General features: G+C 70.3%; 51 protein-coding genes and 1 tRNA gene (2 of these 52 cut by a window edge). 25 read left to right on the forward strand and 27 right to left on the reverse strand.

Features of this window, described 5'->3' with window-relative positions:
* Nucleotides 1-334, reverse strand: partial view of a YdeI family protein gene (locus QE410_RS00460; protein WP_307326625.1) — the 5' portion only. 251 nt of this gene lie to the left of the window's left edge; the window shows 334 of its 585 coding nt (coding positions 1-334); the start codon lies at nt 332-334; its stop codon lies off the left edge, out of view.
* A gap of 155 nt (nt 335-489) precedes the next feature.
* Here QE410_RS00460 and QE410_RS00465 point away from each other — a divergent pair, with 155 nt between their 5' ends.
* Both QE410_RS00465 and QE410_RS00470 read left to right on the forward strand, forming a co-directional pair.
* Complete coding sequence (locus QE410_RS00465; protein ID WP_307326628.1) at nt 490-822, forward strand: hypothetical protein; 333 nt, start codon at nt 490-492, stop codon at nt 820-822.
* Between the two features lie 342 nt (nt 823-1,164).
* Nucleotides 1,165-1,926 carry an SDR family NAD(P)-dependent oxidoreductase gene (locus tag QE410_RS00470; RefSeq protein WP_307326630.1) on the forward strand — a complete coding sequence of 254 codons (762 nt, stop codon included), beginning with the start codon at nt 1,165-1,167 and terminating at the stop codon, nt 1,924-1,926.
* A 50-nt stretch (nt 1,927-1,976) separates the two neighbouring features.
* Here QE410_RS00470 and QE410_RS00475 read toward each other — a convergent pair whose 3' ends face one another.
* Nucleotides 1,977-2,195 carry a hypothetical protein gene (locus QE410_RS00475; protein ID WP_307326633.1) on the reverse strand — a complete coding sequence of 73 codons (219 nt, stop codon included), beginning with the start codon at nt 2,193-2,195 and terminating at the stop codon, nt 1,977-1,979.
* Nucleotides 2,196-2,763: 568 nt separating this feature from the next.
* A tRNA-Gly gene (locus tag QE410_RS00480) sits at nt 2,764-2,834 on the reverse strand.
* A 460-nt stretch (nt 2,835-3,294) separates the two neighbouring features.
* Between QE410_RS00480 and dcd the strand changes: the two genes are divergently transcribed.
* Entirely contained in the window at nt 3,295-3,900 is a 606-nt protein-coding gene (gene dcd, locus QE410_RS00485; protein WP_307326635.1) for a dCTP deaminase, read from the forward strand.
* 264 nt (nt 3,901-4,164) lie between these two features.
* On the opposite strand, the gene fdxA is transcribed toward dcd, so the two are convergent.
* From fdxA to QE410_RS00540, 11 genes are all read right to left on the reverse strand, one after another.
* Nucleotides 4,165-4,488: a ferredoxin gene (gene fdxA, locus QE410_RS00490; protein WP_307326637.1), complete on the reverse strand. Its 324-nt coding sequence runs from the start codon at nt 4,486-4,488 to the stop codon at nt 4,165-4,167.
* Nucleotides 4,485-5,861 (reverse strand): FAD-dependent oxidoreductase, encoded by a 1,377-nt coding sequence (locus QE410_RS00495; protein ID WP_307326639.1) that lies wholly within the window; start codon nt 5,859-5,861, stop codon nt 4,485-4,487. Before QE410_RS00495 ends, fdxA begins: the two co-directional genes overlap by 4 nt.
* Entirely contained in the window at nt 5,858-6,775 is a 918-nt protein-coding gene (gene cobA / locus QE410_RS00500; protein WP_307326641.1) for a uroporphyrinogen-III C-methyltransferase, read from the reverse strand. The genes QE410_RS00495 and cobA overlap by 4 nt, the downstream gene beginning before the upstream one ends.
* Nucleotides 6,772-7,662 carry an ABC transporter permease gene (locus QE410_RS00505; protein ID WP_307326643.1) on the reverse strand — a complete coding sequence of 297 codons (891 nt, stop codon included), beginning with the start codon at nt 7,660-7,662 and terminating at the stop codon, nt 6,772-6,774. Before QE410_RS00505 ends, cobA begins: the two co-directional genes overlap by 4 nt.
* Nucleotides 7,652-8,431: an ABC transporter ATP-binding protein gene (locus QE410_RS00510; protein WP_307326645.1), complete on the reverse strand. Its 780-nt coding sequence runs from the start codon at nt 8,429-8,431 to the stop codon at nt 7,652-7,654. The genes QE410_RS00505 and QE410_RS00510 overlap by 11 nt, the downstream gene beginning before the upstream one ends.
* Nucleotide 8,432: 1 nt before the next feature.
* On the reverse strand, nt 8,433-9,494 hold the full coding sequence (locus tag QE410_RS00515; protein WP_373459310.1) for an ABC transporter substrate-binding protein: 1,062 nt from the start codon (nt 9,492-9,494) through the stop codon (nt 8,433-8,435).
* A gap of 58 nt (nt 9,495-9,552) precedes the next feature.
* Complete coding sequence (locus QE410_RS00520; RefSeq protein ID WP_307326647.1) at nt 9,553-10,884, reverse strand: sulfate adenylyltransferase subunit 1; 1,332 nt, start codon at nt 10,882-10,884, stop codon at nt 9,553-9,555.
* The gene (gene cysD, locus QE410_RS00525) at nt 10,884-11,801 is read right to left on the reverse strand and encodes a sulfate adenylyltransferase subunit CysD (RefSeq protein WP_307326649.1); all 918 of its coding nucleotides are present in this window, start codon (nt 11,799-11,801) and stop codon (nt 10,884-10,886) included. The genes QE410_RS00520 and cysD overlap by 1 nt, the downstream gene beginning before the upstream one ends.
* Nucleotides 11,798-12,541 carry a phosphoadenylyl-sulfate reductase gene (locus QE410_RS00530; RefSeq protein ID WP_307326651.1) on the reverse strand — a complete coding sequence of 248 codons (744 nt, stop codon included), beginning with the start codon at nt 12,539-12,541 and terminating at the stop codon, nt 11,798-11,800. Before QE410_RS00530 ends, cysD begins: the two co-directional genes overlap by 4 nt.
* On the reverse strand, nt 12,538-14,250 hold the full coding sequence (locus QE410_RS00535) for a nitrite/sulfite reductase (protein WP_307326653.1): 1,713 nt from the start codon (nt 14,248-14,250) through the stop codon (nt 12,538-12,540). Before QE410_RS00535 ends, QE410_RS00530 begins: the two co-directional genes overlap by 4 nt.
* Nucleotides 14,251-14,484: 234 nt before the next feature.
* Entirely contained in the window at nt 14,485-15,261 is a 777-nt protein-coding gene (locus QE410_RS00540; RefSeq protein ID WP_307326656.1) for a hypothetical protein, read from the reverse strand.
* A gap of 107 nt (nt 15,262-15,368) precedes the next feature.
* On the opposite strand from QE410_RS00540, the gene QE410_RS00545 reads away from it, so the two are divergent.
* Nucleotides 15,369-15,875, forward strand: coding sequence for a MarR family winged helix-turn-helix transcriptional regulator (locus QE410_RS00545; RefSeq protein WP_307326657.1), 507 nt, complete (start codon nt 15,369-15,371; stop codon nt 15,873-15,875).
* A gap of 159 nt (nt 15,876-16,034) precedes the next feature.
* Here the strand turns inward: QE410_RS00545 and QE410_RS00550 are convergent, their stop codons facing one another.
* The gene (locus QE410_RS00550; RefSeq protein ID WP_307326658.1) at nt 16,035-17,414 is read right to left on the reverse strand and encodes an MFS transporter; all 1,380 of its coding nucleotides are present in this window, start codon (nt 17,412-17,414) and stop codon (nt 16,035-16,037) included.
* A gap of 118 nt (nt 17,415-17,532) precedes the next feature.
* On the opposite strand from QE410_RS00550, the gene QE410_RS00555 reads away from it, so the two are divergent.
* Nucleotides 17,533-19,281: a DEAD/DEAH box helicase gene (locus tag QE410_RS00555; protein WP_307326659.1), complete on the forward strand. Its 1,749-nt coding sequence runs from the start codon at nt 17,533-17,535 to the stop codon at nt 19,279-19,281.
* Between the two features lie 268 nt (nt 19,282-19,549).
* On the opposite strand, the gene QE410_RS00560 is transcribed toward QE410_RS00555, so the two are convergent.
* The 5 genes from QE410_RS00560 to QE410_RS00580 are packed head-to-tail and all read right to left on the reverse strand — an operon-like array spanning nt 19,550 to nt 24,961.
* Nucleotides 19,550-20,275: an HAD family phosphatase gene (locus QE410_RS00560; protein WP_307326660.1), complete on the reverse strand. Its 726-nt coding sequence runs from the start codon at nt 20,273-20,275 to the stop codon at nt 19,550-19,552.
* Nucleotides 20,272-21,615 (reverse strand): aspartate aminotransferase family protein, encoded by a 1,344-nt coding sequence (locus tag QE410_RS00565; RefSeq protein WP_307326661.1) that lies wholly within the window; start codon nt 21,613-21,615, stop codon nt 20,272-20,274. Before QE410_RS00565 ends, QE410_RS00560 begins: the two co-directional genes overlap by 4 nt.
* Nucleotides 21,616-21,645: 30 nt before the next feature.
* Nucleotides 21,646-22,617 (reverse strand): choline/ethanolamine kinase family protein, encoded by a 972-nt coding sequence (locus QE410_RS00570; protein ID WP_307326662.1) that lies wholly within the window; start codon nt 22,615-22,617, stop codon nt 21,646-21,648.
* A complete protein-coding gene (locus QE410_RS00575) occupies nt 22,614-23,528 on the reverse strand; it encodes a phosphotransferase family protein (RefSeq protein WP_307326663.1) in 915 nt (304 codons plus the stop codon). Before QE410_RS00575 ends, QE410_RS00570 begins: the two co-directional genes overlap by 4 nt.
* Entirely contained in the window at nt 23,525-24,961 is a 1,437-nt protein-coding gene (locus QE410_RS00580; protein ID WP_307326665.1) for an amidase family protein, read from the reverse strand. Before QE410_RS00580 ends, QE410_RS00575 begins: the two co-directional genes overlap by 4 nt.
* 174 nt (nt 24,962-25,135) lie before the next feature.
* Here QE410_RS00580 and QE410_RS00585 point away from each other — a divergent pair, with 174 nt between their 5' ends.
* The 11 genes from QE410_RS00585 to QE410_RS00635 all read left to right on the forward strand — a co-directional run bounded on the left by QE410_RS00585 (nt 25,136) and on the right by QE410_RS00635 (nt 37,025).
* Nucleotides 25,136-25,918 (forward strand): GntR family transcriptional regulator, encoded by a 783-nt coding sequence (locus tag QE410_RS00585; RefSeq protein ID WP_307326666.1) that lies wholly within the window; start codon nt 25,136-25,138, stop codon nt 25,916-25,918.
* A 103-nt stretch (nt 25,919-26,021) separates the two neighbouring features.
* Nucleotides 26,022-26,264 (forward strand): hypothetical protein, encoded by a 243-nt coding sequence (locus QE410_RS00590; RefSeq protein ID WP_307326669.1) that lies wholly within the window; start codon nt 26,022-26,024, stop codon nt 26,262-26,264.
* Nucleotides 26,264-27,838 carry a sodium:solute symporter gene (locus tag QE410_RS00595; protein ID WP_307326671.1) on the forward strand — a complete coding sequence of 525 codons (1,575 nt, stop codon included), beginning with the start codon at nt 26,264-26,266 and terminating at the stop codon, nt 27,836-27,838. The genes QE410_RS00590 and QE410_RS00595 overlap by 1 nt, the downstream gene beginning before the upstream one ends.
* Nucleotides 27,839-27,919: 81 nt before the next feature.
* Nucleotides 27,920-28,708: an SDR family NAD(P)-dependent oxidoreductase gene (locus QE410_RS00600; RefSeq protein ID WP_307326672.1), complete on the forward strand. Its 789-nt coding sequence runs from the start codon at nt 27,920-27,922 to the stop codon at nt 28,706-28,708.
* A 55-nt stretch (nt 28,709-28,763) separates the two neighbouring features.
* Nucleotides 28,764-30,257, forward strand: coding sequence for an amidase (locus QE410_RS00605; RefSeq protein WP_307326674.1), 1,494 nt, complete (start codon nt 28,764-28,766; stop codon nt 30,255-30,257).
* Nucleotides 30,258-30,291: 34 nt separating this feature from the next.
* The gene (locus QE410_RS00610) at nt 30,292-31,458 is read left to right on the forward strand and encodes a tyramine oxidase subunit B (protein ID WP_307326675.1); all 1,167 of its coding nucleotides are present in this window, start codon (nt 30,292-30,294) and stop codon (nt 31,456-31,458) included.
* Entirely contained in the window at nt 31,455-32,615 is a 1,161-nt protein-coding gene (gene solA, locus QE410_RS00615; protein WP_307326676.1) for an N-methyl-L-tryptophan oxidase, read from the forward strand. Before QE410_RS00610 ends, solA begins: the two co-directional genes overlap by 4 nt.
* Nucleotides 32,616-33,017: 402 nt before the next feature.
* Nucleotides 33,018-34,889, forward strand: coding sequence for a molecular chaperone DnaK (dnaK, locus tag QE410_RS00620; protein ID WP_307326677.1), 1,872 nt, complete (start codon nt 33,018-33,020; stop codon nt 34,887-34,889).
* Between the two features lie 9 nt (nt 34,890-34,898).
* Nucleotides 34,899-35,513 (forward strand): nucleotide exchange factor GrpE, encoded by a 615-nt coding sequence (locus QE410_RS00625; protein ID WP_307326678.1) that lies wholly within the window; start codon nt 34,899-34,901, stop codon nt 35,511-35,513.
* A gap of 11 nt (nt 35,514-35,524) precedes the next feature.
* On the forward strand, nt 35,525-36,511 hold the full coding sequence (locus QE410_RS00630) for a DnaJ C-terminal domain-containing protein (RefSeq protein ID WP_307326679.1): 987 nt from the start codon (nt 35,525-35,527) through the stop codon (nt 36,509-36,511).
* Nucleotides 36,512-36,587: 76 nt separating this feature from the next.
* The gene (locus QE410_RS00635; protein ID WP_058231753.1) at nt 36,588-37,025 is read left to right on the forward strand and encodes a heat shock protein transcriptional repressor HspR; all 438 of its coding nucleotides are present in this window, start codon (nt 36,588-36,590) and stop codon (nt 37,023-37,025) included.
* 62 nt (nt 37,026-37,087) lie between these two features.
* Here QE410_RS00635 and QE410_RS00640 read toward each other — a convergent pair whose 3' ends face one another.
* On the reverse strand, nt 37,088-37,681 hold the full coding sequence (locus tag QE410_RS00640; RefSeq protein WP_307326680.1) for a hypothetical protein: 594 nt from the start codon (nt 37,679-37,681) through the stop codon (nt 37,088-37,090).
* 169 nt (nt 37,682-37,850) lie between these two features.
* Between QE410_RS00640 and QE410_RS00645 the strand changes: the two genes are divergently transcribed.
* The 4 genes from QE410_RS00645 (at nt 37,851) to QE410_RS00660 (ending at nt 45,396) form a co-directional block, all read left to right on the forward strand.
* Nucleotides 37,851-39,578, forward strand: a complete 1,728-nt coding sequence (locus QE410_RS00645; RefSeq protein WP_307326681.1) for an ABC transporter ATP-binding protein — start codon at nt 37,851-37,853, stop codon at nt 39,576-39,578.
* Entirely contained in the window at nt 39,575-41,746 is a 2,172-nt protein-coding gene (locus QE410_RS00650) for an ABC transporter ATP-binding protein (RefSeq protein WP_307326683.1), read from the forward strand. The genes QE410_RS00645 and QE410_RS00650 overlap by 4 nt, the downstream gene beginning before the upstream one ends.
* A gap of 1,186 nt (nt 41,747-42,932) precedes the next feature.
* Nucleotides 42,933-44,093, forward strand: coding sequence for a glycosyltransferase (locus QE410_RS00655; protein WP_307334279.1), 1,161 nt, complete (start codon nt 42,933-42,935; stop codon nt 44,091-44,093).
* A 4-nt stretch (nt 44,094-44,097) separates the two neighbouring features.
* Entirely contained in the window at nt 44,098-45,396 is a 1,299-nt protein-coding gene (locus QE410_RS00660) for a glycosyltransferase (protein WP_307326685.1), read from the forward strand.
* Nucleotides 45,397-45,941: 545 nt separating this feature from the next.
* Here QE410_RS00660 and QE410_RS00665 read toward each other — a convergent pair.
* Nucleotides 45,942-46,241: a hypothetical protein gene (locus QE410_RS00665; RefSeq protein ID WP_307326688.1), complete on the reverse strand. Its 300-nt coding sequence runs from the start codon at nt 46,239-46,241 to the stop codon at nt 45,942-45,944.
* Nucleotides 46,242-46,328: 87 nt separating this feature from the next.
* Here QE410_RS00665 and QE410_RS00670 point away from each other — a divergent pair, with 87 nt between their 5' ends.
* Nucleotides 46,329-47,339, forward strand: coding sequence for a GlxA family transcriptional regulator (locus QE410_RS00670; protein ID WP_307326690.1), 1,011 nt, complete (start codon nt 46,329-46,331; stop codon nt 47,337-47,339).
* A gap of 240 nt (nt 47,340-47,579) precedes the next feature.
* Complete coding sequence (locus tag QE410_RS00675) at nt 47,580-49,775, forward strand: ATP-dependent Clp protease ATP-binding subunit (RefSeq protein WP_307326693.1); 2,196 nt, start codon at nt 47,580-47,582, stop codon at nt 49,773-49,775.
* A gap of 182 nt (nt 49,776-49,957) precedes the next feature.
* Here QE410_RS00675 and QE410_RS00680 read toward each other — a convergent pair whose 3' ends face one another.
* On the reverse strand, nt 49,958-50,542 hold the full coding sequence (locus QE410_RS00680) for a nitroreductase family protein (protein WP_307326695.1): 585 nt from the start codon (nt 50,540-50,542) through the stop codon (nt 49,958-49,960).
* Nucleotides 50,543-51,168: 626 nt separating this feature from the next.
* Nucleotides 51,169-52,530 (reverse strand): glucose-6-phosphate dehydrogenase, encoded by a 1,362-nt coding sequence (locus QE410_RS00685; RefSeq protein ID WP_307326697.1) that lies wholly within the window; start codon nt 52,528-52,530, stop codon nt 51,169-51,171.
* 113 nt (nt 52,531-52,643) lie between these two features.
* Between QE410_RS00685 and QE410_RS00690 the strand changes: the two genes are divergently transcribed.
* From QE410_RS00690 to QE410_RS00700, 3 genes are read left to right on the forward strand one after another with little or no spacing between them, the layout of a single operon-like run.
* Entirely contained in the window at nt 52,644-54,425 is a 1,782-nt protein-coding gene (locus QE410_RS00690) for a glycoside hydrolase family 15 protein (RefSeq protein ID WP_307326699.1), read from the forward strand.
* A complete protein-coding gene (locus QE410_RS00695) occupies nt 54,422-54,625 on the forward strand; it encodes a hypothetical protein (protein WP_307326702.1) in 204 nt (67 codons plus the stop codon). Before QE410_RS00690 ends, QE410_RS00695 begins: the two co-directional genes overlap by 4 nt.
* Nucleotides 54,626-54,640: 15 nt before the next feature.
* Complete coding sequence (locus QE410_RS00700) at nt 54,641-55,021, forward strand: VOC family protein (RefSeq protein ID WP_307326704.1); 381 nt, start codon at nt 54,641-54,643, stop codon at nt 55,019-55,021.
* A 59-nt stretch (nt 55,022-55,080) separates the two neighbouring features.
* On the opposite strand, the gene QE410_RS00705 is transcribed toward QE410_RS00700, so the two are convergent.
* The 3 genes from QE410_RS00705 to QE410_RS00715 form a co-directional block, all read right to left on the reverse strand.
* A complete protein-coding gene (locus QE410_RS00705) occupies nt 55,081-56,199 on the reverse strand; it encodes an ABC transporter permease (RefSeq protein WP_307326705.1) in 1,119 nt (372 codons plus the stop codon).
* On the reverse strand, nt 56,196-57,080 hold the full coding sequence (locus QE410_RS00710; protein WP_307326707.1) for an ABC transporter ATP-binding protein: 885 nt from the start codon (nt 57,078-57,080) through the stop codon (nt 56,196-56,198). The genes QE410_RS00705 and QE410_RS00710 overlap by 4 nt, the downstream gene beginning before the upstream one ends.
* 109 nt (nt 57,081-57,189) lie before the next feature.
* Nucleotides 57,190-57,671: the 3' portion of a response regulator transcription factor gene (locus tag QE410_RS00715; RefSeq protein ID WP_307326710.1), read on the reverse strand. The gene runs 184 nt beyond the window's last position; 482 of the gene's 666 nt are visible here — the last part of the coding sequence; its start codon lies off the right edge, out of view — the gene reads right to left on this strand; its stop codon occupies nt 57,190-57,192.

Raw genomic sequence — 57,671 nt, forward strand, 5'->3', positions numbered from 1 at the left:
CCTTCGCGATCTCATCGGCCCCCCGTGCACGCATGCGTCCCTCCTCGCTGAGCCGGGCCACGATGTCGACGTTGCGTGTCGACCACAGCGACCGCGAGCGGCGCGGGGTGAAGTGCTGCCAGAAGGTCGCGGCATCCCGAGACTGTCGGCGGCCGTCGATCCATCCGCTGCACAGCGCCTCGTCGAGCGCCTCGGCGTAGGTGAGGGCCGTGGGAACGGTGGTGCCCTTCTTCGCCAGGACGAGCCGCACGCCGTCGCTGGCGCTCTCGTTCTGATCGAGCCAAGCGCGCCACCGGTGCGCGTCGGCGACGATGAGCTCGGGAATGTCAGCCACTGATTGCGCTCCTCTTCGTCGTGTCTGGCAACCTAGCGCGCACTTCCGACATCGACCCCTAGCCGAGCGGAGGCCTGCGGGGCAAGTGGCCCCCTGGGCGGCGCGCTCACCCCCACCATGAGGGGATGCGATGTGTAACGTACGCCGGTGAGACCGTGACCACGACCGACGACGTCGCCGAGGCGCTCGTGCAGCTGACGGCATCCATCGCCGCCGACGGTCAAGCCGAGGCCGTCAGCATCCCGATCGTCACCGCGAGCGGAGCGACCGAGGAGGCCGAGCTGGTCATCGGCGTCGGCAACGATGTGCTCAGCGCCCCCGCGCACGACTGGTCCGGAGACGAGCCCGACTTCGGATGGGCCGCCGAAGAACTGCGTCAGCACAAGCGCTTCCCGCAGGCGCCGGCCATCGCGCACGAGCAGACGCTCGACATCGACAACCCCGACGCCTTCTGGGACCCCGACCTCGACGGGTTCACCCGCGCCTGACGTCGGTTCTTCAGCTTCGGGGCGGATTTGGCGCTTCGGGGCGGCGAATTCTCGCCCCGAGCGGCCGATCCCGCCCCAATTGGCCGGTTCCGCTTCGAGCGGCCGGTTCCGCCCCGAACGGCAGATGCCGCCCCCAAGGGGCCCGTCTGCTCCGGCGGGACCCCGCATCTGCCGGGGGAGCTCGTCAAGCCGGGTGATGCGCGCCGGCCGCGACGTAACGTGAGTGGTCCACGTCGGACGTGACCGGTTCATCACCCCGGCGTGTGAGCCCCGGACAGTCCGGGCGGAGTCGCCGTTTCGCGTCGCCGCCCGGACGCTCGGCGCATCGACGAGGATGAGGGCATGCTGTTCTCCCTCGTCACCGGCGCCTCTCGCGGGATCGGCCGGGCCATCGCCGTCGCCCTCAGCGAGCGGGGTGATCGCGTCGCCGTCCACTACGGACAGGATCGGGATGCCGCGCTCGAGACGCTCGCATCCCTGCACGGCGAGGGTCACATCGTCGTCGGCGGAGACCTCTCCGACGCCGCTGTCGCGGAGCGCGTCGTGAGCGATGTGCTCGAGGCCTTCGGTCGCATCGACGTGCTCGTCAACAACGCCGCCATCGCGCCGAACGCATCGACCTCGCATCCCATCGCCACCGTCGACTACGCCGCCTGGCACACCATCTGGGAGCAGATGGTCGACATCGACCTCCGCGCCCCGGCGAACATGACCTTCCTCGTGGCGCGGTCGCTCATCAAACGCGGGCTCCCCGGATCGGTCGTGAACGTGGGCTCGCGCGGCGCTTTCCGCGGCGAACCCGAATTCCCCGCCTACGGCGCCGCGAAAGCGGGCCTGCACGCGATGGGCCAGTCCCTCGCGGTCGCCCTCGCCCCGCACGGCATCGCCGTCACGAGCGTCGCGCCCGGCTTCGTGGGCACCGACCGGCAACAGGAGAAGCTTGCCGGCGCGGCGGGCGACGGCATCCGGGATCAGAGTCCCTTCGGCCGCGTCGCGACCCCGGAAGAAGTGGCGGATGCCGTGGTGTACCTCAGTTCGCCTCGCTCGCAGTGGGCGTCGGGCGCCATCCTCGACCTGAACGGGGCGTCGCACCTGCGCAGCTGACGCGCCTGCTTCCCGGCGTTACCGAGACTGCGGACGGGCGGGCGGGAGCGTCAGAGCTGGTCGCGATCATCGGGCGCGGCGGCGCCACCGCGCCCGCGTATCTCCACGGTGAGGCGAACCATTCCCACGACGATGAGCAGGAAGCCCAGCACGGTGAGGTTCCACCTCCATAGCCCGTCGAGGCCGAAGAGCACGGAGGAGGAGAGGGCGAACGTCGCGCCGATGAGCAGCCAGACGGCGATCTGCGGGGGAGCCTCGTGTCTTGCCATGTCTCCCACGGTAGGCGGGTGCCGTCGCCTCGACATCCGTCGAGCGGGGGAGATCCGGATGCCGTCCCCGCGCCTCCCCGAAGGGCTCGAGGCCGCCCGTGAGGGCTTTAGGGGCTGACGGGAATCGTCCCCACCGCCCCTCCACGCGCCGCTTCGCGCCGCGCGGAGCCTCCGGCGGCGTGGGCCCACCCGAGGCTTCGATTCAGGCAACACGAAAGCCCTCCCGAACGGCCTTCGCCCGCCCGTGAGGGCTTTGAGGGGCTGACGGGAATCGTCCCCACCGCCCCTCCACGCGCCGCTTCGCGCCGCGCGGAGCCTCCGGCGGTGTGGGCCCACCCGCTGCGGGATCGGTCCCTACGGCACCCACGCGAAAGGTCCGCCACACCGGCTGCGCCGGCATGTCGGACCTTTGAGGGGCTGACGGGAATCGTCCCCACCGCCCCTCCACGCGCCGCTTCGCGCCGCGCGGAGCCTCCGGCGGTGTGGGCCCACCCGCTGCGGGATCGGTCCCTACGGCACCCACGCGAAAGGTCCGCCACACCGGCTGCGCCGGCATGTCGGACCTTTGAGGGGCTGACGGGAATCGAACCCGCGCTATCTGCTTGGGAAGCAGATGTTCTGCCATTGAACTACAGCCCCGGAGCCTTGCGGCAACCCGGCCAGCATAACAGGGTGCGCCGCAGCATCCTCCGGCTCGCAACGTCACCGCCCCCGGCGTCGGCACCGCACGCATCTTCGAGGCCGCATGCGATTGACGAGACCGCGCACGATTGCGTCGAAAAGCGTGCGGTCTCGACGAAGCGATGCGGCCTCGGCGGGCGGACGCCGCTCGGCGAGGGGAAGCGCCGTCGCGGCACAGAGTCGCAACGGGCGGCGACTCGGCCGGAGCCCGCTGACTCGGGCCTCGGCGTCGGTTCCGGCATCCCACCGGTACCCCCACCCCCACCGGCCCCCACTCGACCAGCACGGGCATCGCATCGATACCGGCACCCGGGCAGCGGCATCCAGCCGAAATTGCGCCGGCGCCGACGCCGGCTGCGCCGGGCCACCCGCCGACACGCGGCAGCGTCATTCCCGACGCCGCCCCTAGGCTGGGGCCGTGCTGCTCTCCGATCGCGACATCCGGGCCGAACTCGATGCGAAGCGCCTCGGCCTCGATCCCTACGACCCGGCCATGGTGCAGCCGTCGAGCGTCGACGTGCGGCTCGACCGGTACTTCCGGCTCTTCGACAACCACAAGTACCCCTTCATCGACCCCGCCGAGGACCAGCCCGAACTCACCCGCCTCATCGAGGTCGAACCCGACGAGCCGTTCATTCTTCACCCGGGCGAGTTCGCGCTCGGATCGACCTTCGAGCGGGTCAGCCTGCCCGACGACGTCGCCGCGCGCCTCGAGGGTAAGTCGTCGCTGGGCCGCCTCGGGCTGCTGACGCACTCCACCGCCGGCTTCATCGACCCGGGCTTCTCGGGCCACGTCACGCTCGAACTCTCGAACGTCGCGACGCTGCCGATCAAGCTCTGGCCCGGCATGAAGATCGGTCAGGTCTGCTACTTCCGCCTCACCTCGCCGGCCGAGAACCCGTACGGCTCCGGCCCCTACGGCAACCGCTACCAGGGCCAGCGCGGGCCGACAGCCTCGCGCTCCGCTCTGAACTTCCACCGCACCGACGTCGGCTCCACCGACGCGGGTTCGCTCGGCGGCTGACCCGCACTCCGCGCTCGGCGTCGCCGCGACGATGACGTCGGCGATCCGCCGGGCACCTGAGGCCACCGACGCGGGTTCGCTCGGCGGCTGACCCGCACCGGCGCTCGGCGTCGCCGCGACGATGACGTCGGCGATCCGCCGGGCACCTGAGGCCACCGACGCGGGTTCGCTCGGCGGCTGACCCGCACCGGCGCTCGGCGTCGCCGCGACGATGATGTCGGCGATCCGCCGGATATCCGAGACCGCCGGCGCGGCCCCGGGCTTTCAGCCGTGCGCCTGCGGCGGCAGCTCGGCGACGAGCGGATGATCCTTCGCGATGACGCCGACCTTCGCGGCGCCACCGGGTGAGCCGATGTCGTCGAAGAACTCCACGTTCGCCTGGTAGTAGTCGGACCACTCCTCGGGCAGGTCGTCCTCGTAGTAGATCGCCTCGACCGGGCAGACCGGTTCGCATGCACCGCAGTCGACGCACTCGTCGGGGTGGATGTAGAGCGAGCGTTCACCCTCGTAGATGCAGTCGACGGGGCACTCGTCGATGCAGGCCCGGTCTTTCACATCGACGCAGGGCAGCGCGATGACGTACGTCACGAGACGAGCGCTCCCGACCGCGACACCGCCACCTGCTCCTCGCGCGGCACGACCTTGACGCGCTCACGCGTGTGCTCGTGCGCGGCGCCGAGGGCGCGCTCGTGCGCGTCGAGCAGACGCCAGCCTTCCCACGTCGTGAACTCCACGCCGCGCTCGGCCAGAGCCTCGAGTACGTCGCCGTCCACCGTGGGGGCCGAAAGGGTACCCGCCTCGATGTCGGACACGAGGTGGGCGATGGTCTCCATGGCATCCGACTTGGTGTGTCCGATGAGGCCGACGGGGCCGCGCTTGATCCAGCCCGTGGCGTAGAGGCCCGGCACGACGGCGTCGGCATCGACGACGCGACCCTCGACGTTCGGCACCACGCCGCGCACGGCGTCGAACGGCGCGCCGAGCACGGGGCTCGAGAAGTACCCCACCGCGCGGTACACCTGCTGCACGGCGATCTCGCGGATCTCTCCCGTGCCGCGCACGGTTCCGTCGCCGACGGGCTCGGTGCGCTCGAAGCGCAGGCCCTCGACCTTGTCCTCGCCGAGCACGGCGAGAGGGGCGTGGTAGAAGTGCAGGTGCAGGCGACGGGTCGCGCCTGTCTGCTCGCGCGTGCGCCAGCTGTTCAGCACCCGCAGCATCACCTTCAGCTGGTTGTTGGATGCCGAGGCGGGGTCGGCATCCGCGAAGTCTTCGTCGTGCACGATGATGTCGACGTTCGGTACCTCGCCGAGCTCGCGCAGCTCGATGGGCGTGAACTTGATGTCGGCGGGGCCGCGACGACCGAACACGTGCACGTCGGTGACGGCCGACGCCTCGAGGCCGTGCAGCACGTTGTCGGCGATCTCGGTCGAACGCAGGTCGACGGCGTGCTTGGCGAGCACGCGGGCGACGTCGAGGGCGACGTTGCCGTTGCCGATGACAGCGACTTCGCGCTCCTCCAGCGGCCACTCGCGCGAGACGTCGGGGTGACCGTCGTACCAGGCGACGAAATCGGCGGCGCCGTACGAGCCGGGCAGATCTATGCCGGGAATGTCGAGCGGCGCATCGCGCAGCGCCCCGGTGGCGAGGATGACGGCGTCGTACCGCGCGTGCAGCTCGTCGACGGAGATGTCGCGGCCCACCTCGACGTTGCCGATGAAGCGGGTGGAGCCCGCGTCGAGCATCTCGTGCAGCGAGTCGACGATGCCCTTGATGCGCGGGTGGTCGGGGGCGACGCCGTAGCGGATGAGTCCGTAGGGCGCGGGCAGCGAATCGAACAGGTCGATGGCGACCGTGCCGCCGGCGTCGGTCACCGCGCGCGTGAGGATGTTGCCGGCGTAGATGCCGGCAGGGCCGGCGCCGACGATCGCGACACGGAGCGAGGTGAGAGAAGACGAGGTCACAGCGAAGGGGCCTTTCGGGGAACGGCGAGGGGGTCGAAGGTGAGATCGAGGGATGCCAGGGCGGCGGGCGCGTGGGGACTCAGGCGCACCACGTCGCCGACGACCACGACGGCGGGGGAGCGCACACCGCGCTCGGCGGCCTGCGCGGCGATGGTGGCGAGGGTGCCGACAGTCACGCGCTGGCGGGGACCGAAGCCGTCTTCCACGATCGCGACGGGGCAATCGGCGCCGCGGTCTCCGCGGGCGAGGGTCACGGCGGAGTGCGCGAGTGTGCCGACGCCCATCAGCAGCACCACCGTGTGGTCGCGCCCGCCGCTGAGCGCCGCGATCTGGTCGTGCGCGGTCGCCACGATGAAGCTCGTCGCGACCCCGCGATGAGTGAGGGGGATGCCGGCGAGTGCGGGCACCGAGACGGCGCTGGTGACGCCGGGGACGACGCGCACGTCGAGACCGGCCTCCTGGCACGCGAACAGTTCCTCGCCGCCGCGGCCGAAGACGTAGGGGTCGCCACCCTTGAGGCGCACCACGGTGCGGCCGGCGAGGGCTTCGCGCACGAGCAGGGCGTTGATGGCGTCCTGCGGCACGGCGTGGTGGCCGGGCAGCTTGCCCACGTCGATCACCTCACCGCGCAGATGCACGCCCTCGGCGGCGAGGCCGTCGAGCACCGACCGGGCGCCGAGACGGTCCGCGACGATGACGTCGGCGGCCTCGAGGGCCCGAAGGCCGCGCAGGGTCAGCAGGCCCGCGTCGCCGGGGCCGGCGCCGACGAGCCAGACGGTTCCGGATGCCGCGACCTCGGCCGTCTTCGGAGCGCCGAGCAGCGTGGCATCCGGGACCGTCGCTTCGAAGGCATCGCCCGCGCGCGCGGCGACGGCGTCGGCCGTGGCATCCGTTCCCTCCGCGAACCCGCTCATCGCGCACCGCCCGACAGCAGCAGACCGCGCCCGCGCAGCATGCGCCGCTCGATGGGTCCGAAGAAGGCGAGCTCGATCAGGATGCCGATGCCCAGGATCACGACGATCGTGGCGAGCACGCCGGCGAGGTCGGCGAGGTCGCGCGTCTGCTGCAGCATCGTGCCGAGGCCGAACCCGATGGTGCCGCCCGACGTGATGATCTCGGCCGCCATGAGCGAGCGCCACGAGAACGCCCAGCCCTGCTTGAGACCCGCGAAGTAGCCCGGGAAGGCGGCGGGGAGGATCACCGAGGTCGCGAGCTGCCACTTCGACGCACCGAGCACCGTGCCCACACGCCGCAGCTGCGGCGGCACCTGGTCGACGCCCGAGATGAGGCCGTTGACGATCGAGGGGATGGCCCCCATCAGGATGACGAAGTAGGCCGTGGCATCCGTGAGCCCGAACCAGATGATCGCGGCGGGCACCCACGCCACCGACGGCAGCACCTGCAGGCCCGAGATGATCGGGCCGACCGCGCGGCGGATCGGACGCACCTCGGCCAGCAGCAGGCCGATCGGGGTGCCGATGATGATGGCGATGACGAAGCCCAGGATGCCGCGCTCCAGGCTCGTCAGCACTGCCTCTTGCAGGCGGCCGGTGTCCCACGCGTAGGTCAGCGCCCCGAGCACGTCGGCGGGGCTCGGGGCCTTGTCGGGACGCGGGTCGGCGATGACGATGTAGAGCTGCCACGCCGCGATCAGCAGCACGACGAAGATGACGGGGGGCAGCACGCTCGACCAGAAGGTGCGAAAGCGGCCGGCGCCGGTATCGGTCGTGGTCTGCAGGTTGTCGAGGCCCGCCTCGAGGCTGCGGAGGTCGTCGGTCGAGGCCGTGGTGTCAGCGCGCATTGCGGCGGATCTCCTTGCGCAGTTCGTCGGTGATCTCCACCGACAGGGCGGCGACCTCGGGCGACTCGATGCGGCGGCCCTCGGTGCGCTCGATGCGCCACTCGTTGACCACGCGACCGGGCCGGCTGCCGAGCAGCACGACGCGCTGGCCGAGGCGGGCGGCCTCGCGCACGTTGTGGGTGACGAACACGATGGTGCGGCCGGTCGCGCGCCACACGCGCTCGAGCTCTTCGTGGAGCAGATCGCGGGTGATGGCATCCAGGGCCGCGAAGGGCTCGTCCATCAGCAGCACGGGCCGGTCCTGCGCGAGAGCGCGGGCCAGTGCCACGCGCTGGCGCATGCCGCCCGAGAGCTCGTGCGGGCGCTTGTCGGCGGCATCCGCGAGATTGACGGTGTCGAGCAGGGCGAGTGCCTCGTCGCGGCGGCGGGTGCGCGGCACGCCGCGCAGGCGCAGGGCCAGTTCGACGTTCTTGCGGGCGCTCAGCCACGGCATGAGCGCCGACTCCTGGAACATCACCGCCGAGCCCTCGGCGGGCGTCTCGATGCGGCCCGCGGTGGGGCGGTCGAGGCCGGCGATGAGGTTCAGCAGCGTCGACTTGCCGCAGCCCGAGGCGCCGAGCAGGCACACGAACTCGCCGGGAGCGAAGTCGAGGGTGATGTCGTCGAGCACGACCGGGCCCGCACCGAAGCGCTTCGAGACGCCGTCGATCCGCACCGCCGGGGCGGTGGCGAGGGCGGGTGCCGGGCTGTCGATGCGGGCCGTGGTCATGTCACTCCTCGCCGAGTCCGGCGGCCGAGATCGCCGTCTCGCCCGCCTCCTTCAGCTGTGCGTTGAGCAGCCGCAGATCGAACAGGCCCTCGATCGAGCCCTCCTTCTGCGTGCCGGCGGTGACGCCGTGGTCGACGAGCGTCTGGAAGGTGTCGGCGTGCGGGTCGACCGAGTACGTCACGTGCTCGAGGGCCCGGGCGATGACGGCGTCGGCGAGCGGCTTGCCGGTGTCGGCGGCGATCTGCGCGTTGATGACGGATGCCGCGGTGCCGGCGTTGTCGGCGATCCACTGCACGGATGCCTCGTGCCCGGCGAGCAGCTTCGACACCGTCTCGGGATGCTGGTCGAGGAACTCCTTGCGCACCAGCAGCACGGTGGTGGGGAACTGTCCGTCGGGCCACTCGTCGGCCTCGTCGACCAGCACCTTCGCGCCGGCGTCGATGACCAGACGCGACACCCACGGCTCGGGCAGCCAGGCGCCGTCGAGCTGGCCGTCCTTGAACAGCTGGAACGTCTGCGCGTTCTCGGTCGGGGTGATCGTGACGTCGCCGCCGCCCGAGGTGTCGGTCTCGAAGCCCTGCTCCTTCAGCCAGCCGCGCAGCGCCACGTCTTGCGTGTTGCCGAGCTGCGGGGTGGCGAGGGTCTTGCCCTTCAGGTCTTGCGCAGATGAGATGCCGTCGCGCACGACCAGAGCCGCACCGCCGGTGGCCGCACCGGCCACGATGCGCGCCGACTCGCCGCGCGACTGGATGAACGTGTTGATCGAGGGGTTCGGGCCGATGTAGGTCGCGTCGATGGCGCCGGCCGACAGGGCCTCGATGGCGGCGGGGCCGGCGTTGAACACCTCGGTCGACAGCTTCGTGTCGCCGAGGGCGTCCTGCAGCAGGCCCTCCTGCAGACCCACGAGGGCGGGGGCGTGGGTGACGTTGGCGAAGTAGCCGAGGCGCAGCTCCTCGGCGGGGCCCTGGTCGGTGGCTTCCGCCGTCGACGAGGCGCAGCCCGCCATCATCGCTGCCACCACTCCCAGGGTCGTGATCGTTGCTGCAATGCGTCGTATGTTCACTGTCGCCTCCTTCACAGGGCTGGGGTGCGCCGATGGGCGCGGGTCTCTCGGGCGCCGGTCAGCGCACGATGCCGGCGGCGAGGGTCGCGCCGTCGGACGGATGGATGACGAGGAACGAACCCTCGTGGCGGCTGTCGCGGTAGGGCTCCAGCGGCAGGTCGGCGGCCAGGCGCAGGCGCGCACGGCCGATGTCGTTGGTTTCGAGCCGGTCGGCGTCGACGTGCGTGAGGGCGTCGAGGTCGTAGCGCGAGTCGATGGATGCCACGATCGCCTGCACCGTGGCCGTTCCGTGCTTCACGAGCACGCGCGCGCCGGGCGTCAGGGGCCGCGCGTCGAGCTGGAAGAGTTCGACATCGGCCTCGCGGCGCGGGGCGGGCAGGGTGCCCGAGGTGGCGATGACGGCGCCGCGGGCGGCATCCACGTCGTCGGCGAGCTCGAGCGAGACCGACTGCGGAGCGACGGCGCTCTCGGCGGGCACGCCCGCGATCCGGATGCCGCGCACCACCGTGCGCACGCCCGAGCCCGACACCTCGACCTCGTCGCCCACCCGCACGGTGCCGGTCGAGATGCGTCCGGCCACGGCGCGGTAGTCGCGCAGGGCCGCGGCGGCCTCGGGGTCGGCGGCGAGTTCGGGCGACAATCCACCCTGCGGGCGGATCACCGACTGCACCGGCAGACGCAGCGGCTCCCCGTCGCGAGCCGACTCGTCGGCCGAGGGCAGCGTCTCGAGCAGCTCGAGCAGCGCGGGGCCGTCGTACCAGGGCGTTCGCGCGGAGCGGTCGACGATGTTGTCGCCCTCGAGGGCCGACACGGGGATGACGTGCAGGTCGTCGATCTCGAGTTCGGTCGCGACGGCGCGGGCCTGGGCGGCGACGCCCCCGAACACGTCGGCCGAGAAGTCGACGAGGTCGATCTTGTTGACCGCGACGATGACGTGCGGCACGCGCAGCAGAGCGACGACGGCCAGGTGCCGGCGCGTCTGCTCGACGACTCCCGCGCGGGCGTCGACGAGCACGACGACGGCATCGGCGGTGGTGGAGCCGGTGACCATGTTGCGCGTGTACTGCACGTGGCCGGGGCAGTCGGCGAGGATGAACGACCGCGTGCCCGTGGCGAAGTAGCGGTAGGCCACGTCGATGGTGATGCCCTGCTCGCGCTCGGCGCGCAGGCCGTCGGTCAGCAGCGCGAAGTCGAACGCGCCGTGCGCGAAGCCGCGGTCGGCCGAGGTGCGGGCGACCTGCTCGAGCTGGTCGGCGAGGATCGCCTTGGCGTCGTGCAGCAGGCGGCCGACGAGCGTGGACTTGCCGTCGTCGACGGAGCCGGCGGTGGCGAAGCGGAAGAGCGTCGGCTCGGTCGTTTCGACCGGTGCCTCGAGGGTGTCGAGCGACATCAGAAGTACCCGTCCTTCTTGCGGTCTTCCATGGCCGCCTCGCTGAGACGGTCGTCGGCGCGGGTCGCCCCGCGCTCGGTGATGGTGGTGCGCGCGACCTCGGCGACGATGGATGCCAGGTCGGCGGCATCCGATTCGACCGCGCCCGTGCAGCTCATGTCGCCGACCGTGCGGTAGCGGACCGTGCGCACCTCGACGGTCTCGCCCTCGCGAGGCGGGGAGAACGGCCCGACGGGGTTCCACATGTCGCCGCGGCGGTACACCTCGCGCTCGTGCGCGAAGTACAGCGGGGGCAGGGCGATGTTCTCGCGCTGGATGTAGCGCCACACGTCGAGCTCGGTCCAGTTCGAGATGGGGAAGGCGCGCACGTGCTGACCGGGGGTGTGGCGGCCGTTGTACAGGCTCCACAGCTCCGGGCGCTGGTTGCGCGGGTCCCACTGGCCGAACTCGTCGCGAAGCGAGATGATGCGCTCCTTGGCGCGGGCCTTGTCTTCGTCGCGGCGCGCTCCGCCGAACACCGCGTCGTGGCGGCCGGCGGCGATGGCATCCAGCAACGGCAGGGTCTGCAGCGGGTTGCGCGTGCCGTCGGCGCGCTCCTGCAGGCGGCCGTCGTCGATGTAGTCCTGCACGCGGGCGACCTCGAGTCGTAGCCCCAGGCGCTCGACGGTCTCGTCGCGGAAGGCGATGACCTCGGGGAAATTGTGCCCGGTGTCCACGTGCAGCACGGGGAAGGGCACGCGGCCCGGCGCGAACGCCTTGGTCGCGAGGTGCAGCACGACGACGGAGTCCTTGCCGCCCGAGAACAGCAGCACGGGCCGCTCGAACTCGGCGACGACCTCGCGGATGACGTGGATCGCCTCGGCCTCGAGCAGATCGAGGGTGGACAGGGCAGTGGATGCCGTGGACACAGCGCTCATGTGTGCAACCCGCATTCCGTCTTCGAGAAGCCGGCCCAGCGGCCGGCTCGGGGGTCTTCGCCGGGGGCGACCGGTCGGGTGCACGGCTCGCATCCGATGGAGGGGTAGCCGTGGCTGAGGAGGAGGTTGACCGGAACGGCGTGAGCGTTGGCGTAGCCGATGAGGTCATCGAAGCTCCACGCCGCGACCGGGTTCACCTTGACGAGGCCGTTGCGCTCGTCCCACGTGACCAGGGGCGTGTGCGTGCGCGTCGGGGCCTCGTCGCGGCGGACGCCGGTGAACCACACCTCGTAGCCGCCGAGCGCACCCTGCAGGGGGTCGACCTTGCGGCGGGCGCAGCACAACGCGGGGTCGCGCTCGTACAGCCGCGCGCCGAACTCGGCATCCTGTTCGGCGACCGTCTGCTCGGGGAGCACGTCGACGACGCGCACGTCGAGGGCGCGGTCGACCTCGTCGCGCGTGAAGTGGGTCTCGCGGAAGTGGTAGCCCGTGTCGAGGAAGAGCACGTCGACGTTCGGCAGCTGCTCGGCCACGAGGTGCGGCAGCGCGGCATCCGCCATCGAGCACGCCACCGCGGCCGACTCGGGGGTGAAGTTGCGGGCGACCCAGGCGACGACCTCGGCGGGCGACGCCTCGTCGTCGGCGAGGCTGCGGAGTTCGACGTTGCCCCGTTCGGCCAGGGCCTTGAGCTCGTCGTGGCTGCGGCGTGCGGTGACGCGCGGGGCGAGGGAGACGCTCACTGCAGGGCCTCCTCGTCGGCGCGGTGCGCCCACTGGGCGAAGGTCTCGTCGGCCGCGGTGTCGCGCTCGTCGAGGAAGCGCCGCACGACCCGGTCGACGTAGTCGGCGATGCCGTCGGCGGCCACCTTGAGGCCGCGGACGGTGCGGCCGAGACCGGCTTCGTCGCGGTCCTGCGAGGCCAGGCCGCCGCCGAGGTGCACCTGGTAGCCGGGCACCTGCTCACCGTCGATCGTGACGAGCTGACCCTTCAGGCCGATGTCGGCGGTCTGGATGCGGGCGCACGAGTTGGGGCAGCCGTTCACGTGCAGCGAGATCGGGTGCGGCAGGTCGAAGCCCGCGAGGCGCTCCTCGAGGTCGTGCACCGCGGCGGTGGCGTTGACCTTGGTCTCGACGATCGCGAGCTTGCAGAACTCGATGCCCGTGCACGCGATGGTGCCGCGGCGGATGAGGCTCGGGCGCGCCTGCAGACCGAGCTCGTCGAGACCGGCGACGAGGGATTCGACCCGGTCTTCGGGGATGTCGAGGATGACGACCTTCTGGTGCGGCGTGGTGCGCAGGCGCGTCGAGCCGTGCTCCTCGATGAGGTCGGCGAGGCGGGCGAGCGTCGTGCCCGAGACGCGGCCGACGATCGGCGTCGCACCGACATAGAACCGGCCGTCCTTCTGACGGTGGATGCCGACGTGGTCGCCGGGGGCGGCCGGCTTGACCGGCGCGGGACCGTCGGGGAGGGCGTAGCCGAGGTATTCGTCCTGCAGCACCTGGCGGAACTTCGCAGGCCCCCACTCGGCGAGCAGGAACTTCAGGCGCGCCTTGTTGCGCAGACGCCGGTAGCCGTAGTCGCGGAAGATCTGCGCCACACCGTGCCAGGCCTCGGCCACCCGCTCGGGGGCGACGAAGACGCCGAGGCGCTCGCCGAGGCGCGGGGTGGTCGACAGGCCGCCGCCGACCCACAGGTCGTAGCCGATACCGAGCTCGGGATGCTCGACGGCCACGAAGGCGACGTCGTTGATCTCGTGCACGACGTCTTGGTTGGGGTGACCGGTGATGGCCGACTTGAACTTGCGCGGCAGGTTCGACAGTGTCGGGTCGCCGATGAAGCGGCTCGTGATCTCGTCGATCTGCGGGGTCGGGTCGATGAGCTCGTCGGCCGAGATACCGGCCACCGGAGAGCCGAGCACCACGCGCGGCACGTCACCGCACGCCTCGGTCGTGCCGAGACCCACGGCCTCGAGCCGGCGCCAGATCTCTGGCATCGACTCGACCTCGACCCAGTGCAACTGCACGTTCTGGCGGTCGGTGAGGTCGGCGGTGTCGCGGCCGAACTCCTGCGAGATGCCCGCGATGACGCGCAGCTGCTCGGTGGTGAGCTGGCCGCCGTCGATGCGGACACGGAGCATGAAGTAGGCGTCTTCGAGCTCTTCGGGGCTCAGCGTGGCGGTGCGACCGCCGTCGATACCGGGCTTGCGCTGGGTGTAGAGGCCCCAGACGCGGAAGCGGCCGTGCAGGTCGGTCGGGTCGATGGACGAGAAGCCGCCCGCGGCGTAGATGTTCTCGATGCGCGCGCGCACGGCGAGACCGTCGTCGACCTGCTTCCACTCCTCGTTGCCGTTCAGCGGGGTGGTGCCGTCGATCTTCCACTGCCCGTTGGGCTTGGTGGACGGCCGCGGAGGCCGGGCGGCGGGGCGCGGTGTGGTCTGACTGGTGGTCACGGTGCGGCTGTTCCTTCACTGCGCCGTTGCGTCGTGCCGGCGGCATTCGAACAGACGCTAGAACGGACCTCCGACACCGGCTAATGGGCCTGTCTCGAAGCGTCGCGGAGTGACACGGAGCGTCATCTTGCGACCGGAATGTTGCGCCGTGTGCCGTGACGCAGTAGTCGGGCGGCGACGGTCGCGGTCTCGCAGGGCCGCGACCGTCCGGCGTCCGGACTCACGCGCGTGTTCTCAGTCGGCCGATGCGGGCGGGGGTCCCGCCTCGCGCCCGCGCTGGAACCCGGCTTCGAAGCCGCGCTCGAAGGCACGTTCTTCGCCGCGACGGCGGTGGTGACGGCTCCCGCCGCACTCGTGCGAGCCGCGGGGGTGCATGCGGTCGGCGTGGCCCTGCCGGACGCCTCGGCTGCCGTGCTCGTCGTGGTCGTGCCCCGCGTCGTCGGGTTCGGAAGCCGAGGCAGGGGGCTCGGCGGGATCGAACGGGGCACGGGGGCCGGGGCGCTCGCCGGTGCGGAACCCGCGGTGCTCGTTCGGTCCGAAGGCCCGGCGCGGGTCGGGCCCGAAGCCGCGCCGCCCCGCGCCGGGCGTGACACGGAAGCCTGCGCCCGGACCGCGATCGATCGTCTCGTCGATGCCGAGTGCAGCCGCGAGGGCGTCGAGTCCGGCGGTCAGGTGGACGAGCTGTTCGGGCGTGATGCCGGCGAGCAGCGCCGAGCGCTCGGCATCCACGCTGTCGAGGAGCGCCCTGCCCTCGTCGGTCAGCGACCAGCCGTCGTCGTCGGAGCGGGTGATCCAGCCGCGGTGTGCGAGCGCGGTGACGCGCTTGCCCCCGCGCGCCAGGCGGGCGGCGACCCAGGGGGCGTCGATGCGACCGTCGACGGCGCTGAGCAGCACGACGGTCTTGGGGTGGATGCCGCTGTCGTGCAGGTGCGCGAAGAGTCGGTGATGCAGCGCGTGGCCGATCGTCGTGAGGCGATGCGCGAGGACGCGCGGATCGGTGGGGGTGTTCATGGAAGGTCCTTTCGTCGGCGGACGCTCCGCCGATGCATGTCATCTGACAACGAATGTACTGTGACATGTATTTCGAATGCTTGTCAAGCGACATGTAAAATCTGGCTGTGTCCACCGACCCCGCCGACGAGATCGCCGCCGCGCTCGCGCGCCTGCGCGGCCGGCGCCCGCGCCCGCCGTTCCCGCCTGAGGCGCACCACCACCCGCACGGCGGGCACGGCGGTCCCTGGGGCCGGGGCGCCCCTCCCTGGGCCGACCCGGCGCACGCGCGCTTCGGGGGGCCGGCGCGCCTGCGCATGCTCGACGCCCTCGTCGCGGCATCCGGATCGCTCTCGGTCGGAGAGATCGCCGAGGCGGTCGGAGTCGACCAACCGCGCGCGTCGCGTCTCGTGCAGCAGTCGGTCGAGCTGGGACTGGTCGCGCGCGAACCCGACCCCGACGACGCGCGCCGCACCCGCGTGCGCCTCACGCCCGAGGGGCAGGGCCTCGTGTCGGGGTTCCGCGGGCGACGCCGGGATGCCGTGCGCTCGGCCCTCGAATCGTTCAGCGACGCCGAGCGGACCGAGTTCGCCCGCCTGCTGGCGAAATTCGCCGACGCCTGGCCGCGCGACTGAGTCCGCGGCATCCATCCCGCCGGTCGGCGCGCCGCGGCGGCCGGCCCGCCCGGGCATATCGCGCCCAGATCACGTGATCTCGTCGAGTCGACGTGGCGGAGCGTGTGGCTTCGTCGAGATCACGTGACGTGGGCGGCGCGCGCAGCTCCGCGGCGACGATCAGCTGATGACGGCACCCTTCGTCTTCACCGGGAGCATCAGCAGCAGGCCCGCGGCGAGGATCAGCACGATGCCCAGGATGCCGAGACGTGTGTCGCCGGTCAGCCCGACGAACAGGGCGAACAGGCCCGGCGCGAGAAACGACACCGCGCGGCCCGTCGTCGCGTACAGGCCGAAGATCTCACCCTCGCGGCCTGCCGGAGCCACCCGCGCGAGGTACGAACGGCTGGCGGACTGCACCGGCCCGACGAAGGCGCCGAGGCCGAGTCCGACGATCCAGAAGCCGACCTGCGAGGTGCCGATGACGAGCATCACGGTACCGAGGACGATGAGACCGGCGAGCGAGACGAGGATCACGTGCTTAGGGCCGAAGCGGTCGTCGAGGCGCCCGGCGAGCATCACGCTGACGCCCGCCACGAGGTTCGCCGCGACCGCGAAATACAGCACCTCGGTCGAGCTGAACCCGAACACCTGCGCCGCGATGATGGCGCCGAAGGTGAAGACGCCCGCGAGCCCGTCGCGGAAGACCGCGCTCGCCACCAGGAACAGCAGCACCTGGCGGCTGTCGCGCCAGAGGGAGCGCAGCGTGCCCCAGAGCACCACGTACGACCGGAAGAAGCCGACGCGCACCTGACGGCGCTGCGCGGGGATCTCCGGCACGCGCAGCAGCACTGGGATGGCGAAGACAGCGAACCAGATGGCGGATGCCAGCACGGCGAGGCGGATGTTCAGACCGCCCTCCTTGCTCACGGCGAGCAGGCCCCCGGCATCCGGATTCCCGAAGCTCTGGATGAACAGCACCAGAAGGAGCAGGAGCAGCACGATGCCGCCGACATAGCCCATGCCCCAGCCGAATCCGGAGACGCGGCCGATGTTCTCGCGCGTGGAGACCTGCGTGAGCATCGCGTAGTAGTTGACGCTGGCGAATTCGAAGAAGACGTTGCCGACGGCGATGAGGGTGGCGCCGAGCACCAGATACTCCGGCGTCCCCTCGACGAACACCATCGCGGCCATCGCCAGCACCACGAGCGCGGTGTTGACGCCCAGCCAGAGCTTGCGGCGTCCCGTGCCGTCGGAGCGCTGCCCGAGCACGGGAGCCACGAGCGCGACCACGATGCCGGCGACCATGAGCGCGACACCGACCACGCTGGCGTTCTCGGCGAGGGCGCGCACGAGCGCGGGGTCGGTGTCATCGCCGTTGGCCGCCGCCACCACCGCGGGGTCGACGAACAGCTCGCTCGCGAGATACGTGCTGAAGACGAAGGTCGTCACCACCGCGTTGAACGCAGCCGAACCCCAGTCCCACAGCGCCCAGGCGAGCACGGGACGGCGGTCGGAGGTGGGGGTGAAGATGGCGCCGGGGGGAGGTGTCACGGTCACGCTGAGGTCCTCTATCGTGCGCCCGGCCGAGCCGGGAGACCACTGCGCCGACAGTGGCGCGCGCGTTCAGGTTATCCCCACGCCCGCACGGCGAGGCCAGGCGGACTACCGTGGAGTCATGGCATCCGAAACCCCCGTCGACTCCGCTGAGGCGGAGACCGCTCCCGCGCAGCTCACCTTCTCCGATCTGGGTCTGGATGCCAACGTGCTCAAGGCCCTCAAAGACGTCGGCTACGAGACCCCCTCCGCCATCCAGGCGGCCACGATCCCGGTGCTGCTGCAGGGCCGCGACGTCGTCGGCCTCGCCCAGACCGGAACCGGCAAGACCGCGGCCTTCGCGCTGCCGGTGCTGTCGCAGATGGAGACCGGCCACAAGAACCCGCAGGCCCTCGTGCTCGCGCCGACCCGCGAGCTCGCGCTGCAGGTGTGCGAGGCGTTCGAGAAGTACGCCGCGCACATCAAGGGCGTCTCGGTGCTGCCCGTCTACGGCGGGCAGGGCTACGGTCAACAGCTGTCGGCGCTCCGCCGCGGCGTCGACGTGATCGTCGGAACCCCCGGTCGCATCATGGACCACCTCGACAAGGGCACGCTCGACCTCAGCGAGCTGAAGTTCCTCGTGCTCGACGAGGCCGACGAGATGCTCAAGATGGGCTTCGCCGAAGACGTCGAGACGATCCTCGCCGACACCCCCTCGACCAAGCAGGTCGCGCTGTTCTCGGCCACCATGCCGGCGCAGATCCGTCGCATCTCGGCGCAGTACCTCAACGACCCCGAAGAGATCACGGTCAAGACCAAGACCACGACCTCGGCGAACATCACGCAGCGCTACCTCGTGGTGTCGTACCAGCAGAAGATCGACGCGCTCACCCGCATCCTCGAGGTCGAGAACTTCGAGGGCATGATCGTGTTCACCCGCACGAAGAACGAGACCGAGACGGTCGCCGAGAAGCTGCGCGCCCGCGGCTACACCGCCGCCGCCATCAACGGCGACATCGCCCAGGTGCAGCGCGAGCGCACCGTCAACCAGCTCAAGAGCGGCAAGCTCGACATCCTCGTCGCCACCGACGTCGCCGCCCGCGGCCTCGACGTCGAGCGCATCAGCCACGTCGTCAACTACGACCTGCCGATCGACACCGAGTCGTACGTGCACCGCATCGGCCGCACCGGCCGTGCCGGCCGCACGGGGGATGCGATCAGCTTCGTCACCCCGCGCGAGCGTCGCATGCTCACCGCGATCGAGAAGGCCACGCGCCAGCCGCTGACCGAGATGTCGCTGCCGAGCGTCGACGACGTCAACGCCACGCGCCTCACCCGTTTCGACGACGCCATCACGGCTGCGCTCGAAGACACCGCCGCGATCGCGACCTTCCGCGACGTCGTCGCCCACTACGTCGCGCACCACGACGTGCCCGAGGCCGACGTGGCCGCAGCCCTCGCCGTCGTGGCGCAGGGCGACACCCCGCTGCTGCTCGAGGAAGAGACGATCCAGCAGCCGCGTTTCGACCGCGACCGCGACCGGTCAGACCGCTCGAGCCGCGAGCCGCGCGAGGGCGGTGACCGGCGTGGCGGTGGCGGACGCTTCGCGACCTACCGCATCGCCGTCGGCCGTCGCCAGCGCGTCGAGCCGCGCCAGATCGTCGGGGCCCTCGCGAACGAGGGCGGCCTGCGCCGCAACGACTTCGGGGCGATCCAGATCCGTCAGGACTTCTCGCTCGTCGAGCTGCCGGCCGACCTCTCGCGCGACACGATCGGCCGCCTCGCCGACACCCGCATCTCGGGCCAGCTCATCGACCTGCGCCTCGACCAGGGCGGGCGCTCCGCCAAGCGCAGCGACCGACCCCAGCGCCGCGACCGCGACCGCGACTGAGCCGCACCGTCGCGCCGCGTCGCGCTCGCCCGCGCGCCGGGTTCGGCATCTCTTCGTCGCCCCGTACCTTGTCGAGGTGCGGGGCGACGCCGTTGCCGGCTGCGGGTGTGCCGTCACCCTCGCTCGCGCGGAGGCTATGGGGTCGGGGCGGGCCGTTCCGTTCGGGACGGCACATCTCGCGCCTCGAACGTCGACTTGCATCCCGAACCAGCAGGTGGAAGTCGAGGTGCGGCCTCGTCATCGGGTCGGTGGTCCTGCGCGGGCGTTGTCACGGCGTCTTGTGAGAAGCGCCGCCTCCTGCGCGGTGGGGGAGGTGCGCGACCGGGGGTGTGCCGCGCCGAGCGCGGGCGTGGACGAGGGCGAGATCCTGCGCGGAGCGCCCGACGAGGGAATCCCAACGCACGTAGCCCGCATCGGGGAGAGGGGTCTCCGGGAGCGGCACCGCGATCACGGCGGCACCGGCGGCCACGGCCGACGCGACTCCCGGACCTGAGTCCTCGATGGCGACGCACTGCTCGATGTCGACCTCGAGAAGGGATGCCGCGAGCAGGTACGCGTCGGGCGCCGGTTTGCCGTTCGACACGTCATCGGTCGTGACGATGACGTCGAAGGCCTCGAACGGGATGGCGGCGACGACCTGTTGCACGAGCACGCGGGGCGACATCGTGACCAGCGCGGTGGAGACGCCCGCATCCCTCAGCTCCCGCAGGAGCTCGGAGGCCCCGGACTTCCACGGGATCGCGGTCTCGAGCTGTTCGCCCACCCGACCGACGACGCGATCGATGATGAGCCGCGGGTCGAGGTCGACCCCCGCCGCGATGAGGGTTGCCGCGAGGACCTCCATCGTGCAGCCCACGAGCGCCTTCTCGATGTCGTCCGTCCATGCCGCTCCGGACTGCAGGACGATGTCTCTTGCGGCGTCCGTGAAGAAGTCCTCGGTGTCGACGATGGTGCCGTCCATGTCCCACAGCACCGCGGCCAAAGCCGAGGTCACGAGGCCCGGGCCGAACGGTTCAGCGCCCGTTCGAGGCGTTCGAGGAGCAAGGCCGCATCGTCGGGGGTGTACGTGAGCATCGGCCGGATCTTCAGGGTGCTGCTGGTCGGCCCGCACACCGAGATGAGCAGACCTTCGTCCCGTGCGAAGTTGATGACGTCCTGCGCGAACCCTGACGCCGGCACGCGCGTCTGACGGTCCTCGACGAGCTCCACGCCGAAGTACACCCCGGCGCTGCGGATATCGCCGATGCGGTCGAATCGCAGGGCCATGTCGGCGATCCCGTCCCGCAGCATCTCTCCGATGCGCTCTGCGTTGGCGTCGAGCTGCCGGTCCACGATCTCGTCGAGCACGGCGCGGGCTGCGGCGATCGGAACGCTCGATCCGCCGAACGTGTTGAAGTACGGCACGGCGGCACCGAACGGGTCGAGCGTCTGCGAGGAGGCGACCATCGCGGCGACGGGGACGCCGTTGCCCATGGGCTTTCCCATCGTCACGATATCGGGGACCACCCCGTGCCGGGCGAAACCCCAGAACGCCTCGCCGACCCGCGCGAACCCCGGTTGCACCTCATCGGCGATGACGAGGGCACCCGCCGCGCGGGCGGCAGCGAACGCGGGCTCGAGGGTGTCCGTCGCGGGGAACACGCCGTCGGAGGAGAAGATCGAGTCGACGAGCAGCGCGGCGGCACGATGACCGCGTTCGGCCAGCCGATCGAAGGCCGCCGCGACGCGCGTGGCGAACGCCTCGGCGACAGTCCCGTCGTCACCGTGACGGTACGGATCCGGCGGCGCGATCGCGATGACGTCGTCGCGGAGCGGGCCGGCGGTTGCGGACGGCGACACGTCCGAGACGATCGACGTCGTGCCGTGGTAGGCCTCGGATGTGACGACGACACCGGTGCCGCCGGTGGTGTACCGCGCCACGCGCAGAGCCAGGTCGTTCGCCTCGGAGCCGGAGTTCGTGAACATCACCCGGTCCAGCGCGGCGGGCAGGGTCGAGAGCAGCCGCTCGGCGTAGTCGACAACGCCGTCCTGCAGGTAGCGGGAGTGCGTCGACAAGGCGGTCATCTGCTTCTGCACGGCCGCGACGACGGCGGGGTTGCCATGGCCGACGCTCGCAACGTTGTTGTACGCGTCGAGGTACTCGCGTCCGTGGGCGTCGTAGACGCGGGTGCCCTGCGCGCGCACGAGGTGCAGCGGCTCGCGGTAGAAGAGCCGGTAGCTCGGACCGAGCACGCGAGCGCGCCGCTCGACGAGCGCCCGGTCGAGCGGGTCGAGGCGGTCGATCGCATCGGCGCGGAAGCTGTTTCCGTCGAGGATGGATGAGGTGGTGTTCATCGGAACCTTTCTGCGTTCGCGGCGAATGGTCTACAGGGCGCCGAGCCAACCGCCCCAGCGGGGGTCGGTCATCTTGATCTGCGCCCGCCGGAGCTTCCACACGCCGTACTTGTGATAGTCGTAATCCCACCCGTCGTTCAGTTGCGCGTTCACGCAGCCCCACAGCCCCCACTTCACGTCGGCGAGGAAGCTGCAGACCTGCACGCGGGCGAGGGTCGACCACTCCGCGGTGCCGTAGAACTCCTCCACGCACTCGGTGAATCGGCGGTCGTCGTAGAAGAACTCGGTCGCCATCACGGCGAGCTCGTACGCGCGCTCGTTGTTCGACGAGAACTCGAAGTCCACCAGCCGCATGGGCCGTCCCTCGGCGATCAAGAAGTTGCCGGGCATCGGGTCGTTGTGACACGGCACGATGTCGAGCCCGCCGGCCGTCAGCGCCGACCGGGAGGCGCGGTACTCGCGCAGCAGCGCGGGCCAGAAGGACGGGAGCCGAACGCCGAGGTCGGCCGTCTGTGCGCGATGCTCCTCGATCATGTCGATGATCGTCTTCGTCGAGGGCAGAGTCTCCGCGCTGCCGAACGCACGGTAGAGGCCGATGATCTCACTCACGATGTCGGGGCGCTTCATGTCGCCGTTGGTGCACGCTCGGTATCCGTCGAGGAATTCGATGATCTCGACGCCCGTGGAGGGGTCGAAGTGCACGATCCGGGGGCTGATGCCCAGGGCTCCGGCCCGTTCGGCCGCCACGTGCGAGTTGCTCCGGTCGATGAACGTCTCGGAACCCGCCCCGGGAATTTTGAGGAAGAAGCTCGCGTCCTCGCCGTCGACGTCGATGCGCCAGTTCTCGTTCTGCAGCCCGCCGTAGATGGGCGTGTACCGGGCTCGACGTCCTCGCCACTGCGGGACGGCGTCGAGCGCGCGCTCGACGGCCTGCTCGCCGGTCGTGCGCGCGGCACCGCGTTCCGTACCCACCGAGACGGTGGCCGTATCCGTGTGCGTCATACGGAGACTCTCCTCAGCAACTCGTCGGTGCGTGTGCTCTGAAGGGCGCTGCGGGCCCGCAGGAATTGCCAGTCGCTGTACTTCGAGTACTCGAACGTTCCCGGGTCGAGCCGGTTCGCCAGAGCGCCGACGAGTGCCTGACGGACGATGTCGGCGTACCCGTACAGGAGACTGCGCGCGAACAGCGCGCGATCGTACCGCCCGGAGGCGATCTCGAACAGACGTCGAGCGTGGTCCTCGTCGTCGGCGAGTTCGACGATTGCGGAGCCGAGATCTTGGTACGGGTCCATGTAACCCGCCCAGTCCCAGTCGACGAGCAGGAGCGACCCGTCCCGACGATCCCGGAGCACGTTGGACACATTGCCGTCGCCGTGCCGGAACTCGACGTCTACTCCCACCGCGTCGATGCGCGACTCGGCCTCTTCGAGCACCCGGAACAGCAGGGCGGCGTCCGCAGGGAGGGTGACCTCGTGCCGGTGCAGCGCCGTGCGCAGCGCCCGGATGTCGTCGAAGACGCTCGCCGTCCGCGCGGACGACGGTTCCACCGCGCCGACCCGTGCACGCAGGGCGAGAATTGCCGCGGAGGCGTCGTCGTCCGCGAAGTCGCCCAGCGTCGCCGTCGCATGGCTGTCGGTGAGATCGGCGAAGGCGATCGCGTCGCCGGTGGGCGACACTGCGAGGACCGCCGGTCCGATGCTCGCGTCGCCCGCCGCCTGGGCCGCCGTGATGGTCCGGGCGAGGTCGAGGTAGACGCGCGCATGCGGGGCGTAGGTCTTCACCAGGCTCGCCCGGCCCAAGAGAAGGCCGCGGCATCGGGTCGAGTCGGCGCCCCACCAGCTGGGGCTCGCCATGGTGACGGTGGCCGCGGCGGCATCCTGCAGCGTCAGGGGCATCACCGGCGCCACGCTCATGGCTGCACCACCCACACGTCACCCGAAACCGGACGCGGCTCGAGCGGCCAGTCCGGCACCCGTCCGCGCGATCGTTCGAGCCACCCGGCGAGCGCCAGCACGGCGGAGTCACTGAACCTCGGCCCCGCCACCTGAACCGCCACGGGGTGCCCGCCGTCCTCTCCGAAGGGGAGGGAGAGGGCCGGCTGCCCCGTCTGGTTGAACCACGCGGTGAAGCTGCAGTGCTCCAGGGGGCGCTCGGGGATCATTCCCACGGACTCCGCAGGGAACGCCGCGGTCGGAAGCACGGGGGAGAGGACGACGTCGACGTCGTTCTGCGCCGCGGCGAACCGTTGCTGATCGGCGGCGACGCGCAGGAGCGCTCGCTCGTAGTCGGTCGCGCTCAGCCGACGGGCGTTCGCGGCCCACCGGACGAGCGGGGCGAGCACGGACTCGCGGCCCTCTGCCGTGTGCGCCTCCCACTCGGCCAGCGCACGGACCAGGTAGAGCGCGTCGAGGGCGTCGTACGCGTCGGGGGCCAGGGGGGAGCGCATCGGCACGATCTCCGCCCCGGCGCCCTCCAAGGCGCGGGCGGCGGCGTGCACGGTGCGCAGCGTCGGGTCGTCGGCGGGGATGCCGTATCCCATCTCGGTGAGCAGGCCGACGCGCAGAGTGGACACATGATCGTCGGTGAAGGCGTCGACTCGGCCCCCGGCGTCCGGAGCGAGTGCGAGGGTGTCACGCGGGTCGAAACCGGAGACGACGTGGAAGACATCCACCACGTCGGCGACGGAGCGCGCCATCGGTCCCGCCGATCGCACGGTGCTGGGCGCGAGGTGCGGGACCCGGCCCTGCGTGGGCTTGAGCGCCACGATGCCGCAGTGCGCGGCCGGAAGGCGTACCGAGCCGGCGATGTCCGTTCCGATCGCCGCCCAGGTGAGTCCCGCCGCGAGGGAGGCACCCGCCCCGGAACTGGATCCGCCCGGACTCGCGGCGAGGTCCCAAGGGTTGCGCACGATCCCGTAGAGGGAGGACACCCCCGAGGCGAGCATGCCGAAGTCGGGCATGGAGGTCTTCCCGACGATGACGGCTCCCGCTTCCCGCAGTCGTTGCGCCGGCGGCGCGTCCACGGTGGCCACGGGCAGGTGCTCGTTCGGTTTCGTGCCATGACGCCACGGAAGGCCGATTGCGTTGATGCTGTCCTTCACCGTGACCGGCACGCCGTCCAGCGCCCCGCGCGGCTCGCCCGCGGCCCAGCGCCGCGCGGACTGCTCGGCAGCGGCGCGCGCACCGTCCACATCGACGTACGGCACCGCATTGATGAGGGGGTCCACCGCGGCCCGGTGCTCCCAGGTGGCTTCGAGCGCATCGACCGGGGTGAGGTCACCGGCGGCGAACGCCGCGGTCAACTCCGAGATGGGCCGACCGAGATGAGAAAAGGAGGAGGAAGCCATGGCACCAGCGTCCGCCGCGACCATTTCTGGTCGACCAGACCAATGTAAATCCGGCATTACGTTCCCGGGGCCGCCGCCGTTCGAGTGGGAATCTATGGGGCGTGAGAGGCCGAGAATGACGCGGATCCGGGCGCATTCCGCCCCTCGGTGAGAGCAGGGATGGCGTGATGCGACGTGACCGCTGACAGGACCTTTGCGACCATTTGTCGGCTGGCGGACGATCTCGAAGCGCGCGGCTTCGCGAAACTCCCTCCGGAACGTCAGCTCGCCGAGCGTCTCAACACCTCGCGGTCCTCCGTCCGCCGTGCGTTGGAGAGGCTCGAAGGCGACGGCCGCATCCGGCGCGTGCGCGGGCGGTCCGGGGGAGCGTTCCTGCGGATGGTGGAGTCGACCCCGGACGCCACTATGGAGGACGACGCGGTCGACGGGGCGACCCGGCTCGTCGAGCGTCCGCTCGAGACCGTGGTCGGCCTTCCCCAGATGCTTCGCGCGCAGGGGTTCGAGTCGGGCACCCGCGTCATCTCCGCGAGCTTCGAGCACCCCTCCGACGTGGAGCGTGCGTACTTCGACATCTCGGCGAGCGATCTCGTCGCGGCCGTGCTGCGATTGCGGTTCGCCGACGGCGACACGCTGTCGCTCGAGTCGTTCCGCGTGCCGGCCGCGCGCTTCCCGGGCCTGCTCGAGAGTCGGCTCTCGGAGTCGATGTACGAGCTGCTCGAGCAGAAGTACGGTGTGCACCCGGCGCACGCGCACGAACACATCCACGTGACGACGGCCAGTCCCCGGACCGCGGCTTCTCTCGGAATCGCGGTCGGGGCGCCGTTGCTCAAGGTCGTGCGATTCGCGGAGGACCAGAATGGCCGACCGTTCGAGCGTTCGATCGACCTTTTCCGGGCGGATCGGACCGTCCTGTCGGTGACCGCGCACCAGGTCGGGTGGGACCCTTCGCACATGTAACAGCGTCGTTACGGCTGAAAAGGCGACCAGTAATGGTCCGATTTCAAACTGAGTTCGCGCTCCCGAACCTCCCATTTCTCATTCTCAGAAAGGAGGCGCGAACATGGTCACTCTCGTCAGAAAACTCGACCGCCGCGTGATCAACACGGCATTCGGCATGGTCTACGGATTCGCGCTGCTCATGGCGCTCTTCCCGCCGCTCTACCTCGCCGCCAGCGGCTCTACCGCCGCGTTCCTCGGCATCCCATGGGCGATCTTCTATTGGATCGTCAACGCCGCCCTCGTCGGTCTCGCGCTCACCGCACTGTACGTCGTCGAGCAGATCCGGGGCGAGGGGGACGACTGATGGCCATCATGCTCGGAATGCTCCTCGCCTTCTATGGCGTGGTCATCGCCATCCTCTACATCACGAAGCAGAAGACGGCGCCCACCTTCGACGAGTATTCGGTCGGCGGTCGCAGCTACGGCACCTGGTTCGTCGCCATGTCGTACATCAATTCGTGGTGGCCCGGCTCGACGTTCATCGCGTTCTTCGGCCTGGCCGCAGGTGCCGGCGTCTTCGGGCTCTACGCCCTGGCCTACTCCACCCTCGGCGTCGCCTTCATGTACCTGATGGCGACGCGCGCCTGGCGCTGGGGCAAGGCCTACGACCTGCGCACGCAGCCCGACCTCCTGCGCATCCGCTTCGGCTCGAACGCCGTGCGCGTCGTCGCCAGCATCATCGGTGTCGTCTCGCTCTTCCCGTGGGTGGTCCTGGGCATGCAGGCGCTGGGCACCCTGTTCGAGATCGCGAGCGCCGGCACCTGGTCGGTCATCGCCTCGCTGGTGGTCGGGCTGGTCGTCATCCTGATCCGTCAGATCTGGACGGTCCAGATGGGTATGCGCGGCCTCATCATGACGGACATGTTCCAGGGCTTCGTGGCCTACATCGTCTCGGGCATCGTCTGCGCGATCATGCTCACGGGCGCCTTCAACAGTCCGATCAGCTGGTCCGACCTCGGACGGGTGGGGGAGAAATTCCTCACGTTGCCCGGTGATGGCGACACGTACGGGCCGTTCTACATCTCGGCCCTCATCTTCACCGGCGTCATCGGCTCGCTCTGCTGGCCGACCAGCTTCCAGCGCATCTACACCGCCAGCAGCGTCCGGACGGTGAAGAAGGGCACGCTCGCCACGATCCTCGTGTCGGCGACCTTCTATACGGTCCTGATGCTCGTCGGAATCGCCGCGGTCAACATCCCCGAGGTGGCCGCGGCGCCGCAGGAAGCCTGGTTCACCCTCATGGAGCAGTTCGGTGGAACGTGGCTCCTGGGTCTGGCGGTCGTCGTGGTGTTCGCCGCGCAGATGGGTCACACCGATGCCAGCGTCCAGGTGGCGGGCCTCCAGGTGGCGAACGACATCGTGGCCACCATCCGCAAGCGGCCGCTCTCCGACAAGCAGCTCACGCTCATCTCCAAGGTCAGCATGGTGGTCTACATGCTGCTGGCCGGCGTGCTCGCCTTCGCCACGTTCGACTTCGATCGCCTGCAGCTGCTGGCGCAGATCTCCTACCAAGGCATCATCCAGCTGGCGGTGCCGCTGTTCTTCGGCATCTTCTGGCGCGGCGGCAACCGGCACGGCGCGCTCTGGGGCATGGTCTCCGGGTTCGTCATCGCCGCCGTGCTGACCGGGGTCTACCCGGACGACATCCCTGCGCTCGGCAGCCTGACCAGCGGCATCGTCGGGCTCATCGTGAACGCCGTCGTCTTCCTCGTGGTCTCCGCGATCACCGGACGCACCGACGAGGAGCGACTGCGCGTGGAGGCGATGTTCCGGGTCGCGGAGAGCGGCGAGCGCGCGCTCGTCGCGCCCGACGACGTCCAGCCGGTGTCGGCTGCTCCCGCCGACGCGCTGGTGGAAAGGACCAAGGATGCCGAATGACATCCAGCCGTGGCGGCCCCGGACCGGGGCCGCCACGGCGGTCGCCCCCGGCGCCGCAGACCACGGGACGGAGGCAGGACGATGATCGATCTGTCCGGAAAGACCGCGCTCGTCACCGGAGGATCCCGCGGGATCGGGCGGGCCGTCTCGATGCGCCTCGCTCAGGCGGGCGCCTCCGTCGTGATCCTCGACCGTTCCGACTGGTCGCTGCCCGAGGACCGCTCGTGCTCGGGGGCGATCCGCGCCCGCGGCGGGCGTGCGGAGTCCCGAGAGCTCGACGTCGCGGACTCGGCCCAGGTGGACGCCGTGATCGGTGCCATCGCCGCCGAACGTCCGATCGACATCCTCGTGAACAACGCCGGTGTGCTGCACTCCGGCACCACGACCGAGACGACCGACGAGGTGTGGCGCCACCAGTTCGCGGTGAACGTCGACGGCACCTTCTTCTGCACGCGAGCGGTGATCCGCACGATGCTGGCTGCGGACCGCGGCGGGAAGATCGTGAACGTCTCCTCCATCAGCGGACTGCGGGCGAACCCGGGCTTCGCCGCGTACTGCGCGAGCAAGGCCGCGATCGTGAATCTCACCCGCCAGGCGGGCATCGATTACGCCGCTCAGGGCATCAACGTCAACGGTGTCGCTCCGGGGTTCGTCGAGACCGACATGACCTCGATCTACGGCCCCGACATCCGTGCGGCGCTGGAGGGGCAGACGCCCAACGGGCGTTGGGCGACGCCGGAGCAGATCGCGGACTCCGTGCTCTTCCTCTCGTCGCCGCTCGCCGACCACATCTGTGGCGAGATCCTCGCCGTGGACGGCGGGTGGCTCGTCGGGACCCCCGTCGTCGTGCCGACCGCCGCCGTCTCCTGAGTGTCACGACATCGTCGGACTCCTTCCCACCTCCACCCGTCACGAAGGGACTCCCATGACATCGACAGACTCGACGACCACCGCGCCGACCGAAGGCGGCACCGCACACACCTCCGCCGAACGACCGCGACTGACTGCGGACGAGTACGCGTGGCTCTCCGCGAGGCAGATCGCGGCGCGGATCTCCGACGGAGAGCTGACCGCGGTCGAGGTCGCTGAAGCCGCCTGTGCGCGCATCGAGCAGATCAACCCGGCCCTGAACGCCTATGTCTTCTTCGACCGGGCTCAGGTGCTGCGCGATGCGGCGGACCTCGACGCGAAGCAAGCCTCCGGCGCCCCGCTCGGACCGCTGCACGGAGTGCCGTTCGCCATCAAGTCGCTCACCTCGGTGGCGGGCCTGCCCGCCACGCACGCCATGAAACCTTTCGCCCACGAGATCGCCGAGCGCGACGCTGTCGTGGTCACGCGACTCAAGGATGCCGGCGGCCTCTTCACCGGACTCACCAACGCGCCCGAGGCGGGATACTACGGCGGCACGGACGGGCACCTGTACGGCCCCACGCACAACCCGTGGAAGCGGGGGTTCACGGCGGGAGGCTCGTCCGGAGGATCGGCCGCCGCCGTCGCCGCCGGGCTCGTCCCCCTCGCGGAGGGCGCCGACGGGGCGGGATCGGTCCGGATCCCCGCGGCCATGTGCGGCGTCGTCGGGCTGAAGCCCTCGCTTGGGCGGATCCCGCACTCGCTGCTCCCCGCGAGCTACGAGACGTGGGTCTTCCACGGCCCCCTCGCCCGCGACGTCGCTGACGCCGCGCTCATGTACGACGTCATGGCGGGATTCGACCCGTCCGACCCTTTGAGCCTGCCGGCGGAACCGGCCCGCCGAGAGGATGCCTCGACGTCGCTCGCCGGGTGGCGGGTCGCATACTCGCCCGACCTCCACGTCGGGTACGTCGACCCGGAGGTGGCGCGCATCTGCCGCGAGGCGGTCGCCGCGTTCGAGGAGCTCGGCGCGACCGTCACCGAGGCGACTCCGGACTGGGGACAGCCGGAGCAGGCGATGTGGGAAGGCATCTGGGTGCCCGGCTTCGCCTCCGACTACGACGTCTTCCCGGACTGGCGTGCCATGAGCGGGCAGGTCGATGACCGTCTGATCGAGATCCACGAACAGGCCGCATCGCTGACGGCCGTCGAGATCAGTCGCGCGCAGGTGTTCCGCTCCAAGATGTACGCGACCTTCGTGGAGTTCATGCGCGAGTACGACCTGCTCGTCTCTCCCACACTGGCGTCGGCGGCATTCCCGCTGTCGCAGTTCGCACCGTCGTGGCTCGAAGACGCGCCCTTGCGGAGCCAGCTGCTGGGGTGGCTGCTCACCTACCCGTACAACCTTCTCACCTCGCCCGCCATCACCGTCCCCGCGGGCTTCACGGCGGACGGCCGCCCCGTGGGCCTCCAGATCGCGGCGCGGCATCGCGCCGACGGCGACGCCCTCGCGGCCGCCGCCGCCTTCGAGTCCGTCCGCCCCTGGTCTGCCGCGCGCCCGGTGCTGTGACCCCGCCCCCCCCGACCCAGAACGGAACACACCCATGAACACCGCCGTTGACGCGACAGGTACCTCCACCGATCCGAGCACACGGATCGACTTCCTCTATTTGTCCGAGCCCGACATGGTCGCGGCCGGAGTGACGGACATGGCCGCGTGCGTCGACACGATGGAACGGATGTTCCGAGTGCTCGGCGCGGGCGACTACCGGATGGCGGGCAAGAACGCCGATTCGCACGGTGCGATGGTCACGTTCCCCGACGCCCCGCTGTTCCCCCGGATGCCGCGCAACGCCGAGGACCGGCGGTTCATGGCGATGCCGGCGTACCTCGGCGGAGGTTTCCACGCCGCCGGGGTGAAGTGGTACGGATCCAACGTCGAGAACAAGAAGGCGGGCCTGCCGCGCTCGATACACCTCTTCGTGTTGAACGACGTCGAGACCGGCGCTCCCGTGGCACTCATGTCGGCGAACTTGCTCAGTGCGATGCGGACGGGAGCAATCCCCGGTGTCGGCGCGCGACAGTTCGCTCGAGAGGACTCCCGGGTCGTCGGCATCGTCGGCCCCGGGGTGATGGCCCGCACCGCCCTGCAGTCCTTCATCGTGGCGCGACCCGGCATCGAGCTCGTCAAGGTCAAGGGCCGCGGCGCCCGCGGCGAGCAGGCGTTCCGGGAGTGGGCGGAGCGCGAGTTCCCCGGTCTGCGGGTGGAGATCGTCGCGACCAACGAGGATGCTGTTCGCGATGCCGACATCGTCACGTACTGCACGACCAGCGGCGGCACCCCGGAGAACTACCCGGAACTGCGGCGGGAGTGGGTCGCCCCCGGCGCGTATCTCGCCATGCCGTCCTCGGTGCGGCTTGACGAGGCGTTGCTCGCCCCCGACGTCCGCAGGGTGGTCGACAACACGGGCCTCTACGAGGCGTGGGCCGACGAGTTCCCCTACCCCACGTACGCGTCCATCCCGATCGTCGGATGTCACTTCACCGATCTGATTCACGAGGGCCGCATGGCTCCCGAGGAGATGGAGGACATCGGGAAGATCCTCGCGTCGGGTGAGGGCGGCCGCCGCAACGACGAGGAGATCGTGCTCTTCTCGATCGGGGGCATGCCCGTGGAGGACGTGGCATGGGCGACGCAGGTGCTCGCGAATGCGCGGGATCGAGGGATCGGCACCCCCCTCAACCTGTGGGACGTCCCGGTGCTCGCGTGACTGCCGACCGGATCCCGACCGCCGACGTGGTCGTCGTCGGAGCCGGGACCGTCGGCGCGATGACCTTGTGGCACCTCAGCCGTGAGACGGGGACGCGCGTCGTCGGGATCGAGCAGTACGGTCGCGCGCACGGGCGCGGCTCGTTCGCGGGGGAGTCCCGGCTGTTCCGCGTCGCGTACAAGGAGGGGGACGTCTACGTGCCCCTCCTCCGCGAGGCCCGCCGGCTCTGGCACGAGCTGCAGGACGAGGCCGACCGATCGCTGTTCCTGCCGGTGGGGGCGCTCAGCATCGGCGCGCCGGATCAGCCGGAGATGCAGGCCACCCTCGCGACGATCGCGAGCCACGACCTCCCGCACCGCGTCCTCGACCAGCACGATCTTCGCGAAGCCTTTCCGCCGCACGCCCCGCGCGAGGGCGACATCGGAATTCTCGACACGCAGGGCGGCGGTCTGCGTCCGGAGGCATCCGTCCTCGGGGCGCTCGATCTCGCGGAGCGAGCGGGCGTCGACATGCTGTACCACTGCCCGGTGCTCGACATCGAGGTGCAGCGCGGGGGAGTCGTCGTCCGCACGGCCCAGGGAGAGATCTCCGCCGGCGTCGTCGTGATCGCGGCCGGCTCGTGGGCGTCCGAGCTCGTCCCCGCGCTGGCGGAGCTGGTGAGCGTGCGCCAGCTGGCTCTGACGTGGTTCATGCCGCGTGACATCCGCGCGTACGAGCCGGAGCGGTTCCCCGTCTTCATGCGGGACATCGGCACGGCGCACGTCTTCGGCGCGCCGACGCTCGACGGCTACAGCGTGAAGGTCAGCCCCGGACACGACGGTATGGCGCAGGGGCGGCGGGTCGCCGATCTCCCTACCACTCTGTCGTCGCGGCAGCTACGGCTGCTCGGGCTGCGCGTCCGGGAGTTCTTCCCCGACATGAATCCCGAGCCCGTCCGGTTCAGCTCGCATCACGACGCCTACACGGCCGACCGTGTCCCGATCATCGACCGCAGCGCCGAGGGGCGAGTGGTCACGGTCACGGGCTTGTCGGGACACGGGTTCAAGTTCGCCCCCGTCTTCGGTCGCCTGGTGCGCGATCTCGTCGTAGACGGGCGCAGCGCCGACCTGCCCCCGTCGTTCTCGCTTGCGGAGCATCTCATCCGCCGGGCGGGCTGAGGGGCGGACCGTCTGCCAGGGCGCCACCTCCGGCCCGAGTGCGTACGACCCGGTCGGCGGGGAAGCCGCGCAGGCCCGAAGCGCTGCCGTCCTTACCCGCTTCGGTGTAGTCGGCGGTGGTGGCGCGTCGTCGTGTGGGTGAGAAGCGAATTCCGCGCATCGAGCCAGCGGGCGGACGCCGAGGTGGGCGACGACCCGCGTGCCCGAGACGCTGGGCGCGCCGGGATGCCAACGGCGCTGGGCGTGCGCGGCATCCGGAAGTTGAGCCAATTCATATCAAGTCTCCTTGACGCCCGCGAGGGCCTGCGCTAGCCTTGAGTCATCGCGGCTCAACCCGCGCAGCAGACTTCGCACCAACCTCGAGTCGTGGCATCCGCCCGACTCACAAGCAAGGAGACACATATGCCCCGTGCAGTGGGAATCGACCTCGGCACGACCAACTCCGTCGTGAGCGTGCTCGAGGGTGGCGAGCCCAAGGTCATCGCCAACGCCGAAGGCTTCCGCACGACCCCCTCGGTCGTCGCCTACACCAAGGACGGCGAGGTGCTCGTCGGCGAGACCGCCAAGCGCCAGGCCGTCACCAACGTCGACCGCACCATCTCGAGCGTCAAGCGCCACATGGGCACCACCTGGACGTTCGACGTCGACGGCAAGAAGTGGACGCCGCAGGAGATCTCGGCCCGCATCCTGCAGAAGCTCAAGCGCGACGCCGAGGAGTACCTCGGTGACAGCGTGACGGATGCCGTCATCACGGTGCCCGCGTACTTCAACGACGCCGAGCGTCAGGCCACCAAGGAGGCCGGTGAGATCGCGGGCCTCAACGTGCTCCGCATCATCAACGAGCCGACGGCCGCGGCCCTCGCGTACGGCCTCGACAAGGGCAAGGAAGACGAGCTCATCCTGGTCTTCGACCTCGGTGGCGGAACCTTCGACGTCTCGCTGCTCGAGGTGGGCAAGGACGACGACTTCTCGACCATCCAGGTGCGCGCCACCTCGGGTGACAACCGCCTCGGCGGTGACGACTGGGACCAGCGCGTCGTCGACTACCTCATCAAGCAGTTCAAGGACACCACCGGTGTCGACGTCTCGGGTGACAAGATCGCCCTGCAGCGTCTGAAGGAAGCGGCCGAGCAGGCCAAGAAGGAGCTGTCGAGCTCGACCTCGACCTCGATCAACCTGCCGTACCTCTCGCTGACCGACTCCGGTCCCGTCTCGCTGAGCGAGACCCTCACCCGCGCCAAGTTCGAGGACCTCACTAAAGACCTCCTCGACCGCACCCGCAAGCCCTTCTCCGACGTCATCCGTGAGGCCGGCGTCAAGGTCGACGACATCGCCCACGTGGTGCTCGTCGGCGGCTCGACCCGCATGCCCGCGGTCGCCGAGCTGGTGAAGAAGGAGACCGGTAAGGATGCCAACAAGGGCGTGAACCCCGACGAGGTCGTGGCCGTGGGCGCAGCCCTGCAGGCCGGTGTGCTCAAGGGCGAGCGCAAGGACGTCCTGCTCATCGACGTCACCCCCCTGAGCCTCGGCATCGAGACCAAGGGCGGCATCATGACCAAGCTCATCGAGCGCAACACGGCCATCCCCACCAAGCGCAGCGAGACCTTCACCACCGCCGACGACAACCAGCCGTCGGTCGCGATCCAGGTCTTCCAGGGCGAGCGCGAGTTCACTCGCGACAACAAGCCGCTCGGCACCTTCGAGCTCACCGGCATCGCCCCGGCGCCCCGCGGCATCCCGCAGGTCGAGGTCACCTTCGACATCGACGCCAACGGCATCGTGCACGTTTCGGCGAAGGACAAGGGCACCGGCAAGGAGCAGTCGATGACCATCACGGGTGGCTCGTCGCTGCCCAAGGAGGACATCGAGCGCATGGTGCGCGAGGCCGAGGAGAACGCGGCCGAAGACAAGAAGCGCCGCGAGTCCGCCGAGACCCGCAACCAGGCCGAGACCCTGTCGTACTCGATCGAGAAGCTGATCAAAGAGAACGAAGACAAGCTCCCCGCCGAGGTCAAGACCGAGGTGCAGGGCGACGTCGACGCGCTCAAGACGGCCCTCGCCGGTGACGACGACGACGCGGTCAAGACCGCGTTCGACAAGCTGAACGCCAGCCAGGGCAAGCTCGGCGAGGCCATCTACGCCTCGTCGCAGGCCGCGGGCGAGCCCGCCGACCCCAACGTGGGCCAGCCCGGCAACGGCGAGACGCCGAACCCCGAGGAAGACGTCATCGACGCCGAGGTCGTCGAAGACGACAAGCCCGAAGACAAGAAGTAAGCAGAGAACATGGCACACAAGGACGACGATCAGCCCACGGGCTCGGGCGCCGGTCCTGACGAGACGGGGCCGGAGGAGAACACCTCCGGCCCCGCGCCGTCGGGCGAGCAGCCTGAGAGCGATGGGACGGATGCCGATGGCCTGACCATCGAAGACATCCTCGGCGCCGAGCAGACGCCCGAGGCCGCAGCCGAAGACGCCGGTTCCGACCGCGAAGCCTCGCTGCTGATCGACCTCAAGCGTCTGCAGGCCGAGTACGCCAACTACCGTCGGCGCACCGAAGAGCAGCGCCAGCGTGAGATCGAGCGCGCCAAGGGCGAGGCCGTGAAGGGCCTGCTGCCCGTCATGGACGACCTCGACCGCGCCGCAAAGCACGGCGACCTCGTCGAGGGCAGCCCGCTGGCCGCCATCGGCGACAAGGTGCGCGCGGTGGCCGAGCGTCTCGGTGTGGTGTCGTACGGCGCCGTCGGCGACGTTTTCGATCCGCAGCAGCACGAGGCGATCTTCCAGGCGCCGACCCCCGGTGCGACCGAGACCACGATCCTCGAGGTCGTCGAGGTCGGCTACCGCCTCGGTTCGGTCGAGCTGCGACCGGCGAAGGTCGTCGTCGCCGTGCCGGCCTAAGAGGAGGATCCATGGCGAGTCAGGACTGGTTCGACAAGGACTTCTACAAGGTCCTCGGTGTCGACAAGAGTGTCAGCGCTGCCGATCTGAAGAAGACGTACCGCAAGCTCGCGCGCCAGTACCACCCCGACTCGAACCCCGGTGACGCGAAGGCCGAAGCGAAGTTCAAGGAGATCAGCGAGGCGTACTCGGTGCTCAACGACCCCGAGCAGCGCGAGGAGTACGACCAGATCCGGGCCATGGGCTCGGGGGCGCGCTTCTCGGCTCCCGGGGCCGGCGGTGGCGGGGGCTTCGACGACGTCTTCAGTCGCTTCGGTCAGCAGCGCGGCGGCGGTCAGGCGCCGGGCGGCTTCGAAGACATCTTCTCGATGTTCGATCAGGGCGGCGGCGGCTTCGGCTCCGGCCGGTTCGGTCAGACCACGGGCGGGTTCCGGGGATTCGGCGGCCCGCAACGCGGGGCCGACGTCACGGCGCGCACGACGCTCGACTTCGTCACCGCGGCCAAGGGCGAGACGATCACCCTGCAGGGCGAAGACAACGTGCCCTTCAAGGTGAAGATCCCCGCGGGCGTCTCCGACGGGCAGAAGATCCGTCTGCGTGGCCGGGGTCGTAAATCGCCCGACGGCGGCGAGAGCGGCGACATCGTCGTGACCGTCGCGGTGCGCCCACACCCGGTGTTCACGCGCGACGGCCTCAACCTGCGGGTGGCGGTCCCCGTCACCTTCACCGAGGCCGCCCTCGGCGCGACGATCGAGGTCCCCACCCTCGGCGGTGACCCGGTGCGCCTGCGCGTCGCTCCCGGCACCCCGTCAGGGCGTGTGCTGCGCGTCAAAGGACGCGGAATCGAGTCCAGCAAGGGCTCCGGTGACCTGCTCGCCGAGGTCCAGGTCGCGGTGCCCGCTCACCTGGACGACGCCGCCCGCGAGGCCCTCGAGCGTTTCCAAGAACTGCAGCCGAAAGAGAACCCGCGCGCCGATCTGATGTCGAAAGCGCGATAGAACAGCATGAGTGGGCTCCCGGCATCCGGGTTCAGGATGCCGGGAACCCGCCGCCGACACGACGGAGGGAGAGACCGTGCCCGAGAGGGAGATCGACGAAGACGCCCCCATCTTCGCCATCGCCGCCGCTGCCGAGCTGTCGAACATGCACCCGCAGACCCTGCGGCAGTACGACCGGCTCGGTCTCGTCGTGCCCGCGCGCACCCAGGGCGGGTCGCGCCGCTACTCCAGCCGTCACGTGCAGCAGCTGCGCGAGGTGGCTCGTCTGTCGGGCGAGGGCATGAGCCTGCCCGCCATCGCCCGCCTGCTCACCCTCGAACAGCAGGTGCACGACCTCGCGCGCCGCGTGAACGACCTCGAGCGTCAATTGACGATCGAGCGGCAGTCGCGCCCGGGTGCCCGCGTCTTCGCAGCCGGGGCCACCGGCTCGGTCGTCACGCTCCGCCACGGCGCTCGCGTCCGCCGCGCCACCGACATCGTGCTGTGGCGCCCGCGCGACATGCACGGTGACTGACGGCGTCCTCAAGGCCCCGGCTCGACCGTCTCGTTGCGACGGGTTCGCTGGCTCGGGGCGGCTCAGGCCGGCTTGATCCGTAGAACCGTAGGCACTTCGCCGACCTTCAGGTCGTCGACGACGCGCACCGTGCGTGCCACGGCATCCACCGTCCCCACGACGGTGCCGAAGCGCTCACGATCGGAGCAGACGGCCGTCACCGTGACGAAGTGCGAGCCGGTGTCCCACGTGTAGGTCGCGAAGGGCGGCGTGCGCGGGTCGCTCGGCAGCGGCATGGCCAGCTTCTCGCCGACCCCGAGGAAGGGATTGGGGAACGACTCGGTGTCGTCGTACTCCATCGACATCATGGCCCGGGCGGTTCGCGCCTGCGGAGTCGCCTCCTGCAATTGCGCCATGACGACGAGCAGTTCGGGGTCGCTCTTCCACACCCACACCAGCACGCGCCCGGCGGCCCGGCGCATCAGCAGCGGGGTCGCCTGGCTCAGGAGCCACGCGAAGGCGCCGCCGCCGGGGCGGGGGGCCGCTCCCGCCGCCTGATTGGCCTGGCTGAGCAGCATGCCGATCGCGGCCTTACGGTGGCGGCGGCCGCGCAGGCCGAGGGAGCCGGTGACGGGCACCCAAAGGTCGGCGGGGGCGTCGGCCTGCAGTCGGGACATGCCCTCAGCCTACGATCCGGTGCCGGGAAGAGGGATGCCGGAGGCTCGGCGCGGGGCGGCGGCAGCCGTCGATCGCGGGTGTGCGCGCAGAGGGTCGCCGGTGTCGGAGGTTGGTGCAAGGCTGTATTCGGCGGCCACCCCGACCGCATCACGATCGTTCGGAGGTGCCGTGCTCGGCAAGATCCTCATCCGCTACCTCTCCCGGTATCGGTGGTTGCTCGTCGCACTGCTGGTGTTCCAGTTCGTGGCGGCGATGGCGTCGCTCTATCTGCCCCGACTGAACGCCGACATCATCGACCAGGGCGTCGCGAGGGGCGACACCGCCTTCATCTGGTCGCAGGGTTCGCTCATGCTGGCCATCTCGCTCGGCCAGATCGCGGCATCCATCATCGCGACCTACTTCGCGGCGCGCGCGGCGATGGCCGCGGGCCGCGACATCCGCCGCGACATCTTCGAGAAGGTCAGCGGCTTCTCCGAGCGCGAGCTGTCGCACTTCGGTGCGGGGTCGCTCATCACCCGCAACACCAACGACGTGCAGCAGGTGCAGATGCTCGCCATGATGGGCGCGACCATGCTCGTCAGCGCGCCGCTATTGGCGATCGGCGGCATCTTCATGGCGCTGCAGCAAGACGTGGGCCTCAGCTGGCTCATCGCCGTCTCGGTTCCCACACTGCTGCTCGCGGCCGGCCTCATCATCGCCCGTATGGTGCCGCTGTTCCGCAGCTACCAGTCCAAGCTCGACGCCGTGAACCGCATCATGCGCGAGCAGCTGACCGGCGTGCGAGTGGTGCGCGCTTTCGTCCGCGAGCGCATCGAAGAGAAGCGCTTCCGCGGGGCCAACACCGACATCATGATCGTGGGCCGCAAAGTCGGATCGTTGTTCGTGCTGCTGTTCCCGCTCGCGATGCTCGTGCTCAACGTGACCGTGGTCGGCGTCATCTGGTTCGGCGGCATCCAGGTCGATGCGGGGAGCGTGCAGATCGGTACGCTGTTCGCCTTCATGCAGTACGTCGCCCAGATCCTCATGGGCGTGCTCATGGCGAGCTTCATGACCGTGATGATCCCCCGCGCCGCCGTCTCGGCCGAGCGCATCGGCGAGGTGCTCGACAGTCACTCCACCCTCGAGCGCCCTGCCAACCCCGTGAGCGTCTTCCCCGAGCACGGCGCCGTCGAGTTCGACGACGTCGCGTTCGCCTACCCGGGTGCCGAGTCGCCCGTGGTCTCGGGTGTGAGCTTCGCCGCCCGACCCGGCGAGACCGTCGCGATCGTCGGCTCGACGGGCGCGGGCAAGACCACGCTCGTCTCGCTCATCCCGCGGCTGTTCGACGTGACGGCCGGCGCCGTGCGGGTGGGCGGGGTCGATGTCCGAGAGGCCGACCTTGACGTGCTGTGGAAGAGCATCGGGCTCGTGCCGCAACGCCCCTTCCTGTTCAGCGGCACGGTGGCATCCAATCTCCGCTTCGGGCGCGAAGACGCCACCGACGACGAACTCTGGCGAGCGCTCGAGATCGCGCAGGGACGCGACTTCGTCGAGGCGATGGACGGGCAGCTCGACGCCCGCATCGCCCAAGGGGGTACGAACGTCTCGGGCGGCCAACGCCAGCGTCTCGCGATCGCACGGGCCATCGTTCACCGACCGGCGGTGCTGGTGTTCGATGACTCCTTCTCGGCGCTCGACCTCAGCACAGACGCGAAGCTGCGTCAGGCGCTGTGGCAGGAACTCCCCGAGGTGACCAAGATCGTCGTCGCGCAGCGCGTCTCGACCATCACGGGCGCCGACCGCATCGTCGTGCTCGAAGAGGGTCGGCTGGCCGGCGTCGGCACGCACGACGAACTCCTGCAGACGAGCAGCACCTACCGGGAGATCGTCGAGTCGCAGCTGGGGGTGGAAGCGTGAGCACCACCGATGCCCTGACCGAAGAGGAGCGCGCCGAACTCGAGCTCGCCGAGCAGGCCCGACTCAACTCCGGCGACTGGGACAGCGTCGCGCCCGGGAAGGCCTCGAACTTCGGCCCCAGCTTCCGACGGCTGATCGGCCTTCTGCGCCCCTACGCCGCGGCCTTCACCTTCGTGTCGATCCTGGGGGCTGTCGGCGTCGTGCTGGCGGTGCTCGCCCCGCGGGTGCTCGGAGACGCGACGAACATCATCTTCGAAGGCGTGGTCTCGAAAGGGCTCGCCGAACAGTTCCCGGCCGGCACATCGCAGGTGGAGGTCGTCGAGGCCCTGCGCGCGGCGGGCCAGGGCGACATCGCCAACATCGTCGGCGCGATGAACAACTTCTCGGTCGGTGCGGGCATCGATTTCGACGCGTTGCGTCTCGTCGTCGTGGCGGTGCTGGCCATCTACGTCGGCTCGTCGCTTCTGTCGTGGATCCAGGGCTACGTCATCAACGTCATCATGGTCCGCACCATGTGGCGCCTGCGCGAAGACGTCGAAGCGAAGATCAACCGCCTGCCGCTGTCGTACTTCGACAAGGTGCAGCGCGGCGAACTGATCTCCCGCGTCACCAACGACATCGACAACATCACGCAGACGATGCAGCAGTCGCTCTCGAGCGCGCTGACGTCGGTGCTCACGGTCGTAGGCGTGCTCATCATGATGTTCACGATCTCGTGGCAGCTCGCGCTCGTCGCCCTCGTGTCCCTGCCGCTGATGGCCGTGATCTTCGGCGTCATCGGACCGAAGTCGCAGAAGGCCTTCGGCGAGCAGTGGAAGAAGGTGGGTCGCCTCAACGCGCGCGTCGAGGAGTCGTTCTCGGGCCACGCGCTGGTCAAGGTGTACGGCCGCGAGAAAGACGCCCGCGACACGTTCGAGATCGAGAACGAGGAGCTCTACCAGGCGAGCTTCAAGGCCCAGTTCCTCTCCGGCATGATCATGCCCGGCATGATGTTCGTCGGAAACCTGACCTACGTCGGCATCGCCGTGCTCGGCGGGCTCATGGTGGCCGGCGGCCAGCTGCGCCTGGGCGACGTGCAGGCGTTCATCCAGTACTCGCAGCAGTTCACCCAGCCGCTGTCGCAGCTGGGCGGCATGGCCGCGGTGGTGCAGTCGGGCACGGCGTCGGCGGAGCGCGTCTTCGCCCTCCTCGACGCCGACGAACAAGACCCGGACGCGGCGGATGCCCCCGCCCACGTCGATGGTCGCGGCGTCATCGAGTTCGAGAGCGTCCGCTTCGCCTACACGCCGGAGCGGCCGCTCATCACCGATCTGTCATTCCGCGTCGAACCCGGTCAGACGGTCGCGATCGTCGGTCCCACCGGCGCCGGCAAGACGACACTGGTCAACCTCATCATGCGGTTCTACGAGCTCGACGGCGGCCGCATCCTCATCGACGGGCAGAACATCGCCGATCTGCGTCGCGACGATGTCCGTGCGCGCACCGGCATGGTGCTGCAGGATCCGTGGCTGTTCGCGGGCTCCATCCGCGACAACATCCGCTACGGCCGCGAGAGCGCCACCGACGACGAGATCGTCGAGGCCGCTGTCGCCACGCGCGTCGACCAGTTCGTGCACTCACTGCCCGAGGGCTACGACACCGTGCTCGACGAAGACGCCGCCAACGTCTCGGCTGGAGAGCGGCAGCTCATCACCATCGCGCGCGCGTTCGTTGCCCGCCCGTCGGTGTTGATCCTCGACGAGGCGACGTCGTCGGTCGACACCCGCACCGAGCTGCTGCTGCAGCAGGCGATGGCCGCGCTTCGCGAGGGGCGCACGTCGTTCGTCATCGCGCACCGCCTCTCGACCATTCGCGACGCCGACCTCATCCTCGTGATGGAGCACGGCGACATCGTCGAGAAGGGCACGCACGACGAACTCATCGCCGCCGAGGGAGCGTATTACCGCCTGTATCGCTCGCAGTTCGAGCAGGCAGCGGCCGACCCCGACGTCGCCGAGGCCCCGCCGGGCGCCGACCCTCAGCGCGCACCGGCAACCGACGACGCCGAGGTGGTGTCGACGTTCGCGGCGGCGGCATCCGAGGTCCCAGCCCCCGCGGGCACCGACGGACCGCCGCGCCCGGCGCACGGTGCGCCCACGCCCGACCCCCGTCTGGACGGGAAGGGGTAACCCCGGCCCTTCGACACGATCCGAAGCCCGCTCCGCCTCGCGCCGAGCGGGCTTCGTCGTGGCCCGTGCCGCTCGCAATGGCGTTCGGGGGGGGGGGGGGGGGCGTCTCGTTTGGAGCGGCTTCTGCTCTTTGGGGCGGGTGATTAGTGCCCCGAGTGGCGGATTCCGCCCCGATTTGGGCGTACTCGCGGGTCGTCGGCGCGTCGTCGGTGCGGGCGTGGTCGTCTTCGCGAGATCGGGCCTGGCGCGGGTGGGCGTCGTCGTTCCCGGTACAGCTTGCACAGCGTTGGGCCTCCGGGTTTGGGACGGATTCTGCTCTTTGGGGCGGGTTCTTCGTGCCCCGAGTGGCGGATCCCGCCCCAATCCCGGGTCACTTGCGGTTGGCCTCCGCAAGATCGGGCGCGGGCGGGCGTCGTCGTTCCCGGTACACCTTGCACAGCGTTGAGGGCTGACGTCCGGTTTGGGGCGATTTCTGCTCTTTGGGGCGGGTATCTCGTGCCCCACGTGGCAAATCCTGCCCCGAACCTGGAGTGCTGCGTTGTTCGCGTGAGCCTCGTCAGGCGGAGCGGCGTCCGGCGCGTGAGCTGCGTTCCGGGGCGGGTGGTTCGCGCCGCAGGGGGCGAACCACGCCCGGCGCCCGTGCCGGCCGTCGCAGGGGGCGGGCGCCGCGCGGCGCCGCGCCAGCCGCAGCGGGGAGCGCCCCCGGAGGCCGAGGCCACCCGCGGCGGCCGTCACCGGCCGCGGCCGGGCCGGGCGCAACCCACCCTGGGGATGCCTCCCGGGGTCGCAAAACCCGCTCGGGTAGGGTGGACGAACGCTCGACCCGCCCCGCGCGAACCGCCCGCCGCACAGATAGGCCTCACCGTACGTGACCACTCCTGCGACGCCCGCCGACCATTCCGCCTCCGGCGTCCCCGCCGAATCGCCCGCAGCAGCGACGCCCGGCTCGTCGGCCGAGCCCGCTGCCTCTGCGGCCGAGCCTGCCGCGGCGACGCCCGCCCCGCCGGCCGAGCCCGCAGCCTCTGCTGCTGAGCCTGCCGCGGCGGCGCCCTCCTCTGCGGCTGAGCCCGCGGTGGCGGCGACGCCCGCCCCGCCGGCCGAGCCCGCAGCCTCCGCGGCCGAGCCTGCCGCGGCGGCGCCGTCCGCCTCCGCCGACGCCACGACTGCCCGCACAGAGGACCGCCCCCTGCGCATCCTCATCGGCGCCGACACCTTCCTTCCGCACGTCAACGGTGCCGCGCGCTTCGCCGAGCGTCTGGCCGCCGGGCTCGTCGCGCGCGGCCACGACGTGCACGTCGCCGCGCCCAGCATCGGCCACAGCAACGCCGGCACCGCGACCGAGACGGTCGAGGGTCAGCCGATGACCATGCATCGACTCCCCGCGTTCCGCTTCCGCCCGCACGACTGGATCACGTACGTGCTCCCGTGGCGCTCGAAGCACTACGCGCGCATCGTGCTCGACGAGGTCAAGCCCGACGTGGTGCACATCCAGTCGCACATCGTCATCGGTCGCGGTCTCACGCGGGAGGCGCGCAAGCGCGGCATCCCCGTCGTCGCGACCAATCACGTGATGGCCGAGAACATCCTCGACTTCACCACCCTCCCCGACTTCCTCGACCGCATCTTCGTGAAGCTCGCGTGGGCTGACGCCGAGCGCACGTTCAAGATGACCCGCGCCGTCACCACGCCGACCCGTCGGGCGGCCGACTTCCTCGAGAAGACGATCGACATCACGGGCGTCATTCCCATCTCGTGCGGCATCGACCGTGCCAATTACCGCCCGGACCTCACTCCGCGCGACAAGAACCGGCTGCTCTTCGTCGGGCGTCTCACGACCGAGAAGCACATCGACGTCGCACTCAAGGCCCTCGCGCAGCTCGACCCGGCCCTCGACGTCACCTTCGACATCGTCGGCGGCGGTGACCAGCGGCCCAAGCTCGAGGCCCTCGCCCAGCAACTCGGCGTCGCCGGGCGCGTCACGTTCCACGGCCACGCCTCCGAAGAAGACCTGCGCGCGCTCTACTCGCGGGCGAGTGTCTTCGTCATCGCCTCGATCGCCGAGCTCCAGTCCATCGCGACGATGGAGGCCATGGCATCCGGACTCCCCATCGTGGCCGCCAATGCCGTCGCCCTCCCGCACCTCGTGCACCACGGCGAGAACGGTTACCTGTTCGAACCGGGTGACGCCGAAGGGCTCGCCGCGCGCGTCACCGACGTGCTGACCGCCTCTCCCGAGGAGCGGTTGCGGATGCAGCAGGCGTCGCTCGACGAGGTCGCGGTTCATGACATCACCCGCACCCTCGACACGTTCGAGGCGCTCTACCGCGGGCGACCCCTGCCGGAGTAACCGCGTGCACGTCGTCATGTTCGCCGACCAGCACCTCGAGTCGCTCGGCGGAGCGCAGGTGTCGATGCGGCTGCAGAAGAGATTTCTCGAGCGCGCGGGACACGTCGTGACCGTGGTGGCACCGAGGCTGCATCGCGAGGCGCCCGGCGACGCCGCCTACCTCGACATGCCCTCGATCCCGATCACGCCCGACCGCGAGTACGCGCTCTCCTGGCCGGGCGCCCGCACCGATCGTTTCGTCGACGCGCAGATGGGTGCGCGGCTCCCCGTCGACGTCGTGCACGTGCAGGCCGACTTCTGGGGCGCGTTCATCGGCCACCGCTATGCGGCCCGGCACGGCCTGCCCGTCGTGCACACGATGCACAACCGCGTCGACGTGGGAATCGAAGCGACGGCTCCCTTTCCACGGCTCGTGTTGCGCGTGCTCAATGCCTGGGCGCGTCGGGTCCTGCCGGGTGCGGCCGACGCACGCCCGAACGCTCGGAGCTCGCAGCGCCCGGCCGGCGACTCTCGCGACACGAGCGATCCTGGCGAGGGGGGAAGGGATGCCATGGCTCACGGCCGTGCGGCGACGCTCGGCGCCACTGACGGGTGGGCGTATCTGCGCCGCCTCGCCCGTCTCTCGCGCGCTGTGACCGCCCCCTCGTCGCACTTCGCCCGCCGCCTCGAGCGGCACGGCGTGACGCCCGCCGTCGACGTCGTCTGGAACGGCATCGACGACGACGTGCTCGACGCCGCCCTCTCGGTCGAGGCGTCGGTGCGCCGTCCGGGTCGTCCGCGCTTCGTCTGGCTCGGGCGCATGAGCCCCGAGAAGCGGCTCCTGCCCTTCCTCGAAGCCGTGATCGCGTCGGGAATCGACGCCGACATCGAGGTGATCGGCGGGGGAGCGCAGGGGCGGGCCGCGCGTCGGCTCGTCGAGCGCGGGGCCCCGCAGGCGACGGTGACCTTCGCCGGCCGGCTGCCCTACGCCGAGACGCTGCGGCGCTTGGCCGACGCGGACGCGGTGGTGCAGACCTCGATCGGGTTCGAAACGCAAGGGATGACCGTCTTCGAGGCCGCGTCCCTCGGCACGCCCGCCGTGGTCAGTGACCCGGACATCGCCGGTGAACTCGGATCGGGAACGTGGACGGTGGCGGATGCCACCGTTCCGGCGCTCGCGAACGCCCTGCGCCGGGCGACGGCCGACATCGCCGCAGGCACTGCCGTCGGACCGGACGCCTCGATCGCTGAGCGGTTCCGCCAGTCGTCTCGCACGGCCGCGATGATCGACGTCTATCGCCGGGTGGTCGCCGCCGGGCGCTGAGACTCGGCGCTGCGGCTGAGTTCGGTGCCCAGCGGTGGGGCCGAGGCCCCGCACACGTCGTCGGGGCGACGGGCTTTGTGGTCGCGACGTCCGGGTCGCGCCGTGGTGGGTGCCGCGTGCACAATGGCGGGCGTTTCTGCGACGCGCCGGGGTGGTGGTATCCGGTGTCGGCGTGTCGTTGGTTTCTCCTGCCGTTGTGCACGGGTTTGGTGTGGTGGCGACGGGCTCCGTGGTCAGGACGTCCGGGTCGCGCCGTGGTGGGTGCCGCGTGCACAATGGCGGGCGTTTCTGCGACACGCCGGGGTGGTGGCATCCGGTGTCGGCGTGTCGTTGGTTTCTCCTGCCGTTGTGCACGGGCTTGGTGTGGTGGCTACGGGCTCCGTGGTCAGGACGTATGGGGTCGGGCCGTGGTGGGTGCCGCGTGCATAACGGCGGGGGTTTCTGCGACGCGCCGGGGTGGTGGCATCCGGTGTCGGCGTGTCGTTGGTTTCTCCTGCCGTTGTGCACGCATGGTGCGGGGGTATTCGTGCCGCAGGGCTCCGAGATCACTTCGCTCGAGCGATGCGCAGCGGGCGCGTGACCGGCGCCGTCGACGGCGCCGAGACCTGGAGGCTCGGTCGCGCGGCCTCCACGCCCGACGGCGCCGAGACCTGCAGGCTCGGTCGCGCGGCCTCCACGCCCGGCGCCGCGGCGGGCGCGTGCTGCGTGCGAGCGGATCGATCGGCGCGGGCTGCGACCCGCGACGGGTCGGTGGGAATGCGGCCGTAACCGTCGGTGCGCACGAGCCAGACGGTTCCGATGATGCCGGCGAGGGACAGGATGCCGAGAGCGATGAAGTAAGCCATGGCAGGAAAGCTACGGGTAGAGGAATGGTGCCCACGAGTGGCATGATGGACGTCAGTCGTCATATTTCTGCCACATCGGAGGTTCATATGCGCTCGGTCGCCGTCGTCATCCAGCCGGGGTTCGCCCCGTTCGAGTTCGGACTCGCGTGCGAGGCGTTCGGGCTCGACCGTAGCGACGACGGCATCCCGAACTTCGACTTCCGCATCGTCGCGCCCGATCCGGGCGTCGTGCCGTCGAACATCGGCTTTTCGGTCAACGTCGAGCGCGGTCTGGAGGCGGCGGCCGACGTCGACATCCTCGTTCTCGCCCCCATCCCGCGGTCGTCGTGGGCGTCGGTGGACCCCCGCGTGATCGAGGTGGTTCGCGCCGCACACGCCCGCGGAGCCTGGTTGTTGAGCGTCTGCAGCGGGTCGTTCGTCATCGCGGCATCCGGGGTCCTGGATGGCAAGCGCGCGACGACGCACTGGCGATACACCGACACGCTCAGCCGGATGTACCCGCAGATCGAGGTCGATCCCGATGTGCTGTACGTGCAGTCGGGCAACATCATCACCAGTGCCGGCACCGCCGCGGGCCTCGACGCGAGTCTTCACCTGCTGCGCCAGGAACTGGGTTCCGAACTCACCAACCGCATCGCCCGGCGCATGGTCGTCGCTCCGCAGCGCGATGGCGGGCAGGCGCAGTTCATCGCCTCACCGATCCCGATCGACTCGTCTCTCTCGTTGGCCCCGGTGACCGAGTGGATGCTGCAGAACCTGGATGCCGAACTCTCGGTCGATCGGCTGGCCGCGCGTGCCCACATGTCCCCGCGTACCTTCGCCCGACGGTTCAAGGCCGACCTCGGTGCGACGCCGGCGGCCTGGCTCGCCCGTCAACGTCTGCTGCACGCGCAGCGGCTGCTCGAGGAGACCGATCTCGGCCTCGACCGGATCGCGACGGAGTGCGGGTTCGGTTCTGCGGCGGTGCTGCGGCAGAACTTCGCCCGCACGATGGGGCTCACCCCCACCGCCTACCGCGCGCGGTTCTCGTGCACGGGGCCCGAGGAGACGGCATCCGTCGCTGCGGTCGCCGCCGCGGCGGAGCCCGTGCCCGCCTGATTGTTCCGCCCCGCGTGGGTCGGCGAGATCACGTGACCTCGTCGAGATCGCACCGCATGGCGGGTGGTCTCGTCCAGAGCGCGTGATCTGGTGCGCCAGCGCGGCGCGGGGGCGACGCGGCGCGGGAACGGCGGTGGCGTCGAGCTCGTGGCATCCATTGTCCCGCTCTGATGCGGGTGCTAAACTTGAGTCAACGCCGCTCAAGTTTGAGTGAGAGCGAACCGACTTCCAGGAGAACAGATGAACGCCACACAACAGCCGGGGCAGGAGGACGCGCGCAGCGCCCTCGAACAATTCGGCATCAACCTCACCGACCGGGCCCGTCAGGGCAAGCTCGACCCCGTGATCGGGCGCGACGGCGAGATCCGCCGCGTCAGCCAGGTGCTCACCCGGCGCACCAAGAACAACCCCGTGCTCATCGGCGAGCCCGGCGTCGGCAAGACCGCCGTCGTCGAGGGTCTCGCTCAGCGCATCGTCGCGGGCGACGTCGCCGAGAGTCTGAAGAACAAAGAGCTCGTGTCGCTCGACATCTCGGCGCTCGTCGCCGGGGCCATGTACCGCGGCCAGTTCGAGGAGCGCCTCAAGAGCGTCCTGAAAGAGATCACCGAGTCCGACGGGCGCGTCATCACGTTCATCGACGAGCTGCACGTGCTCATGGGCGCGGGCGGCGGCGAGGGCTCGGTCGCGGCCTCCAACATGCTCAAGCCCATGCTCGCCCGCGGCGAGCTGCGCCTGATCGGCGCGACCACGCTCGACGAGTACCGCGAGTTCATCGAGAAGGATGCCGCGCTCGAGCGGCGCTTCCAGCAGGTCTACGTCGGCGAGCCCACGGTGGAGGACACCGTCGCGATCCTCCGCGGCCTCAAGGAGCGGTACGAGGCGCACCATAAGGTCGCCATCGCCGACGCGGCGCTGGTGGCCGCGGCATCCCTGTCGAACCGATACATCCCCGCGCGCCAGCTGCCTGACAAGGCGATCGACCTGATCGACGAGGCCGCGTCGCGCCTGCGCATGGAGATCGACTCCGCCCCGCTCGAGATCGACGAGCTGCGGCGGCACGTCGACCGCCTCAAGCTCGAAGAGCTGGCGCTGAAGAAAGAGAAGGACGACGCCTCGAAGGAGCGCCTGGCGGCGTTACGCGAGGCCCTCGCCTCCGAGCAGGCCAAGCTCGACGAGCTGCAGGCCCGGTGGGAGCGCGAACGTGCGTCACTCAACCGCGTCGGTGAGCTCAAAACCCGACTGGATGCCGCGCGCGTCGACGCCGAACGGGCCCAGCGCGAGGGCAACCTCGAGCGCGCGTCACGACTGCTGTACGCCGAGATCCCGGCTCTCGAGCGCGAACTCATGACCGCCGAGCGCGAGGAGCCCGCCGGCGATCGCATGGTGAACGACCAGGTGACCGACGAAGACATCGCCGCGGTCATCGCCGCCTGGACCGGCATCCCGGTGGGGCGCCTGCTGCAGGGCGAGACCGAGAAGCTGCTGCACCTCGAGCGCGAGCTCGGCAAGCGCCTCATCGGACAGCGGGATGCCGTGAAGGCGGTGTCCGACGCCGTCCGTCGCTCGCGCGCCGGCATCAGCGACCCGCACCGCCCGGTCGGATCGTTCCTTTTCCTCGGCCCGACCGGTGTCGGCAAGACCGAGCTGGCGAAGTCGCTCGCGGACTTCCTCTTCGACGACGAGCACGCCATGGTGCGCATCGACATGTCGGAGTACGGAGAGAAGCACTCGGTCTCGCGCTTGGTCGGCGCCCCTCCGGGGTACGTCGGCTACGAGGCAGGCGGCCAGCTGACCGAGGCGGTGCGCCGGCGTCCCTACAGCGTCGTGCTGCTCGACGAGGTGGAGAAGGCGCACCCCGAGGTGTTCGACGTGCTGCTGCAGGTCATGGACGACGGGCGCCTGACCGACGGCCAAGGCCGCACGGTCGACTTCACCAACGTCATCCTGATCCTCACCTCGAACCTCGGTTCGCCGATCCTCATCGACCCGACCCTCTCGATGGATGCCAAGCGCGAGCAGGTGCAGGCGCTGGTGCGCCAGGCGTTCAAGCCCGAGTTCGTGAACCGTCTCGACGACATCGTGATCTTCCAGGCGCTCAGCCAGGACGACCTCGCCCAGATCGTCGAGCTTGCGGTCGACGCGCTGCACAAGCGCCTGCGCGAGCGCCGACTGACCCTCGCGGTCACGCCCGACGCCCGCTCGTGGCTCGCCGAGCGCGGCTACGACCCCGTGTACGGAGCGCGGCCGCTGCGACGGCTCATCCAGACCGAGATCCAGAACCGTCTGGCGATGGCGATCCTGGCCGGCTCGGTGCGCGACGGCGACATCGTGCGGGTCGACGTGGCGAGCGACGGCGATTCGCTCATGCTGGTGAGCACGGGCCCGGCGGTGGAGGAGTCGGACGACGACGTGATCGAGGCGGAGATCGTCGAGTAGTTCCCACAGCAGAGGGGATGCCGCGCGTGAGGCGTGGCATCCCCTCTCGCGCATCGGGGCTGTCCGCCGTGCGCTCGGGGGTCGCAGGCGCGTCGGTCAGCGAGAAACGCCGTCCCGATCGAGACACGACGCGGCAGTGCGTGTCTCGATCGAAACGGCGTTTCTCGGGATGAATCCGCGGCTCAGTCGTCGACGAGCAGCGACTCCGCGACCGTGCGGCGCTCGCGCGGGGCGAGTTCGCGCTGACGCAGGCCCTCTTCGGCGGCATCGATGTCGCCGAGGGCGCCGACGGCGATCACGGTGACGGGGGTGAAGCGCGCGTCGATATCGAAGGCCGCGCGCAGGTCGTCGGCGACGAAGCCGCCCATCTGGTGCGTCGCGAGGCCTCCGGCGTGCGCCTGCACGGTGAAGTGCGCGGCGGCCTGACCGCTGTCGTACAGCGCCCAGGTGCGGGCCTCACCGTCTTCGGTCTCGGTCTCGGCGAGCACGACGACGAGCGCGCCGGCCGCGGGCGCCCACGCCTGGTTGAAGCCCATGAGGGTCGAGACGAGGCGCTGGTGCGCGGCGGTGCCGCGGCGGGCCACGATGAATCGCCACGGCTGGAAGTTCATGCCCGACGGCGCCCAGCGGGCGGCCTCGAGGGCCGAGCGCAGCGCCTCTTCGTCGATGGGCGTCTCGGCGTCGAAGACGCGGGTGCTCCACCGCTCGGCGAGCACGTCGAGGATGGGAGCGTCAGTGGGGGCGGTGCGATCGAGAACGAGAGACATGGGTCCTCCTGAGAACGGAAACTGAACCGGGACGCCGTTGACCCGATCCAGTGAACGCGGGTCATGCGCGAGATGTTCCCGTGTGACGTCATGCGTCGGTCGGCGTGCGAGGCCGGTCCGCGTGCGTGGGCCGGTCCGTGCACAACGGCGGAGAGGGTGGGCGACGCGCCGGTGGGCGGATGCCAGTGGTCGGCGTGTCGCGAAGAACTTCTGCGGTTGTGCACGCCGGCGGGTGCGGGGGTGGGTCGGGTGCAGCGGGAGGTGGGCGGGCGGGGTGGGCGGTGCGTCGGGCGGGCGGCCGGGGCTGGCGGACACAACGGCAGAATTCATCGGCGACACGCCGGTGGGCGGATGCCAGTGGTCGGCGTGTCGGGAAGAACCTCCGCCGTTGTGCACACCGGCGGCCGCGGCGGATGCCGGTTGTCGGCGTGTCAGGGAACGTTTCCGCCGTTGTGCACGGCGCCGCACCGCACCGCACGGTCCGGCACCGCACGGCCCGGCGCCGGACCGCACCGCACCGCCCGGCCCGGCACCGCACCGCACCGCCCGGCCCGGCACCGCACCGCCCGGCCCGGCACCGCACCGCACGGCACCGCGCCGCGCGGGTCAGACCCTCGACATCCGTCTCACAGATTCCAAGATGCTGGTCCCGCGGTGCCCGCCGCGTACTCGTCGAGCGGCACCTCGTTCTTGCGCCACGCGTCGATGACCGGCTGCACGATGCGCCAGCACTGCTCGGCGGCGTCACCGCGGACGGCGAGCATCGCGTCGCCGTCGAGGATGCCGGAGAGCACCTCGCCATAGGCCTTGAGCGCGCCCTCGCCGAGGTCGGCGGCCAGCGTCACGCGCTCGAGTTCGAGGGGGTCGTCGGCGCCGTTGACGTTGAGGCCGAGGCTCATGGTGTCGGGGCCGAGCGAGAAGACGAGCACCGACGGCTCGCTCTCCCCGTTGAAGCCGCCGGGCAGGTGCCGCACCGGCTTGAACGCGACCGTGACCGCGCGGTGGCCCGAACTCAGCGCCTTGCCGGAGCGCAGCGTGATGGGCACGCCCTGCCAGCGGGCGTTGCGCACCTCCACGGTCATCTCGGCGAGGGTCTCGGTGCCGCGCGCGGGGTCGACGCCCGGTTCGTCGACGTACGAGGTGAAGTGACGGTCGCCGACGTCACCCGCGGTGTAGCGCGCGCGACGCGAGTTGCGCACGGGATCGTCGTCGCGCACGTGCGTCGCGCGCAGCACGGCGGACGTGGCGTCGCGCAGATCGAGCTGGTTGAGGGATGCCGGGGGCTCCATCGTCACGAACGCCATGACCTGCAGCAGGTGGCTCTGGATCATGTCGACGAGCGCGCCCGCACCGTCGTAGTAGCCGGCGCGGCCTTCGAGACCGAGCGCTTCGGGGTAGTCGATCTCGACCGACGCGATGTCGTCGGCCGACCACACGCTCTCGAGCAGGCGGTTGGCGAAGCGGGCGCCCAGCAGGTTGAGCACGGTGGATCGCCCGAGGAAGTGGTCGATGCGGAAGACCTGGTCTTCGGGTACGAGTTTCGCCAGCTGCTGATTGAGGCGGTGGGCGCTGGCCTCGTCGGTGCCGAACGGCTTCTCGAGGGCGAGCACCGTGCCGTCGGGAATGTTCACGTCGCTCAGCGCGAGGCACGACTTCTCGGCGACCGCCGGGGGCACGGCGAAGTACAGAGCGGGTCGACCCTCGGCGTCGTCGAGCAGCTTCTGCAGATCGGCGGGCTCGGTGATGTCGGCGCGTGAGTACGTCGTCTCGGACACCGCGGCGAACGCGGCTGCGGCATCCGTCGTCTGGAACGCCTTCTGCACGACCTCGCGCCAGTGCTCATCGGTCCAGTCCTCCATGCCCGCACCGTGCAGCCGGACGGAGCGGCCGGGCTCGCGCGTCAGCAGCTGCCCGAGCGCCGGCAGCAGCAGCCGGGAGGTGAGGTCGCCCGAGGCGCCGAGGATGATCAGGGTGGTGTCCGCCGTCATGCGGCCACCGTAGCGCTCCCCTCCGACACGGGCAGGATGCTTGCAGCGGGCACATGGATGCCACTAGCGCGACGCACGGCCACGATGTCGGAGGCCTCTGCCATGATCCGAGGGTGACCACACCGATCGAGCAGTACGCCCTCCTCAGCAACTGCCGCTCCGCCGCGCTGGTCTCTCGCGACGGCCGTGTCGATTGGCTGTGCCTGCCGCGTTACGACAGCGGTTCGATGTTCGCGGCCCTGCTCGGTGACGAGTCGCACGGCGCGTGGTCGATGCGCCCCGCCGATCCCGACGCGCGGGCGACGCGGCGCTACGACGGCGACACGTTCGTGCTCGTCACGAGGTGGGAGACGGCGACCGGGATTGCCGACGTCTATGACGCGATGCCGGTCGACGAGGGCGTCGACGCCCTCATCCGGCGCGTGGTCGGGGTGTCGGGCGAGGTCGACTTCCTCAGCGAGGTGCGGCTTCGCTTCGACTACGCCCGGGCGGTGCCGTGGGTGCGGCAGGTGGGGCGCGGCGGCGAGCACGCGATCCTCGCCGTGGCGGGGCCGGATGCCGTCACGATCCGGGGTCCCCGCCTGATCGCCGCCGACACCTCCCACCGCGGCCGCTGGACCACCGAGGCCGGCGTGAGCGTCGACTCGGTGCTGGCGTGGGGTCCGTCGTGGCGCGATGCGCCGGCGGCGTTCGACGTCGAGTCCGCGCTCGAACGCACGCGCGAATGGTGGGCCGCGTGGGCGGATCGGGTGCAGTCGGCCGGGACGCACGCGGCGCTCGTGACGCGCTCGCTCATGGTGTTGCGCGCCCTCACGCACACCGAGACCGGCGGAATCGTCGCGGCGGCGACCACGTCGCTCCCCGAGTCCTTCGGCGGCTCGCGCAACTGGGACTACCGCTACGTCTGGCTGCGCGACGCCGCGCTCACCCTCAGCGCCTACATCGACCACGGCTACCTCGATGCCGCGCAGCACTGGCGCACGTGGCTGCTGCGGGCGATCGCGGGCGACCCGGCCGACGTGCAGATCATGTACGGCGTCGCGGGGGAGCGAGATCTCCCCGAGCGAGAGATCCCGAGTCTTCCCGGGTACGGGGGTGCTGCGCCCGTCCGAATCGGAAACGGCGCGGTCACGCAGTATCAGGCCGACGTCATCGGCGAAGTCATGGTGGCCCTCGAGGCGGCGCGGAACGCCGGCGTCGAAGAGACGACGTTCTCGTGGTCGCTCCAGCGCGCCCTGCTGAACCAGCTCGCGGGCGAGGTCGACAAGCCCGACCTCGGCATCTGGGAGATGCGCGGCGACCCGCACTTCTTCACCCACTCGCGGGCGATGGTGTGGGCGGCGTTCGACCGCGGCATCCGGGCCGTCGACGAGGGCGGGCACGACGGCGAGGTCGAGACGTGGCGCACGCTGCGCGACCGGGTGCGGGCCGACATCGACGCGCGAGGTGTGCACGAGGGCGGGTGGTTCACCCAGCACTTCGACTCCGACGAGGTCGACGCCTCGCTCCTCGTGCTGCCGCAGGTGGGCTTCTGCGCCTACGACGACCCCCGCATGCTGGCGACCGTCGCCCGCATGGAAGAGACCCTCATGCCCGACGGGTGGCTGCTGCGCTACCGCACGACCGGCGTCGACGGGCTGATGGGCGATGAGCACCCGTTCCTCGCGTGCTCGTTCTGGCTCGTCGGGCAGTACGCCAACAGCGGTCGGCGCGACGAGGCCGTGGCGCTGATGCACCGTCTGACCGCGGTGGCGAACGACCTCGGCCTGCTGTCAGAGGAGTACGACCCCACGACGGGCCGGCAGGCGGGCAACACTCCGCAGGCTCTGTCGCACCTGGCGCTCGTCGGTGCGGCGGATGCGCTGGATGCCACGGCCCCGGGGCGCGACCAGTGAGGGGCCCGTCGTTCGCGCCCCCGGGTGCCGAGCCGGCCGGCGGGTTCCTGGATGCCGCGCCGGCCAATGCGCCCCCGGATGCCGCGCCGGTCGCGCCCCCGGAAGCCCTCACCGTCGCGATCGGCGACCCCGGCGAAGCCAACGTCCGCGGCATCCCCTTCCGCTTATCCGAGAGCGTCACGGCCTACGTGGCGTCATGACGAAAGGAGAGAACGATGTTCCATGCCGACGGTGCGTACTCCGGTTTCGCGGTCGATGACCTCGACGCCGCCCATCGTTTCTACGCCGACACCCTCGGGCTCACGGTCGAGGTGCTCGAGGGCTCGGGCTTCCTCACCTTGCACCTGGGATCGGGTGGCCGTGTGCTGGTCTACGGCAAGCCCCATCACGAGCCCGCCTCGTTCACGGTGCTGAATTTCCCCGTCGCCGATGTCGAGGCGGCCGTCGACGACCTGCGCTCTCGTGGTGTCGAGACGAAGATCTACGACGACGCGAATTTCCCCACCGATTCCCGGGGGATCATGCGCGAGGGTGGCCCGCTCATCGCGTGGTTCCGTGACCCGGCCGGCAACGTCCTGGCCGTTCTCGAGGAATGACGGCGGAGGGGGATGGATGCCGGAGTGCTCGGCATCCATCCCCCTCCCGTTCGCGATGCTCAGCCCTTCAGCGCCTCGGCGAGCTTCACCCGCGCGCCCGTCCGCAGCAGGGAGTTGCGGTAGATCCGTGCGGCCAGGCCGATCGCGAGCACGCACGCGGCCATGAGGACGAGAAGCGACAGCACCGGCTCCCACCACTGCGCGTCGCCGATGTACATGCGCAGCGGCATCCCGACCGGGGCGGAGAACGGCACGTACGACATGATCGTCAGCACGACGGGGTTGTCATTGAAGAAGATGACGAGGAAGTACGGCGCCATGATCAGCATGGTGATGGGCGTGGTCGTCGAGCCGATGTCTTCCTGGCGCGACACCATGGCCGCCGCCGCGGCGAACAGCGCCGCCAGCAGCACGAAGCCGAAGAGGAAGAAGATCGCGAACCAGGCGATCGGTGCGCCAAGGGCGTCGAGCATTCCCGTCTGCCCGGTCACGGCGAGTCCGATCACCGCCACAGCGGCCAGCAGGACGATCTGCGCCATGGCCAGGATCGTGTTGCCGAGCACCTTGCCGGCCAGCAGGACCCGCACGGGGATCGCCGAGATGAGGATCTCGACCACACGTGTCTGCTTCTCCTCCACCACGCTCTGGGCGATGGTGCCGCCGAAGGTCGACGCGGCGATCAAGAAGACCAGCCCGAAGCCGAGGGCGATGATGTAGCGCAGCGCGTCGGCGAGTCCGGCGCCCGGGTCGAGCAGCTGCACGGGCGGGCTCTCGCTGAGCATCTGCAACAACGCCGAGGGCACGTTGTCCTCCGCCACGACGGTGTAATCGAAAGCGGCATCCGATGAGCCCGAGACGAGGGCGGCATCCACCGTCCCGTCCTCCACCAGGGCGCGTGCGGCGTCGTCGCTGTCGGAAACGGTCACCTCGAGCCCGTCGAGACCCGACACCGCGCTCTGCGTCTGAGCGGTCACGGCGACCGGGATGCCGCTGCCCGAGGCGTTGCTCGCGGCGAAACCGCCCCAGATCACCGAGGCGAGGGCGGCGGCGATGAGGATCGCGGTGGAGATGACGAACGCCTTGCTGCGCAGCTTGGACCCGATCTCGCGCTCGGCGACGAGCCAGATGCTCTGCGGTTCGCCGGGCGCGCGGCGGGGGGCGGGAGTGGCGGTGCTCACTGGATGACCTCCTTGAAGATCTCGGCGAGGGTCGGTCTCTGCGGGGCGAAGCTCGCGACATCGCCGCGCTCGACCGCACCACGCAGCACGCGCTGCGCGGTGGCGTCGTCGGCCGCGTCGAACAGGGCGTATCCGCCGTCGAAATCGAGCACGGTGACGCCCGTCTCATCGCGCAGCCAGCCGGCGTCGCCGCCCGAGACGAGCTCGTAGCGGTGCGTCGCGTGCTGAGCGCGGAGCTCGTCGCGGCTGCCCGCGGCGCGGATCGTGCCCCCGGCGATGATCACGAGGTCATCGCACAGGCGTTCGACGACATCGAGCTGGTGCGACGAGAAGAGCACGGCGGCACCGGCCGCCGCCTTCTCTTGCAGCACGCCCGCCACGACATCGACCGCCAGGGGGTCCAGGCCCGAGAACGGCTCGTCGAGGATGAGTACATCGGGCTCGTGCACGAGCGAGGCAGCGATCTGCGCGCGCTGCTGATTGCCGAGCGAGAGGGTCTCGACGAGGTCGCCCAGGCGCTCGCCGAGTCCGAGACGCTCGAGCAGCGCCGTGGCCTTGCGGGTGGCCTCGGCCTTGCCGAAGCCGTGCAGCCGCGCGAGATAGGCGATGTGTTCGGCGACCTTCATCTTCGGGTACAGCCCGCGCTCCTCCGGCATATAGCCGAAGCGGCGGCGGTCGGCGGCGGTGACGGGGGAGCCGCCCAGCTCGACGGTCCCCGCGTCTTTGCCGAGCACGCCCAGCGCGATGCGCATCGTGGTGGTCTTGCCGGCGCCGTTGCCGCCGACGAAGCCCGTCAGCCGCCCCGGGGCCACCGTGAAACTCACGTCGTCGAGCACGCGGCGTCCGCCGTAGCTCTTGTTGATGCCGTTCAGATCGAGCATGTCGCATCCCTTCCTCTCACTGTGATTCCACGCTAGGGAGACGGATGCCGCGGCGCCTCCGCCTCGGGTGGGGATTCCCCCTCCGCCGGGCGGGGGAGAGGCGGCCGCGTCAGGCCATCCCGTGGCGGTGGGCGAGCACGACGGCCTGCACGCGATCGCGGGCGCCGAGCTTCTGCAGCACGTTCGACACGTGCGTCTTCACCGTCGCCTCGCCGATGAACAGCCGGGCGGCGATCTCGGCGTTGCTCAGCGCCTCGGCGACGAGCTTCAGCACCTCGGACTCGCGCTCGGTCAGCGGCTCGGCGACCGGCAGGGGAGGGGGAACGGATGCCACGGCCGTGGGCCCTACGCCGGCGAACCGTTCGATCACTCGCCGCGTGACCTCGGGGGCCAGCAGTGCGTCGCCGGCGCCCACGACGCGGACGGCGGCGACCAGTTCTTCGGGGCCGGCGTTCTTGAGGAGGAACCCGCTCGCGCCGGCGGCGAGGGCCGCGAAGAGGTAGTCGTCGCGGTCGAAGGTCGTGACGATGAGCACGGCCGCATCGGAGGCGGGGTCGGCGGTGAGTCGCCGGGTGGCCTCGAGGCCGTCCA

This window comes from Microbacterium sp. SORGH_AS_1204 (genome assembly GCF_030818935.1).
In the GTDB taxonomy this organism is placed as follows: Bacteria; Actinomycetota; Actinomycetes; order Actinomycetales; family Microbacteriaceae; genus Microbacterium.

Excerpts from the sequence above, each read along its gene's own strand:
- QE410_RS00470 (WP_307326630.1), top strand. The coding sequence starts at position 1,165 with ATGCTGTTCTCCCTCGTCACCGGCGCCTCTCGCGGGATCGGCCGGGCC.
- QE410_RS00475 (WP_307326633.1), bottom strand. The coding sequence starts at position 2,195 with ATGGCAAGACACGAGGCTCCCCCGCAGATCGCCGTCTGGCTGCTCATC.
- cobA (WP_307326641.1), bottom strand. The coding sequence starts at position 6,775 with ATGAGCGGGTTCGCGGAGGGAACGGATGCCACGGCCGACGCCGTCGCC.
- QE410_RS00505 (WP_307326643.1), bottom strand. The coding sequence starts at position 7,662 with ATGCGCGCTGACACCACGGCCTCGACCGACGACCTCCGCAGCCTCGAG.
- QE410_RS00510 (WP_307326645.1), bottom strand. The coding sequence starts at position 8,431 with ATGACCACGGCCCGCATCGACAGCCCGGCACCCGCCCTCGCCACCGCC.
- QE410_RS00520 (WP_307326647.1), bottom strand. The coding sequence starts at position 10,884 with ATGTCGCTCGACACCCTCGAGGCACCGGTCGAAACGACCGAGCCGACG.
- cysD (WP_307326649.1), bottom strand. The coding sequence starts at position 11,801 with ATGAGCGCTGTGTCCACGGCATCCACTGCCCTGTCCACCCTCGATCTG.
- QE410_RS00540 (WP_307326656.1), bottom strand. The coding sequence starts at position 15,261 with ATGAACACCCCCACCGATCCGCGCGTCCTCGCGCATCGCCTCACGACG.
- QE410_RS00555 (WP_307326659.1), top strand. The coding sequence starts at position 17,533 with ATGGCATCCGAAACCCCCGTCGACTCCGCTGAGGCGGAGACCGCTCCC.
- QE410_RS00565 (WP_307326661.1), bottom strand. The coding sequence starts at position 21,615 with ATGAACACCACCTCATCCATCCTCGACGGAAACAGCTTCCGCGCCGAT.
- QE410_RS00570 (WP_307326662.1), bottom strand. The coding sequence starts at position 22,617 with ATGACGCACACGGATACGGCCACCGTCTCGGTGGGTACGGAACGCGGT.
- QE410_RS00575 (WP_307326663.1), bottom strand. The coding sequence starts at position 23,528 with ATGAGCGTGGCGCCGGTGATGCCCCTGACGCTGCAGGATGCCGCCGCG.
- QE410_RS00580 (WP_307326665.1), bottom strand. The coding sequence starts at position 24,961 with ATGGCTTCCTCCTCCTTTTCTCATCTCGGTCGGCCCATCTCGGAGTTG.
- QE410_RS00590 (WP_307326669.1), top strand. The coding sequence starts at position 26,022 with ATGGTCACTCTCGTCAGAAAACTCGACCGCCGCGTGATCAACACGGCA.
- QE410_RS00595 (WP_307326671.1), top strand. The coding sequence starts at position 26,264 with ATGGCCATCATGCTCGGAATGCTCCTCGCCTTCTATGGCGTGGTCATC.
- QE410_RS00600 (WP_307326672.1), top strand. The coding sequence starts at position 27,920 with ATGATCGATCTGTCCGGAAAGACCGCGCTCGTCACCGGAGGATCCCGC.
- QE410_RS00605 (WP_307326674.1), top strand. The coding sequence starts at position 28,764 with ATGACATCGACAGACTCGACGACCACCGCGCCGACCGAAGGCGGCACC.
- QE410_RS00610 (WP_307326675.1), top strand. The coding sequence starts at position 30,292 with ATGAACACCGCCGTTGACGCGACAGGTACCTCCACCGATCCGAGCACA.
- dnaK (WP_307326677.1), top strand. The coding sequence starts at position 33,018 with ATGCCCCGTGCAGTGGGAATCGACCTCGGCACGACCAACTCCGTCGTG.
- QE410_RS00625 (WP_307326678.1), top strand. The coding sequence starts at position 34,899 with ATGGCACACAAGGACGACGATCAGCCCACGGGCTCGGGCGCCGGTCCT.
- QE410_RS00630 (WP_307326679.1), top strand. The coding sequence starts at position 35,525 with ATGGCGAGTCAGGACTGGTTCGACAAGGACTTCTACAAGGTCCTCGGT.
- QE410_RS00640 (WP_307326680.1), bottom strand. The coding sequence starts at position 37,681 with ATGTCCCGACTGCAGGCCGACGCCCCCGCCGACCTTTGGGTGCCCGTC.
- QE410_RS00665 (WP_307326688.1), bottom strand. The coding sequence starts at position 46,241 with ATGGCTTACTTCATCGCTCTCGGCATCCTGTCCCTCGCCGGCATCATC.
- QE410_RS00670 (WP_307326690.1), top strand. The coding sequence starts at position 46,329 with ATGCGCTCGGTCGCCGTCGTCATCCAGCCGGGGTTCGCCCCGTTCGAG.
- QE410_RS00675 (WP_307326693.1), top strand. The coding sequence starts at position 47,580 with ATGAACGCCACACAACAGCCGGGGCAGGAGGACGCGCGCAGCGCCCTC.
- QE410_RS00680 (WP_307326695.1), bottom strand. The coding sequence starts at position 50,542 with ATGTCTCTCGTTCTCGATCGCACCGCCCCCACTGACGCTCCCATCCTC.
- QE410_RS00685 (WP_307326697.1), bottom strand. The coding sequence starts at position 52,530 with ATGACGGCGGACACCACCCTGATCATCCTCGGCGCCTCGGGCGACCTC.
- QE410_RS00700 (WP_307326704.1), top strand. The coding sequence starts at position 54,641 with ATGTTCCATGCCGACGGTGCGTACTCCGGTTTCGCGGTCGATGACCTC.
- QE410_RS00710 (WP_307326707.1), bottom strand. The coding sequence starts at position 57,080 with ATGCTCGATCTGAACGGCATCAACAAGAGCTACGGCGGACGCCGCGTG.